Origin of the sequence: Allobosea sp. MMO-172 (assembly GCF_037147855.1) — a bacterium.
Taxonomy (GTDB): Bacteria; Pseudomonadota; Alphaproteobacteria; order Rhizobiales; family Beijerinckiaceae; genus Allobosea.
This window is the reverse complement of the sequence record NZ_JBBCUM010000016.1, coordinates 56760-112349: the sequence shown is the minus strand read 5'-3', so window position 1 is coordinate 112349 and position 55590 is coordinate 56760. Positions and strand designations below refer to the sequence as shown.

The 55590-nt window shown below is 66.8% G+C and carries 55 protein-coding genes (1 of these 55 cut by a window edge); 31 read left to right on the top strand and 24 right to left on the bottom strand.

The window, feature by feature from the left end; genetic code table 11:
* Positions 1-561, bottom strand: the start of a protein-coding gene (locus WFK61_RS21330; RefSeq protein ID WP_336814075.1) for a Pls/PosA family non-ribosomal peptide synthetase. The gene continues 3459 nt to the left of window position 1, outside the view; the window shows 561 of its 4020 coding nt (coding positions 1-561); its start codon is at positions 559-561; its stop codon lies beyond the left edge, outside the window.
* A 250-nt stretch (positions 562-811) separates the two neighbouring features.
* Positions 812-1408 (bottom strand): histidine phosphatase family protein, encoded by a 597-nt coding sequence (locus WFK61_RS21325; protein WP_336814074.1) that lies wholly within the window; start codon positions 1406-1408, stop codon positions 812-814.
* Positions 1409-1548: 140 nt separating this feature from the next.
* Between WFK61_RS21325 and folP the strand changes: the two genes are divergently transcribed.
* The 3 genes from folP to folK are packed head-to-tail and all read left to right on the top strand — an operon-like array spanning position 1549 to position 3267.
* The gene (gene folP, locus WFK61_RS21320; protein WP_336814073.1) at positions 1549-2391 is read left to right on the top strand and encodes a dihydropteroate synthase; all 843 of its coding nucleotides are present in this window, start codon (positions 1549-1551) and stop codon (positions 2389-2391) included.
* Positions 2388-2762 carry a dihydroneopterin aldolase gene (gene folB, locus WFK61_RS21315; RefSeq protein ID WP_199087159.1) on the top strand — a complete coding sequence of 125 codons (375 nt, stop codon included), beginning with the start codon at positions 2388-2390 and terminating at the stop codon, positions 2760-2762. The genes folP and folB overlap by 4 nt, the downstream gene beginning before the upstream one ends.
* A complete protein-coding gene (gene folK / locus WFK61_RS21310) occupies positions 2752-3267 on the top strand; it encodes a 2-amino-4-hydroxy-6-hydroxymethyldihydropteridine diphosphokinase (RefSeq protein WP_336814072.1) in 516 nt (171 codons plus the stop codon). The genes folB and folK overlap by 11 nt, the downstream gene beginning before the upstream one ends.
* A gap of 13 nt (positions 3268-3280) precedes the next feature.
* Here the strand turns inward: folK and WFK61_RS21305 are convergent, their stop codons facing one another.
* The 5 genes from WFK61_RS21305 to WFK61_RS21285 all read right to left on the bottom strand — a co-directional run bounded on the left by WFK61_RS21305 (position 3281) and on the right by WFK61_RS21285 (position 6464).
* Positions 3281-3601 (bottom strand): type II toxin-antitoxin system PemK/MazF family toxin, encoded by a 321-nt coding sequence (locus tag WFK61_RS21305; protein WP_336814071.1) that lies wholly within the window; start codon positions 3599-3601, stop codon positions 3281-3283.
* On the bottom strand, positions 3595-3849 hold the full coding sequence (locus WFK61_RS21300; RefSeq protein WP_336814070.1) for an AbrB/MazE/SpoVT family DNA-binding domain-containing protein: 255 nt from the start codon (positions 3847-3849) through the stop codon (positions 3595-3597). Before WFK61_RS21300 ends, WFK61_RS21305 begins: the two co-directional genes overlap by 7 nt.
* 70 nt (positions 3850-3919) lie before the next feature.
* Positions 3920-4759 carry an enoyl-ACP reductase FabI gene (gene fabI / locus WFK61_RS21295; protein ID WP_089174211.1) on the bottom strand — a complete coding sequence of 280 codons (840 nt, stop codon included), beginning with the start codon at positions 4757-4759 and terminating at the stop codon, positions 3920-3922.
* 155 nt (positions 4760-4914) lie between these two features.
* Complete coding sequence (locus tag WFK61_RS21290; protein WP_336814069.1) at positions 4915-5844, bottom strand: DnaJ C-terminal domain-containing protein; 930 nt, start codon at positions 5842-5844, stop codon at positions 4915-4917.
* 149 nt (positions 5845-5993) lie between these two features.
* The gene (locus WFK61_RS21285) at positions 5994-6464 is read right to left on the bottom strand and encodes an RT0821/Lpp0805 family surface protein (protein ID WP_336814068.1); all 471 of its coding nucleotides are present in this window, start codon (positions 6462-6464) and stop codon (positions 5994-5996) included.
* A 124-nt stretch (positions 6465-6588) separates the two neighbouring features.
* On the opposite strand from WFK61_RS21285, the gene pdxH reads away from it, so the two are divergent.
* The 5 genes from pdxH (at position 6589) to WFK61_RS21260 (ending at position 9401) form a co-directional block, all read left to right on the top strand.
* Positions 6589-7203, top strand: a complete 615-nt coding sequence (gene pdxH / locus WFK61_RS21280) for a pyridoxamine 5'-phosphate oxidase (protein ID WP_336814067.1) — start codon at positions 6589-6591, stop codon at positions 7201-7203.
* Between the two features lie 67 nt (positions 7204-7270).
* Positions 7271-7993: an SDR family NAD(P)-dependent oxidoreductase gene (locus WFK61_RS21275; RefSeq protein ID WP_257734972.1), complete on the top strand. Its 723-nt coding sequence runs from the start codon at positions 7271-7273 to the stop codon at positions 7991-7993.
* A gap of 31 nt (positions 7994-8024) precedes the next feature.
* Positions 8025-8507, top strand: coding sequence for an NUDIX hydrolase (locus WFK61_RS21270; RefSeq protein WP_336814066.1), 483 nt, complete (start codon positions 8025-8027; stop codon positions 8505-8507).
* Positions 8504-8950, top strand: coding sequence for a TIGR02301 family protein (locus WFK61_RS21265; protein ID WP_336814065.1), 447 nt, complete (start codon positions 8504-8506; stop codon positions 8948-8950). Before WFK61_RS21270 ends, WFK61_RS21265 begins: the two co-directional genes overlap by 4 nt.
* Before the next feature lie 181 nt (positions 8951-9131).
* Positions 9132-9401, top strand: a complete 270-nt coding sequence (locus WFK61_RS21260; RefSeq protein WP_348521636.1) for a hypothetical protein — start codon at positions 9132-9134, stop codon at positions 9399-9401.
* Positions 9402-9410: 9 nt separating this feature from the next.
* Here the strand turns inward: WFK61_RS21260 and WFK61_RS21255 are convergent, their stop codons facing one another.
* Together WFK61_RS21255 and ggt are read right to left on the bottom strand one after the other, a co-directional pair.
* Positions 9411-10424, bottom strand: a complete 1014-nt coding sequence (locus tag WFK61_RS21255) for a Gfo/Idh/MocA family protein (RefSeq protein WP_336814091.1) — start codon at positions 10422-10424, stop codon at positions 9411-9413.
* 89 nt (positions 10425-10513) lie between these two features.
* Positions 10514-12109 carry a gamma-glutamyltransferase gene (gene ggt / locus WFK61_RS21250; RefSeq protein WP_336814064.1) on the bottom strand — a complete coding sequence of 532 codons (1596 nt, stop codon included), beginning with the start codon at positions 12107-12109 and terminating at the stop codon, positions 10514-10516.
* Between the two features lie 191 nt (positions 12110-12300).
* Here ggt and ilvA point away from each other — a divergent pair, with 191 nt between their 5' ends.
* From ilvA to WFK61_RS21235, 3 genes are all read left to right on the top strand, one after another.
* Positions 12301-13830 (top strand): threonine ammonia-lyase, biosynthetic, encoded by a 1530-nt coding sequence (ilvA, locus tag WFK61_RS21245; RefSeq protein ID WP_336814063.1) that lies wholly within the window; start codon positions 12301-12303, stop codon positions 13828-13830.
* A 246-nt stretch (positions 13831-14076) separates the two neighbouring features.
* Positions 14077-15123 (top strand): YeiH family protein, encoded by a 1047-nt coding sequence (locus tag WFK61_RS21240; RefSeq protein WP_336814062.1) that lies wholly within the window; start codon positions 14077-14079, stop codon positions 15121-15123.
* A 10-nt stretch (positions 15124-15133) separates the two neighbouring features.
* Complete coding sequence (locus tag WFK61_RS21235; protein WP_336814061.1) at positions 15134-16012, top strand: LysR family transcriptional regulator; 879 nt, start codon at positions 15134-15136, stop codon at positions 16010-16012.
* 3 nt (positions 16013-16015) lie between these two features.
* On the opposite strand, the gene WFK61_RS21230 is transcribed toward WFK61_RS21235, so the two are convergent.
* Positions 16016-17074 carry an ornithine cyclodeaminase gene (locus tag WFK61_RS21230; RefSeq protein ID WP_336814060.1) on the bottom strand — a complete coding sequence of 353 codons (1059 nt, stop codon included), beginning with the start codon at positions 17072-17074 and terminating at the stop codon, positions 16016-16018.
* 128 nt (positions 17075-17202) lie between these two features.
* On the opposite strand from WFK61_RS21230, the gene WFK61_RS21225 reads away from it, so the two are divergent.
* The 3 genes from WFK61_RS21225 (at position 17203) to mgrA (ending at position 20562) form a co-directional block, all read left to right on the top strand.
* Positions 17203-17640, top strand: coding sequence for an Lrp/AsnC family transcriptional regulator (locus WFK61_RS21225; protein WP_047577514.1), 438 nt, complete (start codon positions 17203-17205; stop codon positions 17638-17640).
* Positions 17641-17889: 249 nt separating this feature from the next.
* Positions 17890-19320, top strand: coding sequence for an aldehyde dehydrogenase family protein (locus tag WFK61_RS21220; RefSeq protein ID WP_336814059.1), 1431 nt, complete (start codon positions 17890-17892; stop codon positions 19318-19320).
* Positions 19321-19539: 219 nt separating this feature from the next.
* Entirely contained in the window at positions 19540-20562 is a 1023-nt protein-coding gene (gene mgrA, locus WFK61_RS21215) for an L-glyceraldehyde 3-phosphate reductase (protein ID WP_336814058.1), read from the top strand.
* 144 nt (positions 20563-20706) lie between these two features.
* Here mgrA and WFK61_RS21210 read toward each other — a convergent pair whose 3' ends face one another.
* Positions 20707-21195: an Lrp/AsnC family transcriptional regulator gene (locus WFK61_RS21210; protein ID WP_336814057.1), complete on the bottom strand. Its 489-nt coding sequence runs from the start codon at positions 21193-21195 to the stop codon at positions 20707-20709.
* Between the two features lie 169 nt (positions 21196-21364).
* Between WFK61_RS21210 and WFK61_RS21205 the strand changes: the two genes are divergently transcribed.
* A complete protein-coding gene (locus tag WFK61_RS21205; RefSeq protein WP_336814056.1) occupies positions 21365-22726 on the top strand; it encodes an aminotransferase-like domain-containing protein in 1362 nt (453 codons plus the stop codon).
* Positions 22727-22735: 9 nt separating this feature from the next.
* Here WFK61_RS21205 and WFK61_RS21200 read toward each other — a convergent pair whose 3' ends face one another.
* The 5 genes from WFK61_RS21200 to WFK61_RS21180 form a co-directional block, all read right to left on the bottom strand.
* Entirely contained in the window at positions 22736-23143 is a 408-nt protein-coding gene (locus WFK61_RS21200; RefSeq protein WP_336814055.1) for a DUF983 domain-containing protein, read from the bottom strand.
* A 287-nt stretch (positions 23144-23430) separates the two neighbouring features.
* Complete coding sequence (lpdA, locus tag WFK61_RS21195; RefSeq protein WP_336814054.1) at positions 23431-24843, bottom strand: dihydrolipoyl dehydrogenase; 1413 nt, start codon at positions 24841-24843, stop codon at positions 23431-23433.
* A 177-nt stretch (positions 24844-25020) separates the two neighbouring features.
* The gene (locus tag WFK61_RS21190; RefSeq protein ID WP_336814053.1) at positions 25021-26316 is read right to left on the bottom strand and encodes a dihydrolipoamide acetyltransferase family protein; all 1296 of its coding nucleotides are present in this window, start codon (positions 26314-26316) and stop codon (positions 25021-25023) included.
* A complete protein-coding gene (locus tag WFK61_RS21185) occupies positions 26316-27332 on the bottom strand; it encodes an alpha-ketoacid dehydrogenase subunit beta (protein WP_336814052.1) in 1017 nt (338 codons plus the stop codon). Before WFK61_RS21185 ends, WFK61_RS21190 begins: the two co-directional genes overlap by 1 nt.
* 4 nt (positions 27333-27336) lie before the next feature.
* Positions 27337-28596 carry a 3-methyl-2-oxobutanoate dehydrogenase (2-methylpropanoyl-transferring) subunit alpha gene (locus tag WFK61_RS21180; protein ID WP_336814051.1) on the bottom strand — a complete coding sequence of 420 codons (1260 nt, stop codon included), beginning with the start codon at positions 28594-28596 and terminating at the stop codon, positions 27337-27339.
* 228 nt (positions 28597-28824) lie between these two features.
* On the opposite strand from WFK61_RS21180, the gene WFK61_RS21175 reads away from it, so the two are divergent.
* Positions 28825-29322, top strand: coding sequence for an Lrp/AsnC family transcriptional regulator (locus WFK61_RS21175; protein WP_336814050.1), 498 nt, complete (start codon positions 28825-28827; stop codon positions 29320-29322).
* 122 nt (positions 29323-29444) lie between these two features.
* Here the strand turns inward: WFK61_RS21175 and WFK61_RS21170 are convergent, their stop codons facing one another.
* A complete protein-coding gene (locus WFK61_RS21170) occupies positions 29445-30476 on the bottom strand; it encodes an LLM class flavin-dependent oxidoreductase (RefSeq protein WP_336814049.1) in 1032 nt (343 codons plus the stop codon).
* Positions 30477-30685: 209 nt separating this feature from the next.
* Between WFK61_RS21170 and WFK61_RS21165 the strand changes: the two genes are divergently transcribed.
* The 9 genes from WFK61_RS21165 (at position 30686) to WFK61_RS21125 (ending at position 41248) form a co-directional block, all read left to right on the top strand.
* Complete coding sequence (locus WFK61_RS21165) at positions 30686-31600, top strand: LysR family transcriptional regulator (RefSeq protein ID WP_248309238.1); 915 nt, start codon at positions 30686-30688, stop codon at positions 31598-31600.
* 227 nt (positions 31601-31827) lie between these two features.
* Positions 31828-32304 carry an NAD(P)H-dependent oxidoreductase subunit E gene (locus WFK61_RS21160; RefSeq protein ID WP_336814048.1) on the top strand — a complete coding sequence of 159 codons (477 nt, stop codon included), beginning with the start codon at positions 31828-31830 and terminating at the stop codon, positions 32302-32304.
* Positions 32301-33866: a formate dehydrogenase beta subunit gene (locus WFK61_RS21155; protein ID WP_336814047.1), complete on the top strand. Its 1566-nt coding sequence runs from the start codon at positions 32301-32303 to the stop codon at positions 33864-33866. The genes WFK61_RS21160 and WFK61_RS21155 overlap by 4 nt, the downstream gene beginning before the upstream one ends.
* A gap of 10 nt (positions 33867-33876) precedes the next feature.
* A complete protein-coding gene (gene fdhF, locus WFK61_RS21150) occupies positions 33877-36759 on the top strand; it encodes a formate dehydrogenase subunit alpha (RefSeq protein ID WP_336814046.1) in 2883 nt (960 codons plus the stop codon).
* The gene (gene fdhD / locus WFK61_RS21145) at positions 36746-37588 is read left to right on the top strand and encodes a formate dehydrogenase accessory sulfurtransferase FdhD (RefSeq protein WP_336814045.1); all 843 of its coding nucleotides are present in this window, start codon (positions 36746-36748) and stop codon (positions 37586-37588) included. The genes fdhF and fdhD overlap by 14 nt, the downstream gene beginning before the upstream one ends.
* Positions 37585-37842 (top strand): formate dehydrogenase subunit delta, encoded by a 258-nt coding sequence (locus WFK61_RS21140; protein WP_336814044.1) that lies wholly within the window; start codon positions 37585-37587, stop codon positions 37840-37842. The genes fdhD and WFK61_RS21140 overlap by 4 nt, the downstream gene beginning before the upstream one ends.
* A 96-nt stretch (positions 37843-37938) precedes the next feature.
* Positions 37939-39597 (top strand): OFA family MFS transporter, encoded by a 1659-nt coding sequence (locus WFK61_RS21135; protein WP_336814043.1) that lies wholly within the window; start codon positions 37939-37941, stop codon positions 39595-39597.
* A 216-nt stretch (positions 39598-39813) separates the two neighbouring features.
* Positions 39814-40632 (top strand): outer membrane protein, encoded by an 819-nt coding sequence (locus WFK61_RS21130; RefSeq protein WP_336814042.1) that lies wholly within the window; start codon positions 39814-39816, stop codon positions 40630-40632.
* Between the two features lie 184 nt (positions 40633-40816).
* Positions 40817-41248 carry an OsmC family protein gene (locus WFK61_RS21125; protein ID WP_336814041.1) on the top strand — a complete coding sequence of 144 codons (432 nt, stop codon included), beginning with the start codon at positions 40817-40819 and terminating at the stop codon, positions 41246-41248.
* Positions 41249-41412: 164 nt separating this feature from the next.
* Here the strand turns inward: WFK61_RS21125 and WFK61_RS21120 are convergent, their stop codons facing one another.
* The 6 genes from WFK61_RS21120 to WFK61_RS21095 all read right to left on the bottom strand — a co-directional run bounded on the left by WFK61_RS21120 (position 41413) and on the right by WFK61_RS21095 (position 48597).
* A complete protein-coding gene (locus WFK61_RS21120) occupies positions 41413-42417 on the bottom strand; it encodes an ABC transporter ATP-binding protein (protein ID WP_336814040.1) in 1005 nt (334 codons plus the stop codon).
* Entirely contained in the window at positions 42410-43399 is a 990-nt protein-coding gene (locus WFK61_RS21115) for an ABC transporter ATP-binding protein (RefSeq protein WP_336814039.1), read from the bottom strand. The genes WFK61_RS21120 and WFK61_RS21115 overlap by 8 nt, the downstream gene beginning before the upstream one ends.
* The gene (locus WFK61_RS21110) at positions 43396-44859 is read right to left on the bottom strand and encodes an amidohydrolase family protein (RefSeq protein ID WP_336814090.1); all 1464 of its coding nucleotides are present in this window, start codon (positions 44857-44859) and stop codon (positions 43396-43398) included. Before WFK61_RS21110 ends, WFK61_RS21115 begins: the two co-directional genes overlap by 4 nt.
* An 81-nt stretch (positions 44860-44940) precedes the next feature.
* Complete coding sequence (locus tag WFK61_RS21105) at positions 44941-45876, bottom strand: ABC transporter permease (RefSeq protein WP_336814038.1); 936 nt, start codon at positions 45874-45876, stop codon at positions 44941-44943.
* Positions 45866-46858: an ABC transporter permease gene (locus WFK61_RS21100; protein ID WP_336814037.1), complete on the bottom strand. Its 993-nt coding sequence runs from the start codon at positions 46856-46858 to the stop codon at positions 45866-45868. The genes WFK61_RS21105 and WFK61_RS21100 overlap by 11 nt, the downstream gene beginning before the upstream one ends.
* A 170-nt stretch (positions 46859-47028) precedes the next feature.
* Positions 47029-48597: an ABC transporter substrate-binding protein gene (locus WFK61_RS21095; protein ID WP_336814036.1), complete on the bottom strand. Its 1569-nt coding sequence runs from the start codon at positions 48595-48597 to the stop codon at positions 47029-47031.
* Positions 48598-48841: 244 nt separating this feature from the next.
* On the opposite strand from WFK61_RS21095, the gene WFK61_RS21090 reads away from it, so the two are divergent.
* From WFK61_RS21090 to WFK61_RS21065, 6 genes are all read left to right on the top strand, one after another.
* Entirely contained in the window at positions 48842-49549 is a 708-nt protein-coding gene (locus tag WFK61_RS21090; protein ID WP_336814089.1) for a GntR family transcriptional regulator, read from the top strand.
* A 299-nt stretch (positions 49550-49848) separates the two neighbouring features.
* Entirely contained in the window at positions 49849-50664 is an 816-nt protein-coding gene (locus WFK61_RS21085; RefSeq protein ID WP_336814035.1) for an alpha/beta fold hydrolase, read from the top strand.
* A gap of 88 nt (positions 50665-50752) precedes the next feature.
* Positions 50753-51139, top strand: coding sequence for a c-type cytochrome (locus WFK61_RS21080; protein ID WP_336814034.1), 387 nt, complete (start codon positions 50753-50755; stop codon positions 51137-51139).
* 82 nt (positions 51140-51221) lie between these two features.
* Entirely contained in the window at positions 51222-52418 is a 1197-nt protein-coding gene (gene nhaA / locus WFK61_RS21075) for a Na+/H+ antiporter NhaA (protein ID WP_336814033.1), read from the top strand.
* A 200-nt stretch (positions 52419-52618) separates the two neighbouring features.
* Positions 52619-53068 (top strand): NUDIX hydrolase, encoded by a 450-nt coding sequence (locus tag WFK61_RS21070; RefSeq protein WP_336814032.1) that lies wholly within the window; start codon positions 52619-52621, stop codon positions 53066-53068.
* 519 nt (positions 53069-53587) lie between these two features.
* On the top strand, positions 53588-54085 hold the full coding sequence (locus WFK61_RS21065; RefSeq protein ID WP_336814088.1) for a GNAT family N-acetyltransferase: 498 nt from the start codon (positions 53588-53590) through the stop codon (positions 54083-54085).
* A gap of 308 nt (positions 54086-54393) precedes the next feature.
* On the opposite strand, the gene WFK61_RS21060 is transcribed toward WFK61_RS21065, so the two are convergent.
* Positions 54394-55386 carry a hypothetical protein gene (locus tag WFK61_RS21060; protein WP_336814031.1) on the bottom strand — a complete coding sequence of 331 codons (993 nt, stop codon included), beginning with the start codon at positions 55384-55386 and terminating at the stop codon, positions 54394-54396.
* Positions 55387-55590: the final 204 nt, after the last annotated feature.

Genomic DNA, 55590 nt, shown 5'->3' with positions numbered 1-55590 from the left:
GCCCGACGTGTAGATGAGGTAGGCGGGGTGCTCGACCGTCAGCCCCGCGGGGCGGGCGGGCGGCTCGGTTCCATCGGCATTGGCGGCGAGCCCCTCGGGCGTCCAGACGGTGCGCTCCGTCGCCTCGGCCCGGCCGGCCCAGCCGCTGCAGGTGACGATGCCCTTGGCGTCGGCGTCGTTCAGGCAGGTCGCGATGCGCTCGACCGGCGCCTCGGCATCGAAGGGAATCCAGGCGGCGCCCGCCCGGGTGATCGCGATCTGCGCGACGAGCAGATCGATGCCGCGCGGCATCCACAGGCCGATCATGTCGCCCGGCCCGATGCCGGCGAGCTGGAGACCGCGCGCCTGGCGCCCGGCCTCGGCCCAGACCTCGGCATAGCTCAGGCGGCGGGTGAGATCGGTAAGGGCGGGATGGTCGGGACGGGCTGCGACCGTCGCCGCGAAAATCTCGGCCAGAACCTCGTCCCGAATCAGATCGGGACGCTTCTCGCCGGCCAGCATGGCGAGAGGATTGGCGGCAGCCGCGTCAGACGCCGCCGACAGCTTCGTCATATCGTTCATCGCGCCCCGCTGCGCTGAAAGGCCCGTCGCTGACACCGTGGCAGCCCCCTGCCTCGGCCGTGTGGCGCCTTATCACGCACCTCGTGAAGAAAACCGGAATCGTCGCTCCCGCATCGCGACATCCGCGTGAGCCCCCCGGCCGGGCAGGCCGCCGCATCACGCCGCCTCGCTAGCATATTCTCCCTGCGGAATCACGCGTGAACCGGCCATGAATGCCGCCGGCTCGGTCGCGATCCCGCTCCGTGCAAACTCAGATCCAGTCCGCCTTGTTCCCGCTGACGACGAGCAGCTTGCCCTGCCAGATCTCGACCATGGAGGCCTCGCGCGGCGCCACCGCCCCGACCAGCGCCAGCACGGCCCGCGCGACGCCGCCATGGCTGACGATCACCGTCTCGCGCTTGAGCTCCTCCAGGACCGGGCGGACCCGCTCGGCCAGCATGCGATAGCTCTCGCCGCCCGGCGGCACGAAGCCCCATTTGTCGCGCTCGCGCAGATGGGCCTGCTCGCGCTCGGCCTTGCGGATGTCGCGCCAGGTGAAGCCTTCCCACTCGCCAAAGGTCAGTTCACGCAGGCGGTCGTCGATACGGTATTCGCCGGCCGGCAATGCGAGCTCGCGCCGGAGGATGTCCATGGTCTCCCGCGCCCGCTGCATCGGCGAGCCGATATAGTCGAGATCGGCGAAAGCCGGCTCCAGCACCTTGAGGCGGCTGGCGGCTTCGGCGGCCTGGCGGCGGCCGAGATCGTTCAGCGGAATATCCTGGCCACCCTGGAGGCGCCCCTCCCGGTTCCAGTCGGTTTCGCCATGACGGACGAGGATGAGACGGTGAGGGAGCGAGAGCGGAACCATGATCCGCTTCTGCACGCCGGCACCGGCAGGGTCAAAGCTCTTCCCGGCGCTTTCCGCCGATGGCGACAATCGGCCGCTTTCTGTGGCCGAATTTACACGGCGTGTGTATAGCGCCCTTGCCTCGTCACCAGCGGAACCGCATGCCCCCTGCCCTCACCTTGCCCGACGGCCGCAGTCTCGCGCTTCCCGCGACGCCGCTCGTCATGGGCATCGTCAACATGACGCCCGATTCGTTCTCGGATGGCGGGCTGCTGGCGGATGCCGAAGCGGCGGTCGCCCATGGCGCGCGCCTCGCGGCCGAGGGTGCCGCCATCGTCGATATCGGCGGCGAATCGACGAGGCCCGGCCATGCCGCCGTCGACGCCGCGACCGAGATGGGCCGCGTGCTGCCGGTCATTGCCGGGCTGAAGGCGCGGATCGACGCCGCGATCTCGATCGACAGCTACAAGGCCGAGGTGGCGGAAGCGGCGCTCGCGGCCGGCGCCTCCATCGTCAACGATGTCTGGGGCGCCCAGCGCGACCCTCGCATCGCCGCGGTCGCGGCGCAGGCCGGCGCGCCGATCATCCTGATGCACAACCGCGAGACCATCGACGCCTCGCTCGACATCTTCGACGACGTCCTGCGCTTCCTTGAACGCTCGATCGCGATCGCGACGCAAGCCGGCGTGGCGCGCAGCCAGATCGTCGTCGACCCCGGCATCGGCTTCGGCAAGACGGCCAGGCAGAACCTCGACCTGATCCGCCATCTCGACCGGCTCGCCGTGCTGGGCTGCCCGGTCCTGCTCGGCGCTTCCCGCAAGTCGACGCTCGGGCGCATCACCGGCCGCGAGGTTCCGGCCGAGCGCCTCGCCGCCAGCATCGCCGCGCATCTCTATGGCGCGAGCCGCGGCGCCGCCATCATCCGCGCCCATGACGTCGCCCCGCATATCGACGCGCTGAAGACCTGGGCGGCCATCGAAGACAGCATGAAAGCAGACCTGTGAGCGAAACCGGCCGCATCCTGATCGAGAAACTCGATATCTACGCCTATCATGGCTTCTTCTCGGAGGAGGAGCGGCTCGGCCAGCGCTTCGTGCTCGACCTCGTGCTCGATGCCGACCTGCGCGCCGCCGCCGCCAGCGATCGTCTCGCCGACACGGTCGATTACGGCCGGGCCGTCGCGATCGTCGCGGAGGTCTTCACGGCCAGCCGCTACCATCTGCTCGAAGGCGCGGCGCGGGCCGTCGCACTCGCGCTGTTCGACGCCTTCCCCCCCATCACCAGCGTCGAGGTCACGCTGCGCAAGCCGGCGCCGCCGATCCCGGCCACGCTCGGCTCGGTCGGCATCCAGTTGAGGTTCCAGCGTGAAGGTTGAGGCCGCACTCGCCTTCGGCGGCAATATCGGCGATCCCGTCGCGGCCTTTGCCGCGGCGCTGAAAGGGCTGCGCGAGCATTCCAGCGTGACGCTCGGCCGCCTGTCCTCGATCTATCGCACGCCACCCTGGGGCAAGACCGACCAGCCCGAATTTCTCAACATGGCCGCGCTGGTCGAGACCACGCTGCAGCCGGCGGACCTGCTCGCCTTCTGCCTCGAGCTGGAGCGCGCCGGCGGCCGCGAGCGTCGCGAACGCTGGGGGCCGCGCACGCTCGATATCGACATCCTGACCTATGGCGATGCGATCATCGACCAAGCACGCCTGCAGATCCCGCATCCGCGCATCCCCGAGCGGGCCTTCGTGCTGACGCCGCTGGCCGAAATCCTGCCGCAACGCCGGATCGGCGGGCGCAGCGTCACCGAGCTGCTGGCAGCCGCCACAGACGAAACGATCCGCCGCGACGATGTCGCGACGGATCGGTTGAAAGCGTTGCTGGCGGCGTGAGCCGCCGAGCAAGCTAATCCTCGTAGAGTTCGCGCAGAACAGCCAGAACCCGGCTGAGCGTCGCCGGTGGGGCCGATCCCAGCCGCTTGATCAACCGCGTCTTGTCGAGGGTACGGCTCTGCTCCAGCAGGACCAATCCATCGGTGCCTTGAAAAGAGATCGGAATCCTGAAACCGGCCGGGCGGCTTTTGGAGGTCATGGGCGCGACGATGACCGTGCGCAGATGGTCGTGGATTTCTGGCGGGGAGATGACGAGACAGGGCCGGGTCTTCTGGATTTCGCTGCCGACTGTCGGGTCGAGCGTTGCGAGCCAGATATCACCGCGCTTCACCATGTCAGCTCGGCATCCTCGGCATTGCCGAATTCCGGCCAGACCAACGCGTCATCTCCCGCTTCGGCGAGACGCTTGGCATCCTCGGCCCAGCCTTCGCGCGCCCGCGTCTGCACCGGCTCGATGATGATGCGGCCTTGCTCGACGGTGAGTTCAACACCGTCACCAGCCTTGGCGCCGATCTCGGCCAGAAGAGGCTTCGGAATGACGATGCCCGCCGAATTGCCGATTTTCTTGACCGCGCTGCGCATGGCTTCCTCCATGAAGCCATTATAAGCGCCGCCCTGGCTGGTTACAACAATGTTATAACCAACCCCGATGTCACTCGCCCTTGTCGAGGGAGATATCCGGCGCGGTCGGCACCTTCATGCCGACGACATGGTAGCCGGCATCGACATGCATGATCTCGCCGGTGATGCCGCGCGACATGTCGGAGACGAGGAAGACCGCGGTCTCGCCGACCTCCTCGATGGTGACCGTGCGGCGCAGCGGGGAATTGTACTCGTTCCAGCGCAGGATGTAGCGGAAATCGCCGATGCCCGAAGCCGCCAGAGTCTTGATCGGGCCAGCCGAGATCGCGTTGACGCGGATCTTCGAGGGACCGAGATCGGCGGCGAGATATTGCACGCTCGATTCCAGCGCGGCCTTGGCGACGCCCATGACGTTGTAATGCGGCATCCACTTCTCGGCGCCGTAATAGGTCAGCGTCAAAAGCGAACCGCCATCCGGCATCAGCTTCTCGGCGCGCTGCGTGATCGCCGTGAAGGAATAACAGGAGATCAGCAGCGACTTCGAGAAATTCGCCTCGCTGGTCTCGACATAGCGGCCCGTCAGTTCGTCCTTGTCGGAGAAGGCGATGCAGTGGACGACGAAGTCGAGCTTGCCCCAGAGCTTCTCGATCTCGGCGAAGACCGCGTCGATCGTGGCGCCGTCGGTGACGTCGCAATGACCGACGACATGGCCGCCGAGTTCCTTGGCGAGCGGCTCGACACGCTTCTTCAGCGCATCGCCCTGATAGGTGAAGGCGAGTTCCGCGCCGGCATCCGCTGCAGCCTTGGCGATGCCCCAGGCGATGGACCGGTTGTTCGCGACGCCCATCACGAGCCCGCGCTTGCCCTTGAGGAGATTGGCGGTCGGCGAAACGGCGTTGGAATCAGGCATGGGAGACCCGCAGATGAATGACGAGCAGGTCTCTTAGAACAGTCACAGGGAAACGTGAACCGCTTTGATGCCCGCCTCCACGGCTGAATCGCGCATGAGAGAGCGATCCATGGCCCATGCGGCCCGATTTCGGCCGCATGGGCGCGCGAGCCGGCTTAGTTCGCCTCGTCGCGCGCCTTCATCAGCGCCGTGAGCTCGGCATCGCTGGCAGGCATCTCGATATCGATGGCGACGAAGAGATCGCCGACCGCACCCTTCTCGCCCTTGAGCCCCTTGCCGCGCAGGCGGAACTGCCGTGCCGTGCCGGTCAGCGGCGGGATGTTCATCTCGACCGCGCCGGTCAGGGTCGGCACATGCAGCGGGCCGCCGAGCACCGCCTTGGCGAGCGGCACCGCGACGCGGGTGCGCAGGTCGTTGCCGTCGACGATGAAGCGGGAATCCGGCTTCACCTTGATGGTCATCATCACGTCGCCGGCCTCGCCCGAGAACGGATCGGTCTGGCCGAGCCCGCGCAGGCGCATCACCTTGCCGTCGCTCACCCCCTCGGGGATGGTGATCTCGACCTCGCGACCGCCGGGCAGCTTGACCCGGCGCGTGCCGCCGGTCGCGGCCTGCGCCAGCGTGACTTCAAGCGTGAAGCTCTGCTCCGGCGGCTTCTGCGGCTCGGGCTTGCCACGGGCGCGCCGGGAGCCCTCGCCGAAGAGCGAGGAGAAGATGTCGGAAGCGTCGAAACCGGCATCGCCGCCGCCCGGACCGGCGCGACCGCCGAAGGGGTTGCCGCCGCCCTGGCCGAAATTGAACTCGAAGCCGCCGCTGCGCCCGCCGCGGCCAGCACCCATGCCCTCGAAGCCCTGGAAGCGCGGCTTGCCCTCGGCATCGATCTCGCCACGGTCGAACTGTTTGCGCTTGGTCTCGTCGCCGACGATCTCATAGGCGGCGTTGAGCTCGGAGAACTTGTCCTGCGCCTTGGGGTCGTCCCGGTTGCGGTCCGGGTGCAGCTCCTTGGCGCGCTTGCGGAAAGCCTTCTTGATTTCCGCATCGCTCGCGCCGCGGGCGACGCCCAGAACCTGATAGGGATCGCGCATTCAAACCTCTTTCACACAAAGTCGAACGGCCGGCGCCAAAGCCGCCAGCCGCCCGCTTCAGCTCATGTGGGTACGGTGTGGCGCATACGCAACACCGGCTCGAGGCCGTTTTGCACCCGGCGCGACAACGACGCAAGCGACGTGAAAACCTAGCCCAGGTCCTTCCAGGGGCCCATGTCCTTGACGGCCCACTCACCACCCGAAGGGCGGCAGGCCGTGCCCTGCAGCTTCACCGGCCGGGCCTGCGTCTGGACGCTGGCGATGAAGGCCCGGCAGATCTCGTCGGAACGCAGGAATGGGCCACCGACCGGAATAAAGGAACCCTTGATGCCGCTCTGGGGATTGTCCCAGGAGACGGCGGCGCCATTGCCCTGGGGATCGAGCGCCACGCTCATCGCCCCGTCGGCCCGGCGCATGTCCTCCGGCCCGAGTTCCGCAGTCAGGCTGGCAAGCGGGCCGGCGCGATCGCCGCCGCGTGCCGGGAGGACCGACGAGGTCGTCATCGCCGAGGTCGCGGCGATCTCGTCCTCGCTCTTGCTCGACAGGCCGAGAATCGGGAAGGAAACGGAACAACCGGCGCTGAGTAGCCCCAGCAGCATCGCGGCAGCCAGCGGGCGCATGGGGGCTGCGCAAAGGTTGAGGCTTTGGAACGCCCCCGCCCCTGCCCTATATAAGCCAACCGCCCGAACCCGGATCACTTCTGCGCTCGCCCAACGCCCATTTCCACTACCCGAGGATTAGAACGTGCAACCGTTAACGAGCGGTGACTTCACCGAGGAAAACGAGCCTTTCGCCTTGTTCCAGAAGTGGTTGGATGAGGCCACGAAGTCCGAGCCGAACGACCCCACCGGCATGGCGCTCTCGACCGTCGATGCCGAGGGCATGCCGAACAGCCGCATGGTGCTGCTCAAGGGCCACGGGCCGGACGGTTTCGTGTTCTACACCAACACCGAAAGCCAGAAGGGCCAGGAACTCATCGGCCAGCCCAAGGCAGCCGCGCTGTTCCACTGGAAGAGCCTGCGCCGTCAGATTCGCATCCGCGGCAATGTCGCGCTCGTCAGCGATGCCGAATCGGATGCCTATTTCCAGTCCCGCCCGCGCGACAGCCGCATCGGCGCCTGGGCCTCGCAGCAATCGCGCCCGCTGGAGAGCCGCTTCGCGCTGGAGAAGGCGGTGGCCAGCTACACGCTAAAATTCGGCATCGGCGAGATTCCGCGCCCGGCCTACTGGCGCGGCTTTCGCATCACCCCGACCTATATCGAGTTCTGGCGCGACGGCGCCTTCCGCCTGCATGACCGCATCATCTTCCGCCGCGACTCGAACGAGACGCCCTGGACGAAGACGCGCTTCTACCCCTGAGGACACCTGCCCCATGGCGATGCCCAAGTTCGATTTCCCGAAGACTGAGGCCGGCAAGCGCCCGGTCATGCTGCTGACGGGGGCAAGCCGCGGCATCGGCCATGCCACGGTGATGCAGTTCGCCATGGCGGGCTGGCGCATCCTGTCCTGCTCGCGTCAGGCCTTCTCCGACAAATGCCCGTGGCCGTCGGGCGCCGACGACCACATCCAGATCGATCTCGGCGACCCCGAGGACACGATGCGCGGCATCGCCGAGATCAAGAAGCGGCTCGCCATCGAGGGCGGCAAGCTGCATGCGCTCGTCAACAATGCCGGCATCTCGCCGAAGGGGCCGAAGGGTGAGCGTCTCGGCGCCGCCACCACCTCCTTCAACGACTGGCACAAGGTCTTCCAGGTCAATTTCTTCGCGCCGATCATGCTGGCGCGCGGCCTGCTCGACGAGCTCACCGCCGCCAAGGGCGCGATCGTCAACGTCTCCTCGATCGCGGGCTCGCGCGTCCATCCCTTCGCCGGGGCGGCCTACGCGACCTCGAAGGCGGCGCTCGCCAGCCTGACCCGCGAGATGGCGGCCGATTTCGGCCCGCTCGGCGTGCGCGTCAACGCGATCTCGCCCGGCGAGATCGACACCTCGATCCTGTCGCCGGGCACCGAGAAGATCGTCGCAACCCTGCCGATGCAGCGCCTCGGCAAGCCCGACGAGGTCGCGAAGGCGATCTATTTCCTCTGCACGGATGCCTCGAGCTACGTCACCGGCTCTGAGCTGCACATCAATGGCGGGCAGCACGTTTGATGCGTGAGCTCCTGGCACGTGAGCTCCTGGCATGAGCGAAGACGGCGGCCAGGTCATCCGCTTTCCTGCGCCCGGCCGGGCTGCGGCGCGGCCGGTGCTGGCGGCTTCCGTCGCGGTCTTCCGCGACGGCAAGGTGCTGCTGGCGACCCGGACGAAGCCGCCTGCCGATCAGCTCTGGTCGCTGCCGGGCGGCAAGGTCGAGGCCGGGGAGACGCTTGAAGAAGCGGCCCTGCGAGAGCTGGAAGAGGAGGTCGGCGTCGTCGCCCGCATCCTCGGCTTCAACCGCCATGTCGAGATCTTCGGCCGGGACGCCAAGGGCGCCGTGACGCATCATTTCGTCGTCGCCTCCTTCATCGGCGCATGGCTCTCCGGCGAGCCCCGCACGGGGCCGGAGGCCGGGGCGGTGATGTGGGCTGACCCGCTGAAGCTCGGCGGGCTCGCCACCACGCGCGAGCTCGGCGACGTGCTGCGCCGCGCCCATCAGCTCTTCACAACCGGAATGGGCTCCTCATGATGGCCCGGCTTCGCCATCCGGCGCTTCTGGCCGCCCTGCTCCTGCTGCCGATTGCGGCGAACGCACAGCAGCGGCCTCAGCAACCTGCCGCGAAGCCGCCTGCGACCAAGCCCGCCGAGCAAGCGCCGGCCGAGCCTGCCGCTCCGCCTTATGAGCCGCAGCTCCTGCAGCTCTCCGAGATCATGGGCTCGCTGGCCTATCTCAGGACGCTCTGCGGCGGGCGCGAGGCGCAGGACTGGCGCACGCGGATGACGGCGCTGATCGAGGCGGAAGGCCGGACGCCGCAGCGCCGCGACCGGTTAACCGCAGCGTTCAATCGCGGCTTCAAGGCCTATTCCCTGACGCATCGCTCCTGTACCGAGGCCAGCCAGGAAGCCTCGTCCCGGCTTGCAACCGAGGGAGAGGCGCTGTCGCGGGCGCTGGCCGGCCGCTATGGCGGCTAGGCAACAGCTGTTGCCGTAGAACCTCTTCCACCGGATTTTCCCGGTCGCGTTAACCTTTCTTAAACACCGCGGTAGCGTGCCGCTCTGGCACGGCTTATGTCTTGGCATCGCCCAACCGTCGCGATCCGGAGCAGAAGCGCCGCGATTCGCGTCAGACAGAAGGCTCAAGAGTCCCGTTTCGATGCCGATCCAGCCAGACGACACGATGCTCGACCCGAATCTCGCCGAGGACCATGGCGACGTCCGCCGCGTGGCCTATGGCTATGTCGAGGATGCCTTCAACGAGGCGCAGCAGGACGGGCTCGATCCCGATGCCATGGCCCATGCCGCCCTGTTCGCGGCGCTGCGGACGCTGGTCGAGACCTATGGCGAGGACGCGACTGCGACCTTCGCCGAGACGCTGGCCGACAAGGTGCGCTGCGGCGCCTTCACCTGCGGCACCCGCCACTGAACAAGGCGGTCAGGGCGCTGCCGCCGGCTGCGCCCGCATCGTTTCGATGATCCGCAGCACGGCCGCGCTCTCGCCGAGCGGCATCTCCGCGCAGGCGCTCTTCCCCGCACGAATCGCCGCCATCGCCGCTTCCGCCTGGAATTGAAGGCCGTTGCCGGGACAGGCAAGGTTTTCGTTGATCCGGCCGGATCGAGGCAGGCGGTCGAGCAGGCGCGTCACGCCGCCCGTTCCGCGCTCGTAAGCTGCGGCTGCGCGGCCCGCAGCGTCATACCAGCTCAGCCGCTGCACCTTCAGGAAGGGCGCCTCGAAGATCACTCCGCCGCGCTCGCCTTCGACAAGCAGCCGGTTAGCTCCGTCCTTATCGAAGCCGCAGGAGAGCTCCGCGACCGCCGACGGATAATCCAGCCGGAAGAAGCTGCGCCGATCGACGCCGGTGCCGGCGGCGAGCCAGCTCCCGCTTACGGCTAGCGGCTCGCCCAGCAGATGCAGGGTAAGCGACAGCGGATAGACGCCGAGGTCGAAAGCCGCGCCGCCGCCCACGGCGGGATCGAAGAAGCGGCTGCCGGGTTCCTCGGGATGGAGATAGGAGAGATCGGCCCGGATGCGCCGGACCTTGCCGATGCGGCCCGAGGCAATCTGCTCGCGCCCCCGGCGCAGCGCCGGCAGGAAGCGGCTCCATAAAGCTTCCATCGCGAAGATGCCGCGTTCGTCCGCCGCCCGCGCGATCGCCTCGACATCGGCGCTGGCGAGCGCGATCGGCTTCTCGATCAGGACCGGTTTGCCGGCGGCGATGGCCCTCAACGCCTGCGCGGCGTGGAGATAGTTGGGCGTCGCGACATAGACCGCATCGATCGCGGGATCGGCCAGGAAGGCGGCCTCGTCGTCATGCGCCTTCGCCTCGCCGAAACGCGCGGCAAAGCCCTGCGCCTTCTCCAGCGACCGTGAGTGCACGGCGACGACACGCGCCTGCGGCAGCAGGCCGAGATCGGCGGCGAAGAGCCCGGCAATGGTGCCGGTGCCCATGATCCCCCAACCGAATGGCCTGTCCTGCGCCAAGCGCCCCTCCCTCGCTGGCGACGAGCGATAGCGGAGGGGCGTTAAGGCCGGGTTCCTCAGACGGCGAGCGCGAAGCCGTCCTTGCGGTGGTCGGAAGCGCCGAACATCACGCCGCGCTTGTGGTCGACCCAGATCGCCTGGCAGCCGCCGAGCGCCTCCTCGGCCCAGGTCACGTCATGGCCGCGCGCCTTCAAATCGGCGGCGACGCTCGCGGGGATCGTCGTCTCCAGCGAGAGCTTGCCGTCATAGGCGAAGCTGCGCGGCGCGTCCGAGGCCTGCTGCGGATCGAAGCCACGGTCGAGGATGCCGGAGAGGAAATGCGCATGGCCGGTCGACTGGTACTGGCCGCCCATCACACCGAACGGCATGATCGGCTTGCCGTCCTTGGCGAGCATGCCCGGGATGATCGTGTGGAACGGGCGCTTGCGCGGCGCGATGGCATTGGGATGGCCTTCGATCAGACGGAAGCCCGAGCCGCGATTCTGCAGCATGACGCCGGCCTTGGCGGCATAGATGCCGCTGCCGAAGGCGGAGAACAGCGAGTTGATGAAGGACACCATGTTGCCCTGGCCGTCGACGACGCAGAGGTAGATCGTGTCCTTGTGCAGGGGCATGTCGAAGACTTCCGGCGCCGCCGCCTTCTCCAGGCTGATCTGCTGGCGGATACGGCCGACGAACTGGTCCGACAGGAAAGCCTCCGTGTCGAAGGGGCTGACGGCCGGATCGGCGACCAGCGCATCGCGCTGGCGATAGGCGGCCTTGCTGGCTTCGGCCAGGAGATGGATGCGGTCGGCCTCGCTCAGCTTCCCGTCCTTCATATCGAAGCCTTCGAGGATGCGCGCGATCAGCAGCGCGGCGATGCCCTGGCCGTTCGGCGGGCATTCCCAGAGGCGGTGGCCGCGATAATCGGCACCGATCGGATCGACATAGTCCGGCTTCGAGGCGGCGAAATCCTCAAGGCTGATCAGGCTGCCGGCCGCGTTCAGCACGGAGACCATGTCCTGCGCAAGCTCGCCCTCGTAGAAGGCCGAGCGGCCCTCGCGGGCGATGCGGCGCAGCATGTTGCCGAGCGCGGGATGGACCATCTTGTCGCCGATGGCCGGGGGATTGCCGCCCGGCAGGTAGACGGCATTGCCGAGGCCGTGCTTCTCGATGCGGCCCCGCGCCTTGGCCCAGTCGAGGGCGACGCGCGGCGTCACCACGAAGCCCTCCTCGGCGGCGCGGATCGCGGGCGCGAAGATCTCGTCGAGGCTCTTGCTGCCATGGTCGGCAACGAGGCGGCACCAGGCGTCGATGGCGCCGGGCACGGTCACAGCATGGGGCGAATCCGCCGCGATCGAGGTCATGCCCTGGCCGAGGAACCAGCCGAGCTCGGCCTTGGCGGCCGAACGGCCCGAGCCGTTGATCGCGACCATCTTGCCATTGGCCGGGGCATAGATCGCGAAGCAATCGCCACCGATGCCGGTCATGTGCGGATCGACCACGGCCTGGACGGCAACCGCCGCGATGGCGGCGTCGATGGCGTTGCCGCCCTTGCGCAGAATTTCAACGGCCGCCAGCGTCGAGGCCGGATGCGAGGTCGCCGCCATGCCGCGATCGCCGACCGCAACCGGCCGGCCCGGCACCATGAAATCGCGAACGCCCCAGCTCATGCTCGTCTCCACCTCTGCGACGCCATCGCTGCGCGGCGCCTTGTCTCGCTCACCGCTTTGGCGCGCCGGCCGGGGGCTTGGCAATCCCGCCCGACGCATGGCCGGCACCACCCGTCCCTCGCCGCACGCAACGATCTCGATTGACATAACCGCACATCGGACTATCGCCGCGTCCGAAGGACGGGCCTGCCATGCAAGACTACATCCGCAAGATCATCGGGGCGCGTGTCTATGACGTCGCGATCGAAAGCCCGCTCGACCCGCTGCCGCGGCTCTCCGCCCGGCTCGGCGGCAGCGCGCTCCTCAAGCGCGAGGATCTGCAGCCCGTCTTCTCGTTCAAGCTGCGCGGCGCCTACAACAAGATCGCCGGGCTTACCCAGATCGAGGCCGAGCGCGGCGTGATCTGCGCCTCCGCCGGCAATCATGCGCAGGGCGTGGCGCTGGCGGCGAAAAAGCTCGGCATCAAGGCGACCATCGTGATGCCGCGCACCACACCCGACATCAAGGTGCAGGCGGTGCGCAGCCTCGGCGGGCGCGTCGTTCTCCATGGCGAGAATTTCGACGAGGCCTATGGCCATGCCCGCAAGCTGGAGGCGGAGAAGGGGCTGACCTTCGTGCACCCCTATGACGACCCGGACGTGATCGCCGGCCAGGGCACGGTCGGCATGGAGATCCTGCGCCAGCATTCCGAGCCGATCGAGGCGATCTTCGTGCCGATCGGCGGCGGCGGGCTCGCGGCCGGTGTCGCGGTCTACGCCAAGTTCCTGCGGCCCGAGATCAAGGTGATCGGCGTCGAGCCGGAGGATGCGGCATCCATGGCCGGCGCGATTGCAGCAGGCGAGCGGGTGGTGCTCGATCAGGTCGGTCTCTTCGCCGACGGCGTCGCCGTGCGGCAAGCGGGTGAAGAGACGTTCCGGCTCTGCCGGGAGTTGCTCGACGAGGTCGTCACCGTCTCGACCGACGAGATCTGCGCGGCGGTGAAGGATATCTTCGAGGATACGCGTGCCATCGCCGAGCCCTCCGGCGCCGTCAGCCTCGCGGGCCTGAAGGCCTATGCGGCGCGCGGGCCCAAGCGCAGCGGCGCGCTGATCGCGATCAACAGCGGCGCCAACATGAATTTCGACCGCCTGCGCCATATCGCCGAGCGGGCCGAGATCGGCGAGCATCGCGAGGCGCTGCTGGCGGTGACGATCCCCGAGAAGCCCGGCGCCTACCGCGCCTTTATCGAATTGCTCGGCCGGCGTGCGATCACCGAATTCAACTACCGCTATTCCGATCCCAGGGCCGCGCGCATCTTCGTCGGCGTGCAGTTGTCCGAGGGCGATGCCGAGAAGCGCCAGATCATCGCGATGCTCTCCGAGCACGGCTACCCCGTGCTCGACATGAGCGACAACGAGCTCGCCAAGCTGCATATCCGCTACATGGTCGGCGGCAAGGCGCCCGGGCTCGGCGATGAACTGATCTTCCGCTTCCAGTTCCCGGAGCGACCGGGCGCGCTGCTGAAATTCCTCAACAGCCTCTCGGCCGACTGGAACATCTCGCTGTTCCACTATCGCAATCACGGCGCCGATTACGGCCGCATCCTCGCCGGCATCCAGATCCCCCCGGCCCAGCGCGGCCAGCTCACCAAGCGTCTCGATGCGCTCGGCTATCCCTATTGGAGCGAGAGCGACAACCCGGCCTATCTCTCGTTCCTGGCGGAGATGCCGACAGAGGGCTGATCGCCCATTTTTAACGACGGCTTTCGGTCAACCTCTGCGTCATTGCGAGCGCAGCGAAGCAATCCAGGGGGATTGGGCAGAGCGCCTCACCCAGTCCCCCTGGATTGCTTCGTCGCTTCGCTCCTCGCAATGACGGCAGAGCCGCAACCTATTCATTCGATTCAAACGAACGATACGTTTGATATTACGCATTGGATCGATTGGATGGAGAAGAATATTTCCTGACCAGCATCGGAGAGCTGGTCAATGTCCTCTTACGCCCCGCAGAACCTCGCACAGCCCGCCCCGGCGGCGGCCGGCGCGCCGTGGCTCGCCATCGGCCCCGGCCTGCTGCTCGCCGGCACGATCGCGGCGGCCGGTTTCGCGTTGCGGCAGGTGCCGGGGCTCGGCGCCTTCAGCCCGATGATCCTCGCCATCCTGATCGGCATCGGCTTCCACAAGCTCGTCGGCACCCCGGTCCGCGCCAAGGCGGGCGTCGCCTTCGCCATGCGCAAGGTCCTGCGCTTCGCGATCATCCTCCTCGGCCTCCAGCTCACCGTGGCGCAGGTGCTGGCGGTGGGGTTTAGCGGCATCACCGTGATCGCGCTGACGCTGGTCTCGACCTTTCTGTTCACCACCTGGCTCGGCCGGCGGATCGGCGTCGAGCGCAAGCTCGCGGAACTGATCGCGGCGGGCACCTCGATCTGCGGCGCCTCCGCCGTGATCGCGACCAATACCGTGACGCAGGCGCCCGACGAGGACGTCGCCTATGCAGTAGCCTGCGTCACCGTCTTCGGCTCGATCGCGATGTTCACCTATCCGCTGCTGCCGGGGCTGCTGCATCTCGATGCCCATGGCTACGGCCTGTGGACGGGCGCCTCGATCCACGAGATCGCGCAGGTCGTCGCCGCCGCCTTCCAGGGCGGGCAGCAGGCCGGCGAGTTCGGCACCGTCGCCAAGCTGTCGCGGGTGATGATGCTCGCGCCGGTTGTGATCACGCTCGGGCTGATGGCGGCGCGGCGCGCCCGCGGCAAGGGCGATGCCGGCGCGCAGGCCAAGGCGCCGATGCCCTGGTTCGTGCTCGGCTTCATCGCCATGGTCGGGCTCAACAGCCTCGTCACCATCCCCGCCGATGCCAAGGCCGGCATCGTCACGGCGACCACCTTCCTGCTCGCGATGGCCCTGGCCGCGATGGGGCTGGAGACCGATATCCGCAAGCTCAGGGCCAAGGGCCTGCGCCCGCTGCTGCTCGGGCTCGCCGCCTTCCTGTTCATCGCTTGCTTCAGCCTTCTGCTGGTGAAGCTCGCCGCGTAAGCTCGGGCGCATGACGCTCGAACAGCTCCGCATCTTCGTCGCCGTCGCGGAACGGGAACACCTGACGCAAGGGTCCCGTGCCCTCAATCTCACGCAGTCGGCGGTGAGTTCCGCGATCGCGACACTGGAAGCGCGCTATGCGACGAAACTGTTCGATCGGATCGGCCGGCGGATCGTCCTGACCGAGGCCGGCAAGCTTTTCCTGACCGAGGCGCGCGCCGTACTGGCGCGGGCGGCGGCAGCGGAGGCGGTGCTGTCCGATCTCTCGGGATTGGCGCGCGGTTCGCTTGCGTTGATGGCCAGCCAGACGGTTGCAAATTACTGGCTGCCGCCATTGATCCAGCGCTTTCGCCGGGAGCATCCCGGCATCACTGTGTCGCTCGCGATCGGCAATACCGAGACGGTGAGCGCCGCGATCCATGACGGTGCGGCCGATCTCGGCTTCATCGAGGGCGAGATCGACGACCCGGCGCTGGCGATCACGGCCGTGGCCGAGGATGAACTCGTCATCGTCGTGCCGCCCGGCCATGCGTGGTCGCAGCAGCCGCCCTCGCCTGTCGAGCTGTCGCAAGGCGTCTGGGTCCTGCGCGAGCCGGGCTCGGGGACGCGGGCGATGTTCGAGGCGGCTTTGCCGGGGCTCGGCCTCGCAACGACAGATCTCGCCATTGCACTGGAACTGCCGTCCAACGAGGCAATCTGTGCGGCCGTTGCGGCCGGCGCGGGCGCGACCGCGATCTCGCGGCTCGTCGCCGCCAATGCGATCGCAGCCGGGCGGCTCGCTACGGTGGCGCTGCCATTGCCGAAGCGTCGCTTCCTCGCACTTCGCCACAAGGAACGCTACCTCGCCAAGGCGGCGGCGGCGTTCCTGGCGCTCAGTCAGGCCGGCTGACGCTCAGGCCGCGGCAGCCGAGCCCGGCGCGGCGCGCATCAGCATGCCGAACAGGTCGCGGGAATCGTCCGGGTCGGCGATCAGGTCGAGATCGACATAGGTGCCGGCCTCGCGGATGCGCTCATAGACATAGCGCAACGCTGAAAAATCCTCGATCGCGAAACCGACCGAGTCGAACATCGTGATCTGGCTGCTATCGGTACGTCCCTGAGCCGTGCCGGCGATGACCTTCCAGAGCTCCTCGACCGGATGGTCGGCGTCGAGCTGCTGGATGTCGCCCTCGATGCGGGTCTGCGGCGGATATTCGACGAAGATCGAGGAGCGCAGCAGCACGTCGCGATGGATCTCGGTCTTGCCGGGGCAGTCGCCGCCGACAGCGTTGATGTGAATGCCGGCACCGACCATGTTGTCGGTCAGGATCGTCGCGTACTGCTTGTCGGCCGTGACCGTGGTGACGATTTCGGCACCCTCGACCGCTTCCATCGCGGTGGCGCAGCGGGTGATCCTGAAGCCGTGCCGGGCGAGGTTGCGGGCGCATTTCTCGGTCGCGGCCGGATCGACGTCATAGAGCCGCAGATTCTCGATGCCGAGGATCGCGCGGAAGGCGAAGGCCTGGAACTCGGACTGGGCGCCATTGCCGATGATCGCCATGGTCGCGGCGTGTTTCGGGGCGAGATGCTTCGCCGCCACCGCCGACATCGCCGCCGTGCGCAGGGCGGTCAGGAAGGTCATCTCCGAGAGCAGGACGGGATAGCCGGTCGCGACATCGGAGAGCAGGCCGAAGGCGGTGACCGTCTGCAGGCCGGCCTTCATGTTCTTGGGGTGGCCGTTGACGTATTTGAAGCCGTAGAGCTTGCCGTCGCTGGTCGGCATCAGTTCGATCACGCCCTCGAGGCTGTGCGAGGCGATGCGCGGCGTCTTGTCGAAGATTTCCCAGCGCCGGAAATCGTCCTCGATATAGCCCGCGATCTCGGACAGCATCCGCTCGATACCGATCGCATGGACCAGCTTCATCATGTGGTCGACGCTGACGAAAGGCACGACGTTGAGCTGCTGAATCATGGGTCCCCGCGCTGTTCTCGTTGAAGGCGCGATTGTCCCTGTTTTCGGCGGCAGGCGAAAGAAGCCAAAACGACCAGATCGGCGCCAAGATTGATCGATATGGCAAAGTCATCTATCCAATTCGAACGATGGACGATCTCGACCGCAAGCTTATCACCCTGCTGCGCCATGACGGGCGCCGCAGCATCTCGGACCTCGCCGCCGATCTCGGCCTGACGCGGGCGACGGTGCGGGCGCGGCTGGAAAAGCTGGAGCAATCCGGCGAGATCATCGGCTTCACGGTGATCCTGCGCTCGGATGCGATCGACCTGCCCGTGCGCGGCATCACCATGATCGAGATCGCCGGCCAGGCGGCCGATACGGTGATCGACGCGCTCTCGGGCTTCACCGAGGTCTCCAGCATCCACACGACCAACGGCAACTGGGACCTTGTCGTGGAGCTGGGCACGTCCGATCTGATCGCCTTCGACCAGGTGCTCCGGCGCATCCGCATGATCCCCGGCGTCACCAACAGCGAGACCAGCCTGCTTCTGGCGACGCCGCGCAGCGTCAAGGCGCGGCTCTAGCCCCCGCAAGAAGCGCCGCTGCATGGCGGCCATCCGCAAACGCGGCGCGGCGCCCCGTGACAGGCGCGCATCCGCCCCCTAACGTTGCGCCCCGTCAGATACAGCGTTGGTGGCGGCCGGCGATGCATGATCGCGCAGGGCCGCCCGTTCGCGTCGGACACCCACAGTTCCCGCTCGGGGCATCGATATCCGGCCGCTTTCCGGCAGGTTGTCCGCGCCACGAGCCAAGACGAGGCAGGAGACCAGACCATGGCGCATGAGCTCGAATTCTATATCGACGGCCAGTGGGTGAAGCCGTCGGGCAACCGCACGCTCGGCGTGATCGACCCGTCGAACGAGGAGGTCTTCGCCACGATCGCGCTCGGCGAGCAGGCCGATGTCGACAAGGCCGTCGCGGCCGCCCGCGCCGCCTTCCCGGCTTTCGCCAAGACCTCGAAGGCCGAGCGCCTCGCCCTGATGCGCCGCCTCGCCGAGGCCTACAAGAAGCGCTACGACGCCATCGCCGACATCCTGTCGCGCGAGATGGGCGCGCCGAAGGAGCTGGCGCACCGCGCGCAGGCCGCGATGGGCACTGCCCATCTCGCCAAGATGATCGAGACCCTCGAGAACTTCGAGTTCGAGGAGCTGCGCGGCACCACCCTGATCGCCAAGGAGCCGATCGGCGTCGTCGGCATGATCACGCCGTGGAACTGGCCGCTCAACCAGATCATGTGCAAGGTCGCGCCTGCGCTCGCCGCCGGCTGCACCATGGTGCTGAAGCCCTCCGAGATCGCGCCGCTCAACGCCATCATCTTCGCGGAAGCGATGGAAGAGGCCGGGGTACCGAAGGGCGTGTTCAACCTCGTCAACGGCGACGGCCCGACGGTCGGCGAAGCGATCTCGCGCCATCCCGGCGTCGACATGGTCTCCTTCACCGGCTCGACCCGCGCCGGCATCCTCGTCGCCAAGGCGGCGGCGGACACCGTCAAGCGCGTGCACCAGGAGCTCGGCGGCAAGTCGGCCAACATCATCCTGGACGATGCCGACCTGAAGAAATCGGTGAAGCTCGGCGTCGAGAGCGTGATGCGCAACTCCGGCCAGTCCTGCAACGCGCCGACCCGGATGTTCGTGCCGGAGAAGCTGCATGAGGAGGCGCTCGCCATCGCCAAGCAGGTGGCCGAGCCGCTCAAGGTCGGCGCCCCCTCGGCGGATGGCGTCTTCCTCGGCCCGGTCGTCAGCGAGGTCCAGTACGAGAAGATCCAGCGCCTGATCGAGGCCGGCATCAAGGAAGGCGCGACGCTGGTCACCGGCGGCCCCGGCCGTCCGGAAGGGCTCAATCGCGGCTACTACGTTCGCCCGACCGTGTTCGGCGGCGTGACCGACGAGATGACCATCGCCCGCGAGGAAATCTTCGGCCCCGTGCTGTCGATCCTGCCCTACAAGAGCGACGACGAGGTGGTGGAGCGCGCCAACGACACGCCCTACGGCCTCGCCTCCTATGTCCAGTCGGGCTCGCAGGAGCGTGCGCGCGGCATCGCCGCGCAGATGCGCTCGGGCAATGTCTACATCAACTATCCGGCCTGGGACGCCGGCGCGCCCTTCGGCGGCTACAAGCAGTCCGGCAACGGCCGCGAATACGCCGATTTCGGCCTTGAGGAGTTCCTCGAGATCAAGGGCACGGTCGGCTACGCCGCGGCCTGAGGCAGCGCGCCCGGTCGTTGAACAAGGACGCTTCCCGTCATGGTCGGGCTTGTCCCGACCATCCACGTCTTCGCTCTTGAAGCGCTGCGTTCAAGACGTGGATGCTCGCCACAAGGGCGAGCATGACGGCGAGGTTCCAGCGACAGCGAGGCCCGGTGGACCAAACGCCACCGGGCCTTCATTTTATACCCGTTTCAATCGATTGAGAGGCTTGGGGCCATGGTCAATCCGAACCGCTATGACGCGATGCGCTACAACCGCTGCGGCCGCAGCGGGCTGCAATTGCCGGCGCTCTCGCTCGGCCTCTGGCAGAATTTCGGCGAGACCGGCCAACACGCCAATATGCGCGAGATCTGCCGCACGGCTTTCGACCTCGGCATCACGCATTTCGACCTCGCCAATAATTACGGTCCTCCGCCCGGCTCGGCCGAGACCGCCTTCGGCGAGATCCTCGGCCAGGATTTCGCCGGCTATCGCGACGAGCTCGTGATCTCGACCAAGGCCGGCTACCGGATGTGGCCCGGCCCCTATGGCGAATGGGGCAGCCGCAAATACCTGATCTCCAGCCTCGACCTGAGCCTGAAGCGGATGAAGCTCGACTATGTCGATATCTTCTATTCGCATCGCTTCGACCCGAACACGCCGCTGGAAGAAACGATGGGTGCGCTCGACGCCATCGTGCGCCAGGGCAAGGCGCTCTATGTCGGCCTCTCCTCCTACAACGCGAAGCGTACGCAGGAGGCGGCCGCGATCCTGCGCCGGCTCGGCACGCCCTGCCTGATCCACCAGCCGAGCTATTCGATGCTCAATCGCTGGATCGAGCAGGACGGCCTGCTCGACACGCTCGACGCCGAGGGCATTGGCTCGATCGTGTTCTCGCCGCTGGCGCAGGGCATGCTGACCGACAAATACCTGAAGGGCGTCCCGGCCGGCAGCCGCGCCGACAAGAAGGCCCCCTCCTTCCGCGACGGCTTCCTCAGCGAGGCCAATCTCAGGAGCATCGCCGCGCTGAACGAGATCGCGGCGGCGCGCGGCCAGAGTCTCGCCCAGATGGCGATCGCCTGGGTCCTGCGCGGCGGACGCGTCACCTCGGCCCTGATCGGCGCGAGCCGGCCGGAGCAGGTGACGGATTGCGTCGCCGCGCTGAAGAACCCGGAGTTTTCGACTGAAGAGCTGGCGGCGATCGACAGGCACGCCGTCGATGGCGGGATCAATATCTGGGCGGCTTCGGCCGAGCGGTAGGACGCTCGTTCCCTTCTCTTCAGGAGACCACCGTCATGCTCGCCCTTGTGGCGAGCATCCACGTCTTGAACATTGCGCTCGTCCAGCGAAGACGTGGATGGTCGGGACAAGCCCGACCATGACGAGCATGCGAACCGGTCTCGCCTAATCCTCCTCCGGCACCGCCGCGATCGGCAGTGCGCTGGAGCGCTTCACCTGGCCAAGCGCAAAGCTCGACTCGATCGAGGCGACGCCGTCGAGGCGCGTCAGCTTGTCCTTGAGGAAGCGCTCATAGGCCGGCAGGTCGCGCACCACGATGCGCAAGAGATAGTCGCGCTGGCCGGTCATCAGGTAGCAATCGACCACCTCGGGCCAGCGCGCCACGGCCTGCGAGAACCGGTCGAGCTCGTCCTCGCGCTGGCGCTCCAGCTTGATCGAGACGAAGACGCTGATCGGCAGGCCGACCTTGGTCTGGTCGATGATCGCGGCATAGCCGGTGATCACGCCGGCCTCCTCCAGTATGCGGATGCGCCGCGCGCAGGGCGAGGCGGAGAGGCCCACGCGCTCGGCCAGATCCTGCACCGAGAGGCGCGAATTGATCTGCAATTCCCCTATGATCTTGCGGTCGAGCGCATCGAGGCGCAGGCGTGCCATGCCCTGTCTCCGGTCCGGCTGAGATCGCTCTATGACAGGAGAGGAAGCCCGCCACCACCGGCATCTCCGCGAAAGGGGACGGCGGCGATGGCATGCCTCTGGCGCGAACGCGCGGGCCGCGCTATGCGATACCTACAATCCAATGAATGTATGGAAATCAGGCTTGGCGATGGCCGACAGCGATGACGCGCTCCACTGGACAGGCCGGCTCGATCCGGCCGCGGGACCGCGCTATCTGCAGATCGTCGCGCAGCTCGAACGCGCCGTTGCGACCGGGCTGCTGCGGCCGGGGGATCGCTTGCCGCCGCAACGCCGGCTGGCCGAGCATCTCGCCGTCGACCTCACCACGGTGACGCGTGCCTTCGGCGAAGCCCGCGAGCGCGGCTTGATCGATGCGGTGACGGGGCGCGGCTCCTTCATCTCGGCACGGCAGGAGCAGGAAGGGCCGCCGCTCGATCTCAGCATGACCATCCCGCCAGCGCCGAAGGGCCTGCGGCTGGGCGAGCTGATGCAGCGCGGCATCGCCGAAATCCTGGCGCGCAGCGATGCCGACCAGCTGATGAACTATCATGGCGGCGCCGGTTCGCTGGCCGAGCGTGCGGCCGGCGCCGCATGGCTGGCGCCCCTGATGGGAACAGTTCCGCCACAGCGCATCGCCGTAGTATCGGGCGCCCAGACCGGACTCAACGCCCTGCTCTCGCTGCTGGCCCGGCCGGGCGACACGATCCTGATGGAGCCGCTGACCTATCCCGGACTGATCGGCGCGGCGCGGCAGCGGGGTCTTACGATCGTGCCAGTCGCGAGCGATGAAGACGGTCCGTTGCCTGACGCGCTCGACGAGACCGCGAACCGGCATGGCGCAAAACTGTTCGCCCTGACGCCGACGCTGCAGAACCCGACCTGCATCACCATTCCGGAACGACGCCGGCAGGACCTTGTCGCCGTCGCCCGCCACCGCGATCTCAGATTGATCGAGGACGATCCCTACAGCCTGCTCGCCGGCGATGCGCCCGCGCCGCTAGCAGCGCTAGCGCCTGAACGGACCTGGCATGTCGCGACCTTGTCGAAGGTGCTGACGCCCGGCCTGCGCACGGCCTTCGTCATGATGCCGGAAGGCGTCGACAGTTCCCCCTATCTTGCCGCATTGCGCGCAACCGCCCTGATGCCCGCGCCCCTGATGACGGCGCTTGCTGCACACTGGATCAGGATCGGCGCGGCAAGGGACCTGCTGGACGGCGTCCGGCGCGAGGCGGCCGAACGGCAATCGCTGGCGCGGCAGATCCTGCCCGCGACGATGCAGGCCCATCCGCATGCCCTGCATGTCTGGCAGCCCCTGCCCGCGCATTGGGCAGGCGATCGATTGATCGAACGCGCCCGCGAGGCGGGCCTGGGCGTGATGGCAGCCGATGCCTTCAGCACCGGCGGAACAGCGCCGGATGCGATCCGGATCGCGCTCGGCGCCATCCCCGAGCGGGCCCGGCTGGTCGAGGCGCTTGGCCTTCTCGCCGGGCTGATCCGGGCGGAGCGCTGAGCGCCCGCCTCAGTTCGAGGCGACCGGCTTGTCCTGCGGCACCGGGCGCGCGAGCCGGCCTTCCTCGGCCTTGTGGAAATATTGCGAGGCGATCAGCCAGCCCTTGAGCGGCTGCAAGGGCGGGATGCAGGTCAGAAGGATCAGCGGCAGCGTCGTAACCAGATGCACCCAGGTCGGCGGATTGTAGTTCAGCTCCAGCCAGAGCGGGAAAGCCGCGGCCGGGATGCAGACGAACATCATCACGAAGAAGGCCGGCCCGTCCGCCGGATCGGCGAAGGCATAATCGAGGCCGCAATTCTCGCATTTCGGCTTCAGCTTCAGGAAGCCTTCGAACATCTTGCCCTGCCCGCAGCGCGGGCAGCGGCCGCGCAGGCCGGTCTTGAGCGGAGAGAGTGGCGGCCAGTGCTCGCCGGACATGGAATGTCTCCTCAGGACGGCGCCGTTCGTTCGGCGTCGCCCCTCAGATCGCTCTCGATACAGACAATGTCAAGATTGTATGCATCATAGCCGACTGCCTGCGCGGATCCGTCGCGGGGTGCTGCGACCTGTCAGAACCAAACGCGGGTCATCCCGGGCGACCGAAGGGAGACCCGGGATCCATTCCGGAACCTCTGTCGGAAGCGCTCCGGAATGGGTCCCGACTCTTCGCTGCGCTACGGCCGGGATGACTCGCGCCTTTGCTTGGAACGGAGTGCCGAACCCACTCAGATATGCAGCGCGTGGCCGAGCGCCTTCATCGCGGCCTCCGGGAAGGCCTCGCCCAGCGTCGGATGGGCATGGATCGTGCCGGCGATGTCCTGCAGCGTCGCACCCATCTCGACCGCAAGCCCGAAGGCCGCCGAAAGCTCGGAAACGCCCTGCCCGACCGCCTGGATACCCAGCACCAATTCGCTGCCGGCCTGCGCGACGACGCGGACGAAGCCGGCCTCGCCATGGCGGGTCATGGCGCGGCCATTGGCGGCGAAGGGGAACTGGCCGATCTTGAGCTCATGGCCGGCGCGCTTGGCCTCGTCCGGCGAGAGGCCGACCGAGACGATCTCGGGATCGGTGAAGCAGATCGCCGCGATGCCGCGCTTGTCCCAGGCCCGCGGCAGGCCGGCGACGATCTCCGCGACCATCTCGCCCTGCGCCATGGCGCGATGCGCCAGCATCGGCTCGCCGGTGACGTCGCCGATGGCGTAGATGCCGCGCATCGCCGTCTCGCAGCGCTCGCCGATACGGATGAAGCGGCCGTCCATGTCGAGCACGAGGTTTTCGAGGCCGAGACCGTCCGTGACCGGCTTGCGGCCAACCGTGACCAGGATCTTGTCGGCCGGCAGGCTGCGCTCCTTGCCGTCCGCCGTCTCGATGCGCAGGCCGTCGCCCTTTTGCGCGCCGCCTTTGGGCGTCGGGCCAAGCGCCTTGGCCCCTAGCAGCACCTCGACGCCGAGCGCGGTCAGGCGCTTGGAGATCGGGCCGGTCAGCTCGGCATCATAGAGCGGCAGGATCTTGTCCTGCGCCTCAACGACCGTGACCTTGGCGCCGAGCTTGGCGAAGGCGGTGCCCAGTTCCAGCCCGATATAGCCGCCGCCGACCACGACGAGGCGCTTCGGTACTTCGGTCAACGCCAGCGCGCCGGTCGAGGAAATGACGTTGCCGCCGAAGGGCAGGAAGGGCAGTTCGACCGGCGCCGAGCCGGTCGCGATGACGATCGCCTCGGCCTGGATCGTCTTCGGGCCGGTCTCGGTCTCGACGACCACGGTCTTGCCGTCGCGGAAGCGGGCCTTGCCATGGACGATCTTGACCTTGGCCTTGCGCAGCAGGCCGGCGACGCCGTTGTTGAGGCGCTGGACGATGCCGTCCTTCCAGGCCACGGCCTGTTTCAGGTCGAGCTTCGGCTCGGCTGCGGTCAGGCCGAAGGGCGTCTTGCCGGCGGCGGCTTCCGCCGCCTTCTCGAACTCCTCGGCGACATGGATCATCGCCTTGGAGGGGATGCAGCCGACATTGAGGCAGGAACCGCCGAGCTTGGTGCTCTCGACGATGACGGTGTCGATGCCGAGCTGGCCGGCGCGGATGGCGCAGACATAGCCGCCGGGGCCGGCACCGATGACAAGGAGCTTGCAGGTGATCTCGGTCATGGACGGCCCTCGCCACAACGGGTCGGAATCATGCGGTGGAACCTCGCCGTCATCCCGGCCGAAGCGAAGCGGAACGTCGGGATCCATCGTAGAGCGCCGCGCCCTACGATGGATCCCGGATCTGCGCCGCTAACGCGGCTTGTCCGGGATGACGCGGTGTTTCCGAGCTTCATCACGTCACATATCCACGAAGAGCGTGGCTGGGTTCTCCAGCAACTCCTTCAGCCGCTGCACGAAGACGGCGGCGTCCCAGCCATCGATGACGCGGTGGTCGAAGCTGGAGGAGAGGTTCATCATCTTGCGCGGCACGAAGGTGGTGCCGTCCCAGACCGGGCGCACGACCATCTTGTTGACGCCGACGATGGCGACTTCCGGGTAGTTGATCACCGGCGTCGTCGCGATGCCGCCGAGCGCACCGAGCGAGGTGATGGTGATGGTCGAGCCGGTCAATTCGTCGCGGGTCGCGGTGCCGTCGCGGCCCCGCTCGGCGAGCCGGGCGAGTTCGATCCCGCAGCCCCAGAGATCGCGCGCCTCGGCATGCTTCACGACCGGCACGATCAGGCCGGTCGGCGTCTGCGTGGCGATGCCGATATTGATCGCGGCATGCTGGCGCACGATCCCGGCATCATCGTCATAGAGCGCGTTCAGCGCCGGCTGCTCGGCGAGCGCCTTGACCATGGCGCGCATCAGGAAGGGCAAGAGCGTCAGCTTCGGTCGCTCCGGCGTCGGCTTCTTGTTCAGCGTCGCGCGCAGGTCCTCCAGCGGCGAGACGTTGACCTCCTCGACGATGGTGATGTGCGGAATGCGCGATTTCGACAGCGCCATCTTCTCGGCGATGCGGCGGCGCAGGCCGACGACCTTGACCTCGGTGACGGCGCTCTGCTCGACGAGCCCGCCACCACGGGCCGGCTCCGGGCCGTGCAGCAGGAAGGCGTCGATATCCTGATGGGTGATGCGGCCGGCCGGGCCGGTACCCTGAACCTGGCGCAGGTCGACCCCGGCCTCCCGCGCCTTCAGGCGCACGGCCGGCGAGGCCAGCGGCTTCTCGCCCGGCGCGCGGCGCTGGACGGGAGCTGCGTCGGCGCGCGCGGCTTTCGGCGGCGGAGGCGACACAGCCAGCTTGGCAGGAGCAGCCGGCGCAGCGGGCTTTTCGGCCTTGGGCGGTGCGGCGACCGGAGCCGGCTCCTCGGCCGGCGCGTCCTCGGCGGGCTCTTCGGCCGCGGCACTATCGCCCGCAACCTTGAGCTTCACGATGGCCGAGCCGATCGCCACGGTGTCGCCGACCTCGGCGCCGACCCAGGTGACCTCGCCCTCGACGGGAGAGGGAATCTCGACCGTCGCCTTGTCGGTCATCACGGCGGCGAGCAGGTCGTCCTCGCGAACGATATCCCCGACCTTGACGCGCCACTCGACGAGTTCGGCTTCCGCGATGCCCTCGCCGACATCCGGCAGCTTGATGATGCGCTCGGCCATCAGCGTGCCTCCATGATGTCGCGCAGCGCCTGTCCAAGGCGGGCGGGGCCCGGGAAGTAGTCCCATTCCTGCGCATGCGGATAGGGCGTATCCCAACCGGTGACGCGCATGACTGGCGCCTCCAGATGGTAGAAGCAGTGCTCCTGCACCAAGGCAGCGAGTTCGCCGCCGAAGCCGGAGGTCAGGGTCGCCTCGTGCAGCACGATGCAGCGGCCGGTCTTCTGGACCGAGGCCAGGATCGCCTCCAGATCGAGCGGGACGAGCGTGCGCAGGTCGACCACCTCGGCGTCGATGCCGGTGTCCTCCGCGGCCGCCAGCGCGACATGGACCATTGTGCCATAGGCGAGGATCGTGACGGCCGAGCCCTCGCGCCGCGTCACCGCCTTGCCGAGCGGCACGGTGTAATGGCCCTCCGGCACCTCGGCGAGCTCATGCTTCGACCAGGCCGTGACGGGCCTGTCGTGATGGCCGTCGAACGGGCCGTTATAGAGCCGCTTCGGCTCCAGGAAGATCACCGGGTCCGGGTCCTCGATCGCCGCGATCAGCAGGCCCTTGGCGTCATAGGGGTTGGACGGGACGATCGTCTTCAGGCCGGAGACATGGGTGAAGAGGGCTTCCGGGCTCTGACTGTGGGTCTGGCCGCCGAAGATGCCGCCGCCGGTCGGCATGCGGATCACCAGCGGGCAGGTGAAGTCGCCGGCCGAGCGGTAGCGCAGGCGGGCGGCCTCCGAGACGATCTGGTCATAGGCCGGATACATGTAGTCGGCGAACTGGATCTCGATGCAGGGCTTCAGGCCATAGGAGGCCATGCCGATCGCCGTGCCGACGATGCCGGCCTCGCTGATCGGCGCGTCGAAGCAGCGGGAGACGCCGTATTTCTGCTGCAGCCCGTGGGTGCAGCGGAAGACGCCGCCGAAGAAGCCGACATCCTCGCCGAAGACCACGACATCGTCGTCGCGGCCCATGGCGACGTCCATCGCGGAGCGAATCGCCTCGATCATCGTCATGCGGGACATCGCGTCAGACTCCGATCTGCTGGCGCTGGCGGCGCAGATGCGGCGGCAGCTCGGCATAAACGTCCTCGAAGATGTCGCGCGCCGAGGGCTTGCCGCCGGAATGCAGGGTGCCGAAGCTCTCGGCCTCCTTCTGCGCAGCGATGACGGTGGCGAGGATCTCGGCTTCCGCCTGCTTGTGGCGCTCCTCCGACCAGGCGCCGACCGCGATCAGGTGCTGCTTCAGGCGGATCAGCGGATCGCCCAAGGGCCAGTCGTCGGATTCGTGCTTGGGGCGGTAGGCGGAAGGGTCGTCCGAGGTGGAATGGGCGCCGGCGCGGTAGGTGACGTATTCGACCAGCGTAGGACCCAGATTGCGGCGGGCGCGCTCGACCGCCCATTGCGCGACGGCATAGACCGCGAGGTAGTCGTTGCCGTCGACGCGCAGCGCCGGGATGCCGAAGCCGAGCCCCCTTGCGGCAAACGTACCGGAACCGCCGCGCGCGATGCCCTGGAAGGTCGAGATCGCCCACTGGTTGTTGACGACGTTGAGGACGACGGGGGCCTTGTAGGTCGAGGCAAAGACGAGGGCTGCGTGGAAATCCGATTCCGCCGTCGAGCCGTCGCCGATCCAGGCGGCGGCGATGCGGGTGTCGTTCTTGATCGCCGAGGCCATCGCCCAGCCGACCGCCTGAACGTATTGCGTCGCGAGATTGCCGGAGATCGAGAAGAAGCCGTGCTCCTTGGAGGAGTACATCACCGGCAATTGCCGGCCCTTCATCGGGTCGCGCTCGTTCGAGTAGATCTGGCACATCATGTCGACGAGCGGGTAGTCGTGCGCGATCAGCAGGCCCGCTTGACGATAGGTCGGGAAGTTCATGTCGCCGGGCTGGAGCGCGATGCGGAAGGCGCAGCTCACCGCCTCCTCGCCCGTGTGCTGCATGTAGAACGAGGTCTTGCCCTGGCGCTGCGCCATCTGCATGCGCGCATCGAAGGTGCGCAGCGTCATCATGTGGCGCAGGCCGCGGATCAGGTCCTCATGCGAGAGATCCGGCACCCAGGGGCCGACCGCCTCGCCCTCGCGGTCGAGCACGCGGATGATCGAATAGGCGAGGTCGCGGATGTCCTTGGGATCGACATCGACCGGCGGGCGGGCGACGGAGCCGGCCTTCGGGATCACGACATGGGAGAAGTCCGGTTTCTCACCCGGACGGCTCGCTGGTTTCGGAACATGGAACTGCAGTGGCTGGGTTGCTGCCGGCGTCTGGCCTGACTTGTCGCTGCTCATGAGCGCCTCCATCCCTGACGCCACCAGCATTCCGCCTTCGCGCGCATCCCGCAAGCGCCCTCTCGCGCTCCTCGTGATGCGGCAAGGCGCACAGCCGGCCGGCGATCGTTCCCCTTGCAACCAACGCTAGCGGGGACGGTTCGGAGGTTCATTCCGAATTTGCCGGAAAGCGTGAAATCAGACAGAAGAAACATCTGTCTTACTCGACATACCCAGAATGATCGTCCGATGAACAAAAAGACCCAGAACGGTCCTGCTCTCGATCTAATCGATCGCAAGATTCTCGCTGCGTTGCGGGATGACGGGCGCCTCACGACGCAGGCGCTGGCCGAAAAGGTCGGGCTTTCGCCCTCCCCGTGCTGGACGCGGGTGAAGCGATTGGAGGAGTCCGGCGCGATCGAGAAATATGTCGCGCTGCTCGACCACAAGGCGCTCGGCTACAACAACATCGTCTTCGTCGAGATCACGCTCGACAAGCACGACGACCAGGTTCTGGACCAATGCGGCGAAGCGCTGAGCCGGGCGCCGGAGGTGGTCGAGGCGCATCTGGTCACCGGCGAATACGACTATCTCGCCAAGGTCGTGGTCAGCGGCACCGACCATTACGAGCGTTTCCTGCGCGGAACGATCTACCGCATTCCGGGCGTCCGCCACACGCGGACGACGTTCGGTCTGAGGGCGCTGAAGCGGACGCTGTCAGTCGATCCGCTGAAGGTCGTGGGGTAGTCGCCGCCACCGTCATGCTCGCCCTTGTGGCGAGCATCCACGTCTTAACCACCGCATTCGCGAAAGGAAGACGTGGATGGTCGGGACAAGCCCGACCATGACGTGAGGTGCCTCAACCTGCCTTAAGCCAGCATCTCCCGCACCAGCGGCACGACCTTCTCGCCGTAGAGCCGGATGCACTCCATCGCCTTCTCATGCTCCAGCGGGCCGGCGCTGTATTTCAGCTGGAAGCGGGCGATGCCCAGCCCCTTGGCGGTCGCAGCGATCTTGCGCGCCACCGTCTCGGGCGAGCCCAGATAGAGCGAGCCGCGCGCGACCTCCTGCTCGAACTCGTCGCGGCCCATCGGCGGCCAGCCACGCTCGGCGCCGATGCGATCCCGCATCTGCTTGTAGGCCGGGAAGAACTCCTCCTTCGCCTGCTCGTCGGTGGCCGCGACATAGCCCGGCGAATGCACGCCGACTGGCTTGGCCGGCTTGCCGATCTGGCCATAGGCGCGGTGGTACAGGTCCACGAACGGCTTGAAGCGCAGCGGGTCGCCGCCGATGATGGCGAGCATCAAGGGCAGGTCGTAGCGCACCGCGCGCACCACCGATTCCGGGCTGCCGCCGACGCCGATCCAGGCCTTGAGCGGGCCGTTCTCAACCGGCGGATAGACGAGCTGATCCTTGAGCGGCGGGCGGATCGAACCCTGCCAGGTCAAAGGCTCCTGCGGCAGCAGGCCGGCGAAGAGATCGAGCTTCTCCTCGAACAGCTTCTCGTAATCGCGCAGGTCGAGCCCGAAGAGCGGGAAGGACTCGGTGAAGGAGCCCCGGCCGAGGATGACCTCGGCGCGCCCGTTCGAGAGCGCATCGACCGTCGCGAAGCGCTGGAACACGCGGATCGGATCGTCCGAGCTCAGCACGGTCACGGCCGAGCCGAGCTTGATCCGGCTGGTGCGCGTCGCCATGCCGGCCAGCACCGTCTCCGGCGAGGAAACCGCGAAATCGGCACGATGATGCTCGCCGACGCCGATGAAATCGATGCCGACCTGATCGGCCAGGACGGCTTCGTCGACGAGATTGCGGATCACCTGCGCATGCGGCAGCGGCTTGCCGTCCGCCCCGTTGGTGACGTCGCCGAAGGTGTCGAGCCCGAATTCCAGTTCCTGTGCCATGATCATCCCGAGGCCGCGAGGCGGCCTTTTGCCTGCCGGCCATCCCGGCCTCCGGGAGTTAGGGTCGGGATTGCCCCAGCGCAATTCTCCAGGCGTTGCCCCGCCAGCAACAGGCTGTTTGCAGGAATGCAACCGCCGCGCTTGCATCGCCCGCGCAAGCTGCCGATGCTCGGGCGCGCGGCGCTCTCCGCCGCCTCCGAGCCGACGCCATGATCATTCGCCAGCTGGTCTATCTCGACGCGCTCGCCCGCGAGAAGCATTTCCGCCGCGCGGCCGAGGCGTGCCATGTCTCGCAGCCGACGCTCTCGGCCGCGATCGTGCAGCTCGAGGAGGAGCTCGGCGTGATGATCGTCGAGCGCGGGCGACGCTTCCAGGGCTTCACCAAGGAGGGCGAGGTCGTGCTCGCCCATGCCAGGCGCATCCTGGCCGAGGCCGAGGTGATGAAGGATTCGATCGCCGAACTGCGCGAAGGTGTCTCCGGCCGCATCCGGCTCGGCGCGATCCCGACCGCGCTGCCGATGATCGCGCATATCACCGCGCCCTTCTCGGAGCGCTACCCGGCGGTGTCGCTGACCGTGCTGTCGCTGACCTCGCAGGAGATCCAACAGGGCATCGACGATTTCGAGCTCGATGTCGGTCTGACCTATCTCGACAACGAGCCGCTCGACCGGGTGATCTCCAAGCCGATCTATCAGGAATCCTACGTGCTGCTGACGCGCGAGGACGGGCCATTCGGCGCGCGCGACACGATCACCTGGGCCGAAGCCGCGGAGCAGAAGCTCTGCCTGCTCACCGGCGACATGCAGAACCGGCGCATCATCGACGGCATCTTCCGCTCGGTCGGCACGGCGCCGCGTCCGATGATCGAGACCAATTCGATCTTCAACCTCTGCTCGCATGCCGGCATCCAGGGCGTCGCCAGCATCGTCTCGCTGCAATTGCTGGAATTCTTCGGCGTGCCGCTCGGCACGAGGGCGCTGTCGCTGGTCGAGCCGGAGGCGCAGCGCACGATCGGCCTGATCGTGGCCGACCGGCAGCCGGTGGCACCGCTGGCGCGCAACCTCCTGATGATGACGAAGCCGGTCACCGATGCCGGGCTGCCGCGGCGTCCGATCGTACGATAGACTTCGTCTATCGTCTTAGAACCGCCACCGCATTGTGCAGCGCAAAATCGATGCAGCACGGCATTTTCGATCAGCCCACCAAGGCCGAAACTCCCGAAGCGGTGTCAGTCCCCCAGTTTTGATAGTTAAAAACTATCACACCTTCGAAAGAAACGATTTGAAATCATTCCAGTTTCAACCACCCTCCCCTTAACGAGCGTCCGGCGAACCGGACCTATGGAGGAAAGATGGCGGCTTATCCGGCCTGGGATCAGGACAGCGCACGCATGATCGTCGCGGGGCTGGCGCATCTGGAAGGCGCCACGCTGCCGATGCTGCACGCCCTGCAGGACGAGTTCGGCTATGTCGACCCGCAGGCCGTGCCGCTGATCGCGGAAGCGCTGAACCTGTCGCGCGCCGAGGTCCATGGTGCGATCTCCTTCTACCATGATTTCAAGACGACCCCGCAGCCGACGCGCACCGTCAAGCTGTGCCGGGCCGAAGCCTGCCAGGCCCTGGGTTGCGAAACGGTCGTCGACGAGCTCTCCGCCAAGCATGGCATCGCGGTCGACGACCACCATGCCGGCGACGCCATCGTCGAAACGGTGTATTGTCTCGGCAATTGCGCGCTCGGGCCCTCCGCCCTGGTCGATGGCGAACTGATCGGGCGCGTCGATGCCGCCCGCATCGCCGGGCTCTGCCAGCACGGAAGGGCGCATTCATGAGCGCCAACCCGGTCCGGATCTTCGTCCCCATCGACGCTGCCGCTCTCTCGGTCGGCGCGGAAGCCGTCGCGCAGGCCATCGCCAGCGAGGCGGCAGCGCGCGGGCTTTCCGTCGAGATCGTCCGCAACGGCTCGCGCGGCCTGCTCTGGCTGGAGCCCATGGTCGAGGTCGAGACGGCGGAAGGCCGGATCGCCTATGGCCCGGTCGCGGCAAAGGATGTCGCTGCGCTGTTCGACGCCAGCCTTGTCTCGGGCGGCGCGCATGGCTTGCGACTCGGCAAGACCGAGGAGCTCGACTGGATGAAGCGCCAGCAGCGCCTCACCTTCGAGCGCGTCGGCGTCATCGACCCGCTCTCGATCGCCGATTACCGCGCCCATGGCGGTTTCAAGGGACTGGAGAACGCGCTTGCCCTCACCGGCGGCGAGATCGTCGAGGCGGTGAAGGCGTCGGGCCTGCGCGGGCGCGGCGGCGCCGGCTTCCCGACCGGCATCAAGTGGAAGACCGTCCACGACGCGAAGGCCGAGCAGAAGTATATCGTCTGCAATGCCGACGAGGGCGATAGCGGCACCTTCGCCGACCGCATGCTGTTCGAAGGCGACCCCTATCTCGTGATCGAGGGCATGACGATCGCCGCGATCGCGGTCGGCGCGACGCGCGGCTACATCTACCTCCGCTCCGAATACCCGCATGCCCATCGCACGCTCCAGCGCGCCATCCTGAAGGCCGAGGCCGCCGGGATGATCGGCGCCTCGGTGATGGGCTCGCAGCATGCGTTCCATCTGGAAGTGAGGCTCGGGGCCGGCGCCTATATCTGCGGCGAGGAAACCTCGCTGCTGGAGAGCCTCGAAGGCAAGCGCGCCATCGTCCGCGCCAAACCGCCGCTGCCGGCCCTGCAGGGCCTGTTCGGCAAGCCGACCGTCGTCAACAACGTGCTCTCCTTCGCCGCCGTGCCCTGGATCCTGGACCATGGCGCGCAGGCCTATGCCGATTACGGCATGGGCCGCTCGCGCGGCACGCTGCCGATCCAGCTCGGCGGCAACGTCAAGCGCGGCGGGCTGATTGAGCTCGCCTTCGGCATCACGCTCCGCGAGATCATCGAGGATATGGGCGGCGGCACGCTCTCGGGCCGGCCGATCCGGGCCGTGCAGGTCGGCGGACCGCTCGGCGCCTATCTCACGGCCGGGCAGCTCGACGTGCAGATGGATTACGAGGCCCTCGCGGCCATGCGCGCGATGCTCGGCCATGGCGGCATCGTCGTGTTCGACGACACGGTGGATATGGCGAAGCAGGCCCGCTTCGCCTTCGAATTCTGCGCCAAGGAGAGCTGCGGCAAGTGCACGCCCTGCCGCATTGGGGCTACGCGCGGCGTCGAGACGATGGACCGGATCATCGCCGGTGCCGAAGTCCCGAAGAACATCGCCGTGCTGCGCGATCTCTCGAAACTGATGACCGACGCCTCGCTCTGCGCGATGGGGGGCCTGACCCCCATGCCGGTGCTGAGCGCGCTCAACCATTTCCCCGAAGATTTCGACCGTCCTCCGCTGCCTCTGGCGGCCGAGTGAGGAGGCTGAGATGGCCCTGATCAAGGAAATCGACTACGGCACGCCGATCCGTCTCTCCGAGAAGACGGTGACGCTGACCATCGACGGCCAGAGCGTCACGGTGCCGGCCGGCACCTCGGTGATGGCCGCCGCGATGAGCCTGGGCACCAAGATTCCCAAGCTCTGCGCCACCGACTCGCTCGAGCCTTTCGGCTCCTGCCGGCTCTGCCTCGTCGAGATCGAGGGGCGGCGCGGCACGCCCGCCTCCTGCACCACGCCTGCCGAAGAGGGCATGGTCGTCCGCACGCAGTCGGAGAATCTCTCCGGCCTGCGCAAGGGTGTGATGGAGCTCTACATCTCCGACCATCCGCTGGACTGCCTGACCTGCTCGGCCAATGGCGACTGCGAATTGCAGGACATGGCCGGCGCCGTCGGCCTGCGCGAGGTGCGCTACGGCTACGAGGGCGAGAACCACGTCTTCGCCAAGGGCAAGGACGGCGCGGTCAACGAGAACTGGCTCGCGAAGGACACCTCGAACCCCTATTTCACCTACGATCCCTCGAAATGCATCGTCTGCAATCGCTGCGTGCGCGCCTGCGAGGAGGTGCAGGGCACCTTCGCGCTGACGATCACCGGCCGCGGCTTCGACTCGCGCGTCGCGGCAGGGCCAACCGATTTCCTGGGGTCCGAATGCGTTTCCTGCGGCGCCTGCGTGCAGGCCTGCCCGACGGCAACGCTGATGGAGAACAAGGTCATCGAGCATGGCCAGCCCGAGCATTCGGTGGTCACGACCTGCGCCTATTGCGGCGTCGGCTGCTCGTTCAAGGCCGAGATGCAGGGCGACCGCGTCATCCGCATGGTGCCCTACAAGGACGGCAAGGCCAACGAGGGCCATAGCTGCGTCAAGGGCCGCTTCGCCTGGGGCTATGCGACCCACACCGACCGTATGACCAAGCCGATGATCCGGGCGAAGATCACGGACCCGTGGCGCGAAGTGTCCTGGGAAGAAGCGATCAATTACGCGGCTTCCGAGTTCAAGCGCATCCAGGCCAAGTACGGCCGTGAATCGGTCGGCGCAATCACCTCGTCGCGCTGCACCAACGAGGAAGTCTTCCTCGTCCAGAAGCTGGTGCGCGCCGCCTTCCGCAACAACAATGTCGATACCTGCGCCCGCGTCTGCCATTCGCCGACCGGCTACGGCCTGCGGACGACGCTCGGCACCTCGGCCGGCACGCAGGACTTCAAGTCCGTCGCCAAGTCAGACGTCATCCTCGTCATCGGCGCCAACCCGACCGACGGGCACCCGGTCTTCGCCTCGCGCATGAAGAAGCGCATCCGCGAGGGCGCCCGCCTGATCGTCGCAGACCCCCGCCGGATCGACATGGTGCAGTCGCCGCATGTGAAGGCGGATTACCACCTGCCGCTCAGGCCCGGCACCAATGTCGCGCTCCTCAATGCGCTCAGCCATGTCGTCGTCACCGAAGGGCTGATCGACGAGGCCTATGTGCGCGAGCGCTGCGATCTCGGCGATTTCGAGCACTGGGCCCGGTTCGTCGCCCGCGAGGAGAATTCGCCGGAAGCGAGCGAGCAATATACCGGCGTGCCGGCGGCCGATGTGCGCGCCGCGGCGCGGCTCTATGCCACCGGCGGCAATGGCGCGATCTATTACGGGCTCGGCGTCACCGAGCACAGCCAGGGCTCGACCACGGTGATGGCCATGGCCAATCTCGCCATGGCGACCGGCAATATCGGGCGCGACGGCGTCGGCATCAATCCGCTGCGCGGGCAGAACAACGTCCAGGGCTCCTGCGACATGGGCTCCTTCCCGCACGAATTCTCGGGCTATCGCCACGTCTCCGACGACTCGACCCGGCAGGTCTTCGAGATGCTCTGGGGCGTGCCGCTCGACCCCGAACAGGGCCTGCGCATCACCAACATGCTCGACGAGGCCGTCGGCGGCACCTTCAAGGGCCTCTATGTCCAGGGTGAGGACATCGCCCAGTCCGACCCCAACACCAAGCATGTCACGGCGGGCCTGGCGTCGATGGAATGCGTCGTCATCCAGGACATCTTCCTGAACGAGACGGCGAAATACGCCCATGTCTTCCTGCCGGGCGCCTCCTTCCTGGAGAAGGACGGCACCTTCACCAATGCCGAGCGGCGCATCAACCGCGTGCGGCAGGTGATGGCCCCGCTCGCCGGCAAGGACGAATGGCAGGTCACGATCGAGCTGGCCCGCGCGCTCGGCTACGAGATGGCCTATAGCCATCCCAGCGAGATCATGGACGAGATCGCGCGTCTGACCCCGAGCTTCGCCGGCGTCTTCTATGACAAGCTGGAGAAGCTGGGCTCGGTGCAGTGGCCCTGCAACGACAAGGCCCCGACCGGCACGCCCCTGATGCATGTCGACCGCTTCGTGCGCGGCAAGGGCAAGTTCATGATCACGGAATATGTCGCGACCGACGAGCGGACGGGGCCGCGCTTCCCGCTGCTGCTCACCACCGGCCGCATCCTCTCGCAATATAATGTCGGCGCGCAGACCCGGCGCACCGAGAACGGCGCCTGGCATGACGAGGACGTGCTGGAAATCCATGCCTTCGACGCCGAGAGCCGCGGCATCCGCGACGGCGACCTCGTCGCGCTGGCCAGCCGCTCGGGCGATATCGCGCTCCGGGCCGTGATTTCCGAGCGGATGCAGCCGGGCGTGGTCTACACGACCTTCCACCATGCCAAGACCGGTGCCAACGTCATCACCACCGATTATTCGGACTGGGCGACGAACTGCCCGGAATACAAGGTCACCGCCGTCGAGGTTCGCCGCACCAACGCCTGGTCCGCCTGGCAGGAGAAGAATTTCGAGGAGGACGTGACCTTGCGCCGAATCGCGGAGCGCCTGCCCGATGCCGCGGAATAACCGCGAAGCCCAGCCACCGGCCTCGGCCGCCGTCACCGCCGAGCCGCTGCGCTTCGGCGCGGCGCCGGAGGCCGCGCGCGAGATCGAGGTCGCGGTCGAGACCCCCATCAACATCGTCTACGGCAACATGCCTTATGCGGTGATGATGGCGAGCCCGTCGGACCTGGAGGATTTCGTTGCCGGATTCAGCCTGACCGAGGGCATCGTGCGCGGCGCGGACGAGATCCGTTCCGTCGCCGTCGAGCCGAAGGATGAAGGCGTCATCGTCACGGTCGAGCTCGCGCCAGGCCGCTTCCGCGAGCATCTGGCACGGCGGCGCAATCTCTCGGGCCGGACTTCCTGCGGGCTCTGCGGGGTCGAGACCATCGAGGAGATCCCCATGGCCGACGCGGCGACGCGCGCGTCCCGCGCCGTGCCGGCCTCGGCGATCGAGGTCGCGCTCGCCGCGCTCGACAAGCATCAGCCGCTGAACCAGTTGACCCGCGCCGTCCATGCCGCCGCCTGGTGCGATGCCTCGGGCACGATCCTGGCCGTGCGCGAGGATGTCGGCCGCCACAACGCGCTCGACAAGCTGATCGGCGCACGGCTCCGCGCCGGAGCGGATGCCGGCGAAGGCTTCCTGCTCGTCACGAGCCGCGCCTCGTTCGAAATGGTCGAGAAGGCCGCGATCTTCGGCGCCGGCACGCTGGTCGCGATCTCCGCGCCGACCTCGCTCGCGATCGAGCGGGCCCGGTATCTCGGCCTGACCCTGGCTGCGGTCGCACGACGCGACGGCTGCATCGTCTTCACCGGCGCGCTCGCGCCCGAATCCGAGACGATCGCCCGATGACGGAGGCTGGCCTGACCACCGATCACCACGCTGAAAACGTCGATAAGCTCCGGCGCATGGCCGGGCAGATCGCCGATTTCTTCAAGTCCTACCCGGATGCGGAAGCCTCCGCATCGATTGCCGACCATATCAACCAGTTCTGGACCGGGCGCATGCGCGGGGACTTCCTCGCCGCCTTCGCCAACCGGCCGGAGGACCTCACGCCCCTGTTGCGGCAAGCCCTGCCGCGGATCAGGCCGGGGCGCGGAGGTTAGCAGCCAGACGCCGGTTCTGCCGGCGACAAGAAGACACAAGCGAGCTGGGACCCTACCCGGCCCGAACGGCGAAGCCATGGGGAAAGGAACCGGGGAATGAGTGTCGCACAGGATATCGGACAGGTCGGGGGCGGCATCGGCCTGCTCGACCGTGAACGGACTATCGCCAAGCCAGGGTTCAACCGCTGGCTCGTGCCGCCGGCTGCACTGTGCATCCATCTCTGCATCGGCATGGCCTATGGTTTCTCGGTGTTCTGGCTGCCGCTGAGCCAGGCGATCGGCATCACCAAGCCCGTCGCCTGCGCGGCGGATGTCGGCCTGATCGGCTCGCTCTTCACCACGGCCTGCGACTGGAAGGTCGCCGATCTCGGCTGGATGTACACGCTGTTCTTCGTGCTGCTCGGCTCCTCGGCGGCGATCTGGGGCGGCTGGCTGGAGCGCGTCGGCCCGCGCAAGGCGGCCTTCGTCTCGACCTTGTGCTGGTGCGGCGGCCTCTTGATCTCGGCGCTCGGCGTCTATTGGCACCAGCTCTGGCTGATGTGGCTCGGCTCCGGCGTGATCGGCGGCATCGGCCTCGGCCTCGGTTACATCTCGCCGGTCTCGACCCTGGTGAAGTGGTTCCCCGACCGGCGCGGCATGGCGACCGGCATGGCGATCATGGGCTTCGGCGGCGGCGCGATGATCGGCTCGCCGCTGGCGGACATGCTGATGAACTATTTCAAGACGCCCGCCTCGGTCGGCGTCTGGCAGACCTTCGTCGCGATGGCCGTGATCTATTTCGTCTTCATGATGGCCGGCACGTTCGGCTATCGCGTGCCGCCGGCGAACTGGCGCCCTGAAGGCTGGACCCCACCGGCGGCGCAGAACGCGATGATCACGTCGGGCCATGTCCACCTGAAGAACGCGCACAAGACGCCGCAATTCTGGCTGATCTGGTCGGTGCTGACCCTCAACGTCTCGGCCGGCATCGGGGTGCTCGGCATGGCCTCGCCGATGCTGCAGGAGATCTTCGCGGGCTCGTTGATCGGCAAGCCGGAGATCGGCTTCGCTGCCCTCGACGCCGCGCAGAAGACGCAGATCGCCACGATCGCAGCCGCCTTCGTCGGCCTGCTCTCGCTGTTCAACATCGCCGGGCGCTTCTTCTGGGCCTCGCTCTCGGACAAGCTCGGCCGCAAGCTGACCTATGCCACCTTCTTCGGGCTTGGCATCCTGCTCTATGCGCTCTCGCCCTGGGCGGCACATGCCGGATCGCTCGCGCTCTTCGTCGGCTTCTTCTGCATCATCCTGTCGATGTACGGCGGCGGCTTCGCGACCGTACCGGCCTATCTTGCCGACATGTTCGGCACGCAGTTCGTCGGCGCCATCCATGGCCGCCTGCTGACGGCGTGGTCGACCGCCGGCATCATCGGCCCGGTCGTGGTGAACTATATCCGCGAGGCGCAGATCGCGGCCGGCGTGCCGCGCGCGCAGGTCTATGACCGCACCATGTACATCCTCGCCGGCATGCTGGTGCTCGGCTTCCTCTGCAACCTCCTGGTCCGCCCGGTCGCGGCCAAGTGGTTCATGCAGGATGCCGAGGTCGCGGCGCTGCAGAAGCGGTCGGCAAGCGTCGATGCGACGGCCCATTACGGGTCCTACGGCATCGGCAAGGGCGGCCTCGACGGCAGTGCCCTCCTGGCCTGGGCCGTGGTCGGCCTGCCGATCGCCTGGGGCGTCTGGATCACCTTGTCGAAGTCGCTGGCCCTGTTCCGCTGAGACCGGCGGAACACTCAACTTGCTCCTCAGATCGCCGTTACTGTGCCCGAGAGGCTACGGTAGCGGCGGTCGATCCCGTTACAGGCACGGTCTGAGGATGAGCGGTGTCCGCGCGCATGCGCCACACCGAAAAAGCAATTATTAACCATGTTATTGTATCTCCAACGCTAGCGTTCTGCATCCTCGGCCTAGACCGGGCGCTTGTCGGAGATCTTCATGCTTCGCGGAGCCTGTCTCACCACTACAGCCCTGCTGTCCTCCCTGCCGGCGCTTGCCGCAGACCTGTCATCCCGAAATTACCCGCCGCCCATACCGGCCCCGGCCGCCTATTCATGGGCTGGCTTATACGGAGGCCTTCATGCCGGATATGGCTGGGGCCGCGGCAAGGGCGACCATGACTGCTATGATCCGACCGGCGAACTGAATGCCCCGACCTGCCAAATCCTGCCGAACGGAGCCGATGCCATCTCACCGAGCAAAGGAAGCGTGATCGGCGGACAGATCGGCTACAACTGGCAGTATCAGCAACTCGTGTTCGGCGCCGAAGCCGATATCGCCAAGTCGTCGACCAAGAGCTCCAACACGATTCCCGGGCCGTTCACCTTCTCCGACCCATCCTTCGGCCTTGCCCTTCCCGCTGGCGTCTATCGCTCGAAGGCGGAACTCAACTGGCTGGGAACCCTGCGGCTGCGCGCCGGATATGCCGTGCTCGACCGTCTGCTGATCTATGCCACGGGCGGCCTCGCCTACGGTCAGGTGAAGGGGCAATCCCTGTTCACCTCGCCCAGCCTCGACCTGACCTATGCCGGCTCGGAAACCGATACGAAATACGGATGGGTGCTCGGCGGCGGCGTCGAATATGCGCTGACGGATAACTGGAGCCTGCGCGCCGAAGGGCTCTACTACGATCTCGGCAAGACCCGTGTGACCGGGAACGAGAATCCACTGTTCTTCGCTCCGTCTGGCTACCAGCACAATACCTGGTTCGACCAGACCGGAGGAATTGGCAGGGTCGCGGTGAACTACAAGTTCTGATCCGCTTCAGACGAACGCACCTGCTCCCCGTCCCTACCGGTGCTCCTGCTCGTAGCCGGAGCTGGATGGTCGCCGCCGCCCTACTCCATTCGACGGCAGCTGAACCCGATTCGCCTTGGACCGTTGTCAAAGGGTAGCGTTCCAGCCGCAGGATACCGATCCAACCAGAACGGGAGACAGCATCATGGCGATCAACAGGACAGGCTCGGCCCATTGGGAGGGCGGCATCAAGGACGGCAAGGGCACGATCTCGACCGAAACCAAGGCGCTCGACGCCTACCCCTATGGCTTCGCCAGCCGCTTCGAAGGCAAGCCCGGCAGCAGCCCCGAGGAGCTGATCGGCGCGGCGCACGCCTCCTGCTTCACCATGGCGCTCTCGCTGATCCTGGGCGAGGCCGGGCTCAAGGCCGATGCGCTCGACACCTCGGCGCGGGTGACGCTCGACAAGCTCGATGACGGCTACGCCATCACCGCGATCCACCTGACGCTGAAGGGCAAGGTGCCCGGCACCGATCAGGCGACCTTCCAGTCGCTCGCCGACAAGGCCAAGGCCGGCTGCCCGGTCTCGAAGCTGTTCAAGGCGCCGATCACGCTGGAAGCGACGCTGGTGAGTTAAGGCGCAACCTTTGTCATTCCGGAGCATTGCGTAGCAATGAACCCGGAACCCACGACCGGGTGAACCGGCAGCGGCGGCGCATCTAATGTCTCACCCAGTCGTAGGTTCCGGGTTCGCGCCTGCGGCACGCCCCGGAATGACAGATCGGCTCGACGCCCTATGCCTCAGGCGAAGTGGCAGGAGACGCGGACGTCGCCCAGTTGGCGCAGCTCGGGCCGATCGACACGGCAGCGGTCGGCGGCTTGCGCGCAGCGCGGGTTGAAGGTGCAGCCGGCCGGTGGGCTGATCGGGCTCGGCACTTCGCCGGACATCGGCCGGCGCGCCCGGTTCGGCCGCTCGACATCAGGGATCGTGTCGAGCAGCAGGCGGGTATAGGGGTGTTGCGGCCGGGTGAAGACCTGCTCGGCCGGGCCTGCCTCGACGAAACGGCCGAGATACATGATCGCGAGATCGTCCGACATGTGCCGGACGACCGAGAGATTGTGGCTGATGAAGAGATAGGTCAGCCCGAACTCCTTCTGCAGCCGGACCATCAGATTCAGGATCTGCGCCTGCACGGAGACGTCGAGTGCCGAGGTCGGCTCGTCGCAGACGAGGAAGTCCGCTTCGGTCGCGAGCGCCCGCGCGATCGAGATGCGCTGGCGCTGGCCGCCGGAGAAGGCATGCGGATAGCGGCTCGCATCGGTGCGCGACAGGCCGACGGTTTCAAGGAGATCGCCGACGCGCTGCTGGATCGCCGCCTCGTCGGCGCGCAGGTTCAGCTCGCGGATCGGCTCGGCGATGATGTCGCCGACGCGCCAGCGCGGGTTGAGCGAGGCATAGGGGTCCTGAAAGATCATCTGCACGCGCGGCGGACCGCTCGTGCCGTCGGCACGGCGGATGTCGCGGAAGCTGAGCTTGCCCTCGGTCGGGCGCTGGAGCCCGACGACCATGCGGGCGAGCGTCGATTTTCCGCAGCCGGACTCGCCGACGATGCTGAAGGTTGTGCCGCGCCTCACGGTGAAGGAGACATTCTCGACCGCGCGCAGGATGCGTCGCGGCTCCTTCGAGAACAGCCGCGACAGGGCCGGCGCCGAAACGTCGAAGCGGCAGCAGGCCGCCTCGACATCGAGGATGATGTCGTCACCGGCGGCTTGGGCGGGGGCGCGCGTCGTGGCCTGTTCAAGCATGGGCCGCCTCCTTCAGGGGGAAATGGCAGGCTGCGGCATGTCCGGTCACGGGCAGGCCGGGCTTGTGCTTGCGGCAGAAATCCTCGGCCTTTCCGCAGCGCGGGTTGAAGGCGCAGCCCGGCGGGATGGCGTTGAGGCGCGGCATGGCGCCGTCGATCTGGTTGAGATGCTCGTGACGGACATGGACGCTCGGGATCGAGGCCATCAGGCCGGCGGTGTAGGGATGGCTCGGCCGGCGCGTCACCTCCTCCACGGGGCCGATCTCGACGATGCGGCCGGCATACATCACTGCGACCCGGTCGGCCGTCTCGGCGATGACGCCCATGTCATGGGTGACCAGCATGATCGCCGTGCCGTGCTCGCGGCAGAGCCGCTTCAGCAAGGTGGTGATCTGCGCCTGGATCGAGACGTCGAGCGCGGTCGTCGGCTCGTCGGCGATGATCAGCGACGGCTCGGCGCAGAGCGCGAGCGCGATGACGACGCGCTGGCGCATGCCGCCGGAGAACTGGTGCGGGAAATGGTCGATCCGCGTCTCGGCGGCGGGGATGCCAACCTCCTTGAGCAGATCGAGCGCGCGCTTGCGCGCCTCCGTCCGGCTGACCGGCAGATGGGTCAGGATGGTTTCGACGAGCTGGTCGCCGACCTTGAGCAAGGGATGCAGCGAGGTTAGCGGGTCCTGGAAGATCGCGCCGATGCGCCGGCCGCGCAGCCGGCGCATCTGCTCGGCCGGCAGGTTGTCGATGCGCTGGCCGGAGAGATGGATCTCGCCGCCAGCGACGCGGCCCGGCGGATCGAGCAGGCCGATCACCGCCGTGCCGGTCAGGGACTTGCCTGCCCCGGATTCGCCGACCACGCCGAGGATCTCGCCCGGCGCGATATCGAAGGAAACGCCGTCCAGCGCGGTCAACGGGCCGTGGCGGCCATCGAAGACGATGCGCAGGTCGCGGACGGACAGGAGAGGCGCGGCGGCGGATGCGGTCATGCAGAGGCCTCGCTGCGTTCGATCGGGTAGCTCGACGAGAAGATCTCGCTCATCGGCGGGTGGCCGAGCGTGCGCTCGGGATAGCGCGCCATCACGCCCTCGAACTGCTTCTGGGCGCGAGCGTTGTCGGCGGCCTCGTCCTGGCCGGGGATCGCCCGGTTCTCCATGACGAAGCGGCCGTCGATCACCACGGTCGCGAAGTCGCGGCCATGGCCGGTCAGCATCATCGTCTGGATGGGGTCGATGACCTGCCCGCTATGCGGCCTGTCGAATTCGAAGACGGTGATGTCGGCGCGGGCGCCCGGCTGGAGGCGGCCGAGATCGGGCCGCTGCAGCGCGTTGGCGCCGCCCAGGGTCGCGGCGTCGTAATAATCCTCGGAACGCACGGCGCCGACATTGCCGGCCATGGTGCGGGAGAGGATCATGCCGGTCTGCATGTTCATCACCATGTCGGGCGGCGCGGTATCGGTGCCCATGGCGATGTTCAGGCCCATGGCGCGGTAGCTGCCGAAATGATTGATGCTATTGCCGTGCCGGCCCGAGACCAGCGGGCAATGCACGATGCTGGCGCCGGAATCGCGGATGATCTCGAGATCGCGGCCGGGGCGGTCGATCAGGCGGCTGCCGGAGACGACGGTGCCATGCGGCAGCAGGCAGCGCTCGTTGAGGAAGCCGAGGCTCTCCAGCCATTCCGGCGGGCTCATGTTGTGCTGGGCGAGGACGAGGTCGTACTCGATCTTCGACTGGCAGCAATGCAGCCGGACGGGAATGTCGAGCTCGCGCGAGGCTGCCGCCGTGCGGCGCAGCAATTCGGCGGTCGAGGTCTCGATGCGGTCGGGCGCGAACATCGCGCGGATCAGGCCGCCGGCCTGCCCCTCATGGCGCTTGGCGAAGTCGATGGCGGCATCGAGCTCGGCGAGGCCGCGGTCTTCCTCGTAATAGGTGACGACGCGGCCGTCGCTTTCGACGACCTGATTGCCGGTACGATAGGCCGGGCCAAGATAGGCGCGCATGCCGAGATCGGCGGCGGCTTCCGCCGCATCCTCGAATTCCTGCACCGTCTCGCCCCAGGCGCGGTAGAACAGCGAGGCGATCGGCAGCGCGGTGGTGATGCCGTTGCGGATCAATTGGGAGAAGGCATAGCGCTTCTGGAAGGCCAGTTCCTCGCGCGTGTACATCTCGTAGGGCCCGGCCTCGAGATAGCTGCGCGGCCAGACGCGGCCCTTCTTCCAGGCCGGCTGGTTGTCATAGCCGAGGATGGTGGTGTCGAGGTCGGAGAGCGCATCGCAATCGACGAAGCCCGGCCCGATCAGGGCATGGCCATAATCGATGCGACGGGCGACCTCGCCGGGGAAGCCGTGGCCGACGAACACGACCTCGCCGTTCTCGAAGACGACCTCGCCGTTCTCGTAGAGGCGATGGCGGCCGTCCTTGTGCCCGACGACCCAGCGGGCGGTCATCAGGATGCGGCCTTCGGGGCGCTTCTTGGCTTGCAGGCTCACAGGCTAGTCCTCATCAAAATGCCATTCTGGACAATGGTCTCAGCGCAGCTTCGGATTCAGCGCGTCGCGCAGCCAGTCGCCGAGCAGGTTGACCGAGAGCACGATCAGGCCGAGCTGCAGCGAGGGGAAGACGACGAGCCACCAGGAGCCGGAGAACAGGTACTGGTTGCCGATGCGGATCAGCGTGCCGAGCGAGGGCTGGGTGATCGGCATGCCGACGCCGAGGAAGGACAGCGTCGCCTCCGAGAGGATGGCGAGGCCGAGGCTCAGCGTCGCCGAGACCAGCACCGGCGTCATCGTGTTGGGCAGGATGTGGCGGCCCATGATCCGCGTCGCCGGCACCTTGATGATGCGGGCGGCGAGGACGTATTCCTTGCGGCGCTCGACCATGGTCAGCGCGCGCACGGTGCGGGCATACTGGACCCAGCTGGTCAGCGCGATCGACAGCACCAGCACCACGGCGGAGAAGGGCTCGCGCAGGGCCGGCGGCAGCATCTCGCGGAAGATCGCCGAGACCAGGATCGCCATCAGCAGCGTCGGGATCGAGAGCACGGTATCGCCGAGCCGCATCAGCAGGTTGTCAACGCGCCCGCCATAGAAGCCGGCGGTGAGCCCGATCGAGACGCCGATCAGCATCGAGACGACGACGGCGGAGAAACCGATGATCAGCGAGATGCGCGAGCCGTAGAGAATGGCCGAAAGCACGTCGCGCCCCTGCGGATCGGTTCCGAGCACGAAGGGCCATTCGCCGCCATCCTGCCAGATCGGCGGGATTTCGGCCTTGTCGATGAAGACCTGCGCGAGGTCGTAGGGGTTCTGCGGCGCAATCAGCGGCGCGAAGAGCGCGGTCAGGACGAGCAGCGCCAGCACCAGCGCCGAGAGCCAGGCCACCGGCGTGTGGCAGAAGCTCCAGCCGATATCGCTGTCCAGGAAGCGGCGCAGGCGGCCGGGCGTCTTGACGGTGTCAGCGGGCATTTGCGCCTCCCGAGAGCGCGTCCTCGCGCAGGCGCGGATCGACCCAGGCATAGGTCAGGTCGACCAGCGTGTTGAGCGTGACGAAGATGAAGGAGACGACGATCAGATAGGCCGCCATCACCGGGATATCGACGAAGGTCACCGCCTGGACGAAGAGCATGCCCATGCCCGGCCACTGGAACACCGTCTCGGTGACCAGCGCGAAGGCGATCAGGTTGCCGATCTGCAGGCCGGTGACGGTGATGACCGGCATCAGGCAGTTGCGCAGCGCGTGGCCGAAATGGACGGCACGGGAGGGCAGGCCGCGCGCCCGGGCGAAGCGGATGAAGTCGGTGCGCATGGTCTCCAGCATCTCGGCGCGGACGAGGCGCATCACCAGCGTGATCTGGAAGAGCGAGAGCGTGATGCCCGGCAGGATCAGCGCCTTGCGGCCCGACGCAGTCAGGAAGCCGGTGCTCCACCAGCCGATCTGCACGACCTCGCCGCGCCCGAAGGCAGGCAGCCATTGCAGCGTCACCGAGAAGACCAGGATGAAGAGGATGCCGAGCGCGAAGCTTGGCAGCGAGACCCCGAGCACCGAGACGAATTGCAGGGTCTTGGCGAGGACGCTGTCTCGTCGGATCGCGGTGTAGACACCGAGCGGAACACCGACGGCGAGCGACAGGAAGGTCGCGACCAGCACCAATTCGAAGGTCGCCGGGAAGCGCTCCGAGATCAGCGTGAAGACGTCCTGCTGGTTGCGGTAGGAGATGCCAAAATCGCCGCGCACGGCATTGCCGACGAAGGTCGCGTATTGCAGCACGAAGCCCTTGTCGAGGCCGAGGCGGACGCGCAATTCGTCGCGCTGCTGCTGGCTCGCCTGCTCGTTCAGCATCAGCTCGACGGGGTCGCCGACGAAGCGGAAGATGAGGAAGGCGAGAAAGGCTACCGCCAGCATCACGCCGGCGGCGTTGAGCAGTCGCTTGAAGAGAAAGGCCGGCATGGTCTTGCGACTCCCTGCGCTAGGCGGATGCTTTTGTCATTCCGGGGCGCGCCGGAGGCGCGAACCCGGAACCCACGACCGGGTGAGCGGCGCCTCAAGTCGTTTTGCGCGTGCAGCCCAGTCGTGGGTTCCGGGTTCTTCGCTGCGCGAAGCCCCGGAATGACAACCCGTCACTTCATCATGGTCAGCCAGAGCCGCGGCTTGTTGTCCGAGGCCTGCACCGTCGAGACGACGGTGTTGCGCATCGCCCAGGCCATCGGCTGCTGGTGCAGCGGGATGAAGAGATGCTCCTTCTTGGCGATCTTGAGCGCCTCCTTCATCATCTCGATGCGCTTGGGCGTATCGAGCTCGACGCCGGCCTTGTCGATCAGCGCGTCGATGCGCGGATCGCCCCAGTTGCCCCAGTTGAAGACGCCGCCGGTGCCGCTCTTGGAGCGCAGCACCTGGACCAGAAGCGAGTAGGCGTCGATCATCGGCTCGTTGGCCCAGCCGAAGGAGATGACGTCGAACTCGCCCTTGACGCGCTTCGGCGTCTGCTGGCTGCGCGGGGCCATGCTGAGGTTCGGCTTGAAGCCGGCGCGCGACCACATCGCCGCGACCGCCTGGCAGAACTCCTCCTCGTTGACGAGCGAGTCGCTCTGGCAGTTGATCTGGAACGAGAAGCCGTTGGGATAGCCGGCATCGGCCAGGAGCTTCTTGGCGCCGTTCAGGTCGAAGGGCAGGCGCTCGTCCTGCGAGGGCTCGTAACCGGGGATCGCCGGGGCGACGAGGGCGCCGGTGTTGCGCGACAGGCCGCGCATGGCGCGCTTGTGCACCGCGTCGATGTCGATGGCCCGATAGAGCGCCTCGCGGACCCGGATGTCCTTGAAGGGGTTCTTGTCCTTGACGTCGCTCTCGATCAGCTTGTCGCCGAGGTTGAGCGCGAAGAAGACCGAGCGCAGCTCATTGGTCTGCAGCACCTTGACGTCCGGCGAGGCGGAAAGGCGCGGCAGGTCCTGCAGCGGAGCGACGTTGGTATAGTCGATCTCGCCCGACAGCATGGCCGCGACACGGGTCGAGGACGAGGTGATCGGCGTGAACTCGATCACGTCGATATTGTGCTTCGGCTTGTCCCACCAGGCAGCGTTCTTGACGAAGACCGTCTTGGAATCGGCGCGACGGCTCTCGACCTTGAACGGGCCCGTGCCGTTGGCGTTGTCGGTCGCGTAGCCCTTCACGCCCTTGCCGGAATCGGTGGGGAGCAGCGAGTTGTTCGCCTCCATCCATTCCTTGTCGAATATGAAGATGTTGGTGAGGTCGTTCAGCAGCAGCGGATAGGGGCCGTTGACCTCGAGCTCGACCGTGTAGTCGTCGATCTTCTTCGAACTCTTGTAGGCCGGCAGATTGCCCTTGAGCGGCGAGGTCTCGTGGGTGACGCGCGCCAGCGAGGCGATGACGTCATCGGCAGTGAAGGGATTGCCGTTATGGAACTTCACGCCCTGACGCAGCTTGAAGCGCCAGACGGTCGGCGACACGGTCTCCCAGGACTCGGCCAGAGCCGGCTCGATCTTGAGATCGCCGGTATAGCGCACCAGCCCCTCATAGACGTGGTTCAGCACGGAGAGCGTGAAAGTCTCGCCGTAGGAATAAGGATCGAGCGAGGCGATCTCGCGTGACGCGCCCCATTTCAGCGTCTTGGCTTCCGCCGCGCCGGTGAACGCAAAGGCGGCGACGGCCGCCAGCAACCAGGCCTTCTTCATCGACTTCTCCCCTTTTGCATCGGCGCGCCCGCGGCGGCACCGAGTCTCGATCGCTTTCTGCCGTCCCGTTATGCACCTGACGCTTTGCGCGCCATTTTCGTGTGCGATTATCAAGCATACTTGCATACGATACGAGAAGCGTATTGTATGCGATTATTGAACACAAGCGGAAACTGGCGCGGAGCCCGCTATCGTGACATTGACATCCCCGGACAAGACCGATCCTGCACGAGGGAAAGCCACGATGGGCGAGAAGCGAGCCCCGGTTCTGCGCGCCGAATCCGTCTACCGGGCGCTGCGCCGGGCGATCATCGAGCAGGCCCTGAAGCCCGGAATGAAGCTGCCGGAGGATTCGATCGGCGAGCAGCTCGGCGTCAGCCGCACCCTGGTCCGCGAGGCCTTCGGCCGCCTTGCCGTCGAGGGCCTCGTCGAGCTCAAGCCCAATCGCGGCGCTTCGGTCGCCTATCCGACGCTGGAGGAAGCGCGCGACGTCTTCGAGGTCCGGCGCGGCCTCGAACGCCTCGTCGCCGAAAGCCTGGCCGGCCGGATCACCGCCGCCCAGGTCGCCGAGCTCGAAGCCCATGTCCGCCAGGAAGAGAAGGCGCATGAACAGGATGGACCGGAATCGATCCGCCTCTCCGGCGAATTCCACATCAAGCTCGCCAAGATGACCGGCAATGCGCTGCTGCTGCGCTATGTCCAGGAGGCGTCGTCGCGCTGCTCGCTGATCCTGGCAATCTACGGGCGTCCGCATTCGACCGAATGCGCCGTCTCCGAGCACCGCCAATTGATCGACGCGCTGCGCGCCGGAGATGCCGCGCGCGCCGCCGACCTGATGGACCACCACCTGCGGGCCGTGGTTACCCGCGCGCTGCTGACGCCCCGCGTCGAGCGCGATATCCGCGACGTGCTCGCGCCCTACGCCCTGAGCGAAGGCCTGAACCCGTCCTGACCCCGTGACCGAGCCTAGCGACATGCCGGCAGCCCGCCGCATCGCGCACAAAGATATGCACTGGACGCAGGCCAATTAGTCTTTGGTCTATTTGATCTGCGTCAAGAACATTGCGCCCCCTGCGCTCAAGCCATGGCGGGGGCGGGATCGATGCGCCATCCTGCCACGAAGCGATCTCATCGGCCAATCAAGACCGAGCGATCAGGCTGGGCGACCCAGTATTCCAGGGAGGATGGGGCCATGGACGGAATCATGCGCGGGCTGCGCAGCATTCGGCATCTCCATCCGCGAGGTGACGCATGACGGCGACCACTGACATCACCGACTTCAAGGTCGAGACGCCGGACGGCGCGGTTCTGCATGCCTTCAAGGAAGGGCACGGCCAGCCGCTGCTATTGGTCAGCGGCCTCTCCGGCAGCGCCGCCTTCTGGAGCGATATCGCCGCGACGCTCTCGCGCTCCTTCCAGGTCATCCGCTTCGACCAGCGCGGCATCGGTGCCAGCACACGCGGCGAAGCGCCGTGCACGATCGAATTGCTGGCGCAGGACAGCCTCGCCGTCCTCGACGCCGCCGGCGTCTCGCGGGCCGTGGTGCTCGGCCACTCCACCGGCGGCTGCATCGCGCAGGCCATCGCCAAGCTCGCTCCCGGCCGGCTCGACGGCCTGATCCTGAGCGCGAGCTGGCTGAAATCCGGCCGCTATCTCAACGCCGTGTTCGGTGCGCGGCGCGCCATCCTCGCCTGCGACCCCTATGCCTATGCCGCGACCTCGGTGCTGAGCGGCTACCAGCCGCGCTGGATCGAGGCGAACTGGCATATCTACGATGCCGCGATCGAGGCCGCGCCGGTCAGCGAGCATGCGCGGACGATCACGCGCGAGCGCCTCGACGCGCTGCTCGCCTTCGACGGCACCGCCGATATCGACTCGCTGATGATGCCGGTGCTCGTCCTCGGCACGCGCGACGACATGGTCGTGCCGGTCTATCATCAGGAGGCGCTCGCCGCCGCCCTGCCCGGCTGCCGCCGCGCGATCATGGAAACCGGCGGGCATCTCTTCCCGGTCTCGCGGCCGGATGCCTTCACCGCGACCGTGGCGGAGTGGATCGGCGAACTCTGAACAGGACGCCGCGCGGCGAAATGGCCCATGCCGCCGCCTGCCGACTCGGCGCTAAGTTGAGAATGTCTCCAAGTCGAAAGACGTGATCATGCGAGCCATTCTCTCCGGCCTTGTCCTCCTGCTTCCTCTCCTTGCACAGCCTGCCACCGCGCAGGACATCTCGGCAGGCGAGCGCTCCTTCGCCAAATGCCGCGCCTGCCATCAGGTCGGCGAGGGCGCGCGCAACCTCGTCGGCCCCGAGCTCAACGGGTTGATCGGCCGGCATTCCGGCGCGGTCGAGGGCTACAGCTATTCGAACGCCAACAAGAACTCCGGCCTGACCTGGGACGAGGCGACCTTCACCGACTACATCAAGGACCCCAGGGCCAAGATCCCCGGCACCAAGATGATCTTCGTCGGCATCAAGAGCGAGAAGGAGATCAAGGATCTGATCGCCTTCCTCAAGCAGTTCGACAAGGACGGCAAGAAGTTCTGATTCCGCCTGCGGCATCGGCAAACTTGGCCTTGAGCGGCCGCCTGTCGTATTTCTCCTCGCTCGATCGATAGAGGAGAACCTGATGACCGGCGCCGCCCACCGGACCCGCCCCGTTTCCGCCTTGCGGGATTTCCTGCATAGCGAAGCCGCCGGCGGCATCATCCTGATGGCGGTCGCGGCGCTTGCCCTCGTCATCGCCAACTCGCCGCTGGCGCCGTTCTATTTCAGCGCGCTGAAGAGCTACGTGCTCGGGCTTTCGGTCCTGCACTGGATCAACGACGCGCTGATGGCGGTGTTCTTCCTGCTCGTCGGGCTGGAGATCAAGCGCGAGATGCTCGATGGCCAGCTCTCGAGCTGGAGCCGCCGCGTGCTGCCCGGCTTCGCCGCGCTCGGCGGCATGATCGCGCCGGCCCTGATCTATGTTGCCTTCAATCTCGGCGCGCCCGAGAGCCTGCGCGGCTGGGCGATCCCGACCGCCACCGACATCGCCTTCGCGCTCGGCGTGCTCTCGCTGCTCGGCCCGCGCGTTCCGGCCTCGCTCAAAGTCTTCCTGACGGCGCTCGCGATCCTCGACGATCTCGGCGCGGTGATCATCATCGCGGTGTTCTACACGGCCGGCCTGTCGGGCCTCCATCTCGGCCTCGCCGCGGCGACGCTCGCCGCCCTCGCGCTCCTCAACCGCTTCGGGGTCACCCGGCTCGGCCCCTATCTCCTGCTCGGCGTGGCGCTCTGGGTCTTCACCCTGAAATCCGGCGTGCATGCGACGCTGGCCGGCGTGGCGCTGGCCCTGACGATCCCGCTCAAGCCCTCCCCGGCCAGGCCCGACGACGCCAGCTCGCCCTTGCACCGGCTGGAGCACGGCCTGCACCCTTACGTCGCCTTCCTGGTCATCCCGATCTTCGGCTTCGCCAATGCCGGCGTGTCCTTCAGCGGGCTCGGCCTGTCGACGCTGGCCGCGCCGGTGCCGCTCGGCATCATGCTCGGCCTGTTCCTCGGCAAGCAGATCGGCGTGTTCGGCTTCAGCTGGCTGGCGATCCGCACCGGCTTCGCCGACCTGCCGGCGCGCGCCTCCTGGGCGCAGTTCTACGGCATCGCCCTGCTCTGCGGCATCGGCTTCACCATGAGCTTGTTCATCGGGCTGCTCGCCTTCCCCGAGTCGGAAGCGCTGCAGAGCCAGACGAAGATCGGCGTCATCGCCGGCTCGCTGCTCTCCGGCGTCAGTGGCTGGCTGCTGCTGCGACTGGCGAAACCGGAGGACATGCACGAATCGAAAGGCTGATGCGATTCCGCGGAACGCCTCTTCCATTTTTCCGAATCGATGCAATATTTATTCGCTCCGGCGAACATCTGTGATTCGAAACCGGACGAATGTGCAGCCGCTCGATCGCCATGGCGATCAAGCTCTTGGGTGTTGCATCGGGCTTGTCCGAAAAGTGCATTCCACTTTTCGGCCCGATGCCGAGGAGGCTTCCAGCGTCGATGAAGAAGGCCAAGCGGAAACCGGGGGAGAAGCGGTCGCAGATCGCCGCCATGCCGATCCGCCACGCCGCCGACGGCTCGACCGAAATCCTGCTCGTGACATCGCGCACCACGCGCCGCTGGATCGTGCCCAAGGGCTGGCCGATGAAGGGCCTCAAGGACCGCGACGCCGCCGCGCGCGAGGCCTATGAGGAGGCCGGCGTGATCGGCCGCGTCAGCGAGAAGCCGGCCGGGCGCTACACCTACTGGAAGCGGATGAGCGACCATTTCACGCTCTGCGAGGTAAAACTCTACCTGCTCGAGGTCGAGCAGCAGCTCGAGAGCTGGGCCGAGCAGCACCAGCGCGACCTGCACTGGTTCAAGCTCGCCGACGCCGCCGACCTCGTCGACGAGCCCGAACTCAGCACCGCGATCCGCAAGCTCGACACGCAGCTCGCCGTCGCGGCCTAGAGCGCGCAACCTCTTTCCGCCAAACGCCTTTAGCCGCCCGCGCCAATGCGCGGGCGTTTCGCTTGGAGAGGGGCAGCGGAGCGCCGCGAGGCGCGGGGTATCGGGCCGCTTCCGTTGAGCCAGGATGCGGCGCGGAAGGAACCCCTTCCGCACGCCCCGTGGCGCTCCGCTTGCCGGCGATTTGAAAGCCACGGGCCGCGCTTATACGGTCGGAATTCTGCAGGTCCGCCGCTTCACGGATCAGTTCGGCTCATCGCCTCGTCACCCGCTCCGCGTCCGGCCCCGGATATCCCGAGCCTTCCAGCGAGCTCCTCGCACAGGCGCCGTAGTACGCCCAGGGCGGTTCCCGCAGCCTCCCGAGTCCGGGGTGCAAACCCGGCCGCAGGGCGCCGCCCCCGCCCCGCCATGCAGCATGCCTCCGGATGGCTGCCCCTCGGGGTGAGGTGAACAGAGAATAGGCGGGGGACGCGCGGGCGGGGATTAGTTTTCATGGCGACACCGGCATGGCATAAGCCCCGGATGCACATCCGCCCCGAACAGCCCGCCGATTCCGACGCCATCCGCGCCCTGACCACGGAGGCCTTCGCGACGGCACCGCATAGCAGCGGCACCGAAGCGGTGATCGTCGACGGCTTGCGCGCGGCCGGGGCGCTGACGCTCTCGCTCGTCGCCGTCGAGAACGGAGAGATCGTCGGCCATGTCGCCTTCTCGCCGGTGACGATCGACGGGGCGGAGCGCGGCTGGTTCGGGCTCGGGCCGGTCTCGGTGAAGCCGGGCCGGCAGCGCGGCGGCATCGGCTCGGAGCTGATCCGCGAGGGCCTGCGGCGCCTGCGCGAGAATGGCGCCGGTGGCTGCGTCCTGCTCGGCGACCCCGCCTATTACGGCCGTTTCGGCTTTGCCAACGATCCGGCGCTGGTGCTGGAGGGCGTGCCGCCCGAGTACTTCATGCGCCTCGCTTTCGGCGCAGAGCTGCCGGCCGGCACGGTGCGCTATCACGCGGCTTTCGACGGGGGCTGAGCCTTAGCCGATCCAAGCTCCCGAACCGCAACGCCTCTTCCTTCTCCCGGATGGGAGAAGGTGGCGCGAAGCGCCGGATGAGGGTGTGCGGTTTCAATAGAACGCGCTGCGGAGCCGCTGCGGCTTGGCGATCAGCGGCAGGCCCTCACCCCTGCCCCTCTCCCATCCGGGAGAGGGGTTCCCCGCGCCTCTCATCCTCAAGTTGATCGAACAAGGAAGCGTTCGAAATCGCGCGAAGCTTAAATCACAGCGAGGCGAACGAACATAGAAGGGATATGCGGAGCCGCGGCGGCCAGCATCGGTCTACCTTATTGACCCGTTCTATCATTTACACCCGCACGGCGGCGAGCTTTTCGAATTATCCCTTCAAGCCAATACTCTAAGTCTGCCACACTATCCGCAGAAAGATTCTCGGGAAGGATAAGGATAGCTTCACCCTCATCGAGCGAGTTTTTCTCCTCCTTCATGCCCATTTTGTTGGGCGTAACCAACTCACGTTTCACCTCTGGTAAACGAGGCGGCAGTTCCTCCCGTTGGCCGGCGGGAGCCTCGTTGTCTTTACGTTCCAGAATGACTTGCTCCATCGGGAAGCCGGTCTCGCTTCCCTCGATAAAAAACCAGTGCTTCCCCTCGTGCTCTTGGATAGCCCGAACCCGCGCCGGCTTTGAAAGCTGCAGCGACCCTCCTATTTCGATCTGCACAAAGTCACCGATATCAATAGAAGGAAGCTGACTATCCGATTCAGGATCTGCTTCTGATACCTGAACGTTCTGCCCTCCAGAAATGCCAGCAAATGAAAGCGACGCCCGATAAACTCGAACCGCGTCCTGCGCGCCTTTATCGGTGAACACGCTGCCCAGCTCGTGACCCCGCTCTTGGGTCAAATAATACAAGAGGACGCTATCGTTGAGCCCCTCGGCGTCGCCGTAGTGTTTCCAGAGCTCAGCAAAAATCGGGGGGGTAAGCGCGGCCTTTTGCAATCCTGCGCGGACTTTTTCCGGAGGAGCATGAGGATTGAGAATGCCTTGCGCTAAGGGGGTGATACGCATTTTTCGACCCGACGGGCCAGCGACGTTCTCCAAAAGCCCGTATTGGAGCAGCGTCGCAAAGGTCTGAATTGTGGCGCTACTAGTGGCAGGCTTGCCATATGCCTTGGCCAACACTTCGCGCGGCTGAGCGTGCTCGCGGACGGCCGCGTGAATGCGTTTTGCACGCTCGACCGCCAGATCGAGCGCAATATAAGGGTACGCTGGACTGCGCTGCTGCGGCATATCCAACTTGCCACCCGACCCCTCTGTCATTGCACCGCCTCCCAACCTGATTGAAACTATCAGGTATTTTCTGCCTCCTGTCAAATTCTGCCTGAATGTCTCTTGTCAGGCTACCTGAATAACAGTATCGAAGAGAAAGCTTAGGAGGGAATCATGCTTAGGAGAGGGAGAGCCCCGTCGTTCAGCCGACCGGCGCACGGGGCAGTGAAAAACAGGAAGGGCCGCTACCCGAGC

Bases quoted from the DNA above. Each gene is read 5' to 3' on its own strand.
- WFK61_RS21160 (WP_336814048.1), top strand. From the start codon at position 31,828: ATGGCGGCTTATCCGGCCTGGGATCAGGACAGCGCACGCATGATCGTC.
- ggt (WP_336814064.1), bottom strand. From the start codon at position 12,109: ATGAGCTGGGGCGTTCGCGATTTCATGGTGCCGGGCCGGCCGGTTGCG.
- WFK61_RS21170 (WP_336814049.1), bottom strand. From the start codon at position 30,476: ATGGCACAGGAACTGGAATTCGGGCTCGACACCTTCGGCGACGTCACC.
- WFK61_RS21135 (WP_336814043.1), top strand. From the start codon at position 37,939: ATGAGTGTCGCACAGGATATCGGACAGGTCGGGGGCGGCATCGGCCTG.
- WFK61_RS21230 (WP_336814060.1), bottom strand. From the start codon at position 17,074: ATGATTCAGCAGCTCAACGTCGTGCCTTTCGTCAGCGTCGACCACATG.
- WFK61_RS21180 (WP_336814051.1), bottom strand. From the start codon at position 28,596: ATGAGCAGCGACAAGTCAGGCCAGACGCCGGCAGCAACCCAGCCACTG.
- WFK61_RS21260 (WP_348521636.1), top strand. From the start codon at position 9,132: ATGCCGATCCAGCCAGACGACACGATGCTCGACCCGAATCTCGCCGAG.
- WFK61_RS21210 (WP_336814057.1), bottom strand. From the start codon at position 21,195: ATGGCACGCCTGCGCCTCGATGCGCTCGACCGCAAGATCATAGGGGAA.
- WFK61_RS21225 (WP_047577514.1), top strand. From the start codon at position 17,203: ATGGACGATCTCGACCGCAAGCTTATCACCCTGCTGCGCCATGACGGG.
- WFK61_RS21095 (WP_336814036.1), bottom strand. From the start codon at position 48,597: ATGAAGAAGGCCTGGTTGCTGGCGGCCGTCGCCGCCTTTGCGTTCACC.
- WFK61_RS21140 (WP_336814044.1), top strand. From the start codon at position 37,585: ATGACGGAGGCTGGCCTGACCACCGATCACCACGCTGAAAACGTCGAT.
- WFK61_RS21305 (WP_336814071.1), bottom strand. From the start codon at position 3,601: ATGGTGAAGCGCGGTGATATCTGGCTCGCAACGCTCGACCCGACAGTC.
- WFK61_RS21300 (WP_336814070.1), bottom strand. From the start codon at position 3,849: ATGCGCAGCGCGGTCAAGAAAATCGGCAATTCGGCGGGCATCGTCATT.
- WFK61_RS21080 (WP_336814034.1), top strand. From the start codon at position 50,753: ATGCGAGCCATTCTCTCCGGCCTTGTCCTCCTGCTTCCTCTCCTTGCA.
- WFK61_RS21105 (WP_336814038.1), bottom strand. From the start codon at position 45,876: ATGCCCGCTGACACCGTCAAGACGCCCGGCCGCCTGCGCCGCTTCCTG.
- WFK61_RS21265 (WP_336814065.1), top strand. From the start codon at position 8,504: ATGATGGCCCGGCTTCGCCATCCGGCGCTTCTGGCCGCCCTGCTCCTG.
- fabI (WP_089174211.1), bottom strand. From the start codon at position 4,759: ATGCCTGATTCCAACGCCGTTTCGCCGACCGCCAATCTCCTCAAGGGC.
- WFK61_RS21190 (WP_336814053.1), bottom strand. From the start codon at position 26,316: ATGGCCGAGCGCATCATCAAGCTGCCGGATGTCGGCGAGGGCATCGCG.
- WFK61_RS21175 (WP_336814050.1), top strand. From the start codon at position 28,825: ATGAACAAAAAGACCCAGAACGGTCCTGCTCTCGATCTAATCGATCGC.
- WFK61_RS21275 (WP_257734972.1), top strand. From the start codon at position 7,271: ATGCTGCTGACGGGGGCAAGCCGCGGCATCGGCCATGCCACGGTGATG.
- lpdA (WP_336814054.1), bottom strand. From the start codon at position 24,843: ATGACCGAGATCACCTGCAAGCTCCTTGTCATCGGTGCCGGCCCCGGC.
- mgrA (WP_336814058.1), top strand. From the start codon at position 19,540: ATGGTCAATCCGAACCGCTATGACGCGATGCGCTACAACCGCTGCGGC.
- fdhF (WP_336814046.1), top strand. From the start codon at position 33,877: ATGGCCCTGATCAAGGAAATCGACTACGGCACGCCGATCCGTCTCTCC.
- WFK61_RS21220 (WP_336814059.1), top strand. From the start codon at position 17,890: ATGGCGCATGAGCTCGAATTCTATATCGACGGCCAGTGGGTGAAGCCG.
- WFK61_RS21100 (WP_336814037.1), bottom strand. From the start codon at position 46,858: ATGCCGGCCTTTCTCTTCAAGCGACTGCTCAACGCCGCCGGCGTGATG.
- WFK61_RS21235 (WP_336814061.1), top strand. From the start codon at position 15,134: ATGACGCTCGAACAGCTCCGCATCTTCGTCGCCGTCGCGGAACGGGAA.
- WFK61_RS21290 (WP_336814069.1), bottom strand. From the start codon at position 5,844: ATGCGCGATCCCTATCAGGTTCTGGGCGTCGCCCGCGGCGCGAGCGAT.
- WFK61_RS21120 (WP_336814040.1), bottom strand. From the start codon at position 42,417: ATGCTTGAACAGGCCACGACGCGCGCCCCCGCCCAAGCCGCCGGTGAC.
- WFK61_RS21240 (WP_336814062.1), top strand. From the start codon at position 14,077: ATGTCCTCTTACGCCCCGCAGAACCTCGCACAGCCCGCCCCGGCGGCG.
- WFK61_RS21065 (WP_336814088.1), top strand. From the start codon at position 53,588: ATGCACATCCGCCCCGAACAGCCCGCCGATTCCGACGCCATCCGCGCC.
- WFK61_RS21130 (WP_336814042.1), top strand. From the start codon at position 39,814: ATGCTTCGCGGAGCCTGTCTCACCACTACAGCCCTGCTGTCCTCCCTG.
- nhaA (WP_336814033.1), top strand. From the start codon at position 51,222: ATGACCGGCGCCGCCCACCGGACCCGCCCCGTTTCCGCCTTGCGGGAT.
- WFK61_RS21085 (WP_336814035.1), top strand. From the start codon at position 49,849: ATGACGGCGACCACTGACATCACCGACTTCAAGGTCGAGACGCCGGAC.
- WFK61_RS21185 (WP_336814052.1), bottom strand. From the start codon at position 27,332: ATGTCCCGCATGACGATGATCGAGGCGATTCGCTCCGCGATGGACGTC.
- WFK61_RS21155 (WP_336814047.1), top strand. From the start codon at position 32,301: ATGAGCGCCAACCCGGTCCGGATCTTCGTCCCCATCGACGCTGCCGCT.
- WFK61_RS21270 (WP_336814066.1), top strand. From the start codon at position 8,025: ATGAGCGAAGACGGCGGCCAGGTCATCCGCTTTCCTGCGCCCGGCCGG.
- WFK61_RS21255 (WP_336814091.1), bottom strand. From the start codon at position 10,424: ATGGGCACCGGCACCATTGCCGGGCTCTTCGCCGCCGATCTCGGCCTG.
- WFK61_RS21205 (WP_336814056.1), top strand. From the start codon at position 21,365: ATGGCCGACAGCGATGACGCGCTCCACTGGACAGGCCGGCTCGATCCG.
- WFK61_RS21285 (WP_336814068.1), bottom strand. From the start codon at position 6,464: ATGCGCCCGCTGGCTGCCGCGATGCTGCTGGGGCTACTCAGCGCCGGT.
- WFK61_RS21125 (WP_336814041.1), top strand. From the start codon at position 40,817: ATGGCGATCAACAGGACAGGCTCGGCCCATTGGGAGGGCGGCATCAAG.
- folP (WP_336814073.1), top strand. From the start codon at position 1,549: ATGCCCCCTGCCCTCACCTTGCCCGACGGCCGCAGTCTCGCGCTTCCC.
- WFK61_RS21200 (WP_336814055.1), bottom strand. From the start codon at position 23,143: ATGTCCGGCGAGCACTGGCCGCCACTCTCTCCGCTCAAGACCGGCCTG.
- fdhD (WP_336814045.1), top strand. From the start codon at position 36,746: ATGCCGCGGAATAACCGCGAAGCCCAGCCACCGGCCTCGGCCGCCGTC.
- WFK61_RS21110 (WP_336814090.1), bottom strand. From the start codon at position 44,859: ATGACCGCCCGCTGGGTCGTCGGGCACAAGGACGGCCGCCATCGCCTC.
- ilvA (WP_336814063.1), top strand. From the start codon at position 12,301: ATGCAAGACTACATCCGCAAGATCATCGGGGCGCGTGTCTATGACGTC.
- WFK61_RS21090 (WP_336814089.1), top strand. From the start codon at position 48,842: ATGGGCGAGAAGCGAGCCCCGGTTCTGCGCGCCGAATCCGTCTACCGG.
- WFK61_RS21165 (WP_248309238.1), top strand. From the start codon at position 30,686: ATGATCATTCGCCAGCTGGTCTATCTCGACGCGCTCGCCCGCGAGAAG.
- WFK61_RS21070 (WP_336814032.1), top strand. From the start codon at position 52,619: ATGAAGAAGGCCAAGCGGAAACCGGGGGAGAAGCGGTCGCAGATCGCC.
- WFK61_RS21325 (WP_336814074.1), bottom strand. From the start codon at position 1,408: ATGGTTCCGCTCTCGCTCCCTCACCGTCTCATCCTCGTCCGTCATGGC.
- WFK61_RS21115 (WP_336814039.1), bottom strand. From the start codon at position 43,399: ATGACCGCATCCGCCGCCGCGCCTCTCCTGTCCGTCCGCGACCTGCGC.
- WFK61_RS21060 (WP_336814031.1), bottom strand. From the start codon at position 55,386: ATGACAGAGGGGTCGGGTGGCAAGTTGGATATGCCGCAGCAGCGCAGT.